Source organism: bacterium (genome assembly GCA_037143175.1).
Classification (GTDB): domain Bacteria; phylum Verrucomicrobiota; class Kiritimatiellia; order CAIKKV01; family CAITUY01; genus JAABPW01.
Genome location: JBAWZF010000015.1, coordinates 1 through 57,671, shown reverse-complemented (window position 1 = coordinate 57,671; position 57,671 = coordinate 1). Strand labels below are relative to the sequence as shown.

At 52.0% G+C, this 57,671-nt stretch carries 48 protein-coding genes and 2 pseudogenes (1 of these 50 running past the window's edge); 36 read left to right on the top strand and 14 right to left on the bottom strand.

What is annotated here, in order from left to right:
- The 6 genes in view from WCI03_07185 to WCI03_07160 are tightly spaced (at most 35 nt apart) and all read left to right on the top strand, a layout consistent with a single transcriptional unit that may run on beyond the window.
- Positions 1-1,456, top strand: the 3' portion of a protein-coding gene (locus WCI03_07185) for a response regulator (GenBank protein MEI8139633.1). Its footprint begins 1,043 nt before the window's first position; 1,456 of the gene's 2,499 nt are visible here — the last part of the coding sequence; its start codon lies off the left edge, out of view; it ends in the stop codon at positions 1,454-1,456.
- A gap of 35 nt (positions 1,457-1,491) precedes the next feature.
- Positions 1,492-1,842 (top strand): Hpt domain-containing protein, encoded by a 351-nt coding sequence (locus WCI03_07180; GenBank protein ID MEI8139632.1) that lies wholly within the window; start codon positions 1,492-1,494, stop codon positions 1,840-1,842.
- A complete protein-coding gene (locus tag WCI03_07175) occupies positions 1,839-3,515 on the top strand; it encodes a SpoIIE family protein phosphatase (GenBank protein MEI8139631.1) in 1,677 nt (558 codons plus the stop codon). Before WCI03_07180 ends, WCI03_07175 begins: the two co-directional genes overlap by 4 nt.
- Before the next feature lie 25 nt (positions 3,516-3,540).
- Positions 3,541-4,275 (top strand): sugar transferase, encoded by a 735-nt coding sequence (locus WCI03_07170; GenBank protein ID MEI8139630.1) that lies wholly within the window; start codon positions 3,541-3,543, stop codon positions 4,273-4,275.
- Positions 4,276-4,290: 15 nt separating this feature from the next.
- Positions 4,291-4,632 (top strand): STAS domain-containing protein, encoded by a 342-nt coding sequence (locus WCI03_07165; GenBank protein MEI8139629.1) that lies wholly within the window; start codon positions 4,291-4,293, stop codon positions 4,630-4,632.
- Positions 4,623-6,068 (top strand): NDP-sugar synthase, encoded by a 1,446-nt coding sequence (locus tag WCI03_07160; protein MEI8139628.1) that lies wholly within the window; start codon positions 4,623-4,625, stop codon positions 6,066-6,068. The genes WCI03_07165 and WCI03_07160 overlap by 10 nt, the downstream gene beginning before the upstream one ends.
- Positions 6,069-6,100: 32 nt before the next feature.
- Here the strand turns inward: WCI03_07160 and WCI03_07155 are convergent, their stop codons facing one another.
- On the bottom strand, positions 6,101-7,549 hold the full coding sequence (locus tag WCI03_07155) for a WecB/TagA/CpsF family glycosyltransferase (protein ID MEI8139627.1): 1,449 nt from the start codon (positions 7,547-7,549) through the stop codon (positions 6,101-6,103).
- 113 nt (positions 7,550-7,662) lie between these two features.
- Between WCI03_07155 and WCI03_07150 the strand changes: the two genes are divergently transcribed.
- From WCI03_07150 to WCI03_07080, 15 genes are read left to right on the top strand one after another with little or no spacing between them, the layout of a single operon-like run.
- Positions 7,663-9,084 (top strand): O-antigen ligase family protein, encoded by a 1,422-nt coding sequence (locus tag WCI03_07150; protein ID MEI8139626.1) that lies wholly within the window; start codon positions 7,663-7,665, stop codon positions 9,082-9,084.
- On the top strand, positions 9,081-10,505 hold the full coding sequence (locus tag WCI03_07145; GenBank protein MEI8139625.1) for a nitroreductase family protein: 1,425 nt from the start codon (positions 9,081-9,083) through the stop codon (positions 10,503-10,505). The genes WCI03_07150 and WCI03_07145 overlap by 4 nt, the downstream gene beginning before the upstream one ends.
- Complete coding sequence (locus tag WCI03_07140; GenBank protein ID MEI8139624.1) at positions 10,486-11,766, top strand: hypothetical protein; 1,281 nt, start codon at positions 10,486-10,488, stop codon at positions 11,764-11,766. Before WCI03_07145 ends, WCI03_07140 begins: the two co-directional genes overlap by 20 nt.
- A 35-nt stretch (positions 11,767-11,801) precedes the next feature.
- Complete coding sequence (locus WCI03_07135) at positions 11,802-12,977, top strand: glycosyltransferase family 4 protein (protein ID MEI8139623.1); 1,176 nt, start codon at positions 11,802-11,804, stop codon at positions 12,975-12,977.
- Positions 12,974-13,804: an AAA family ATPase gene (locus WCI03_07130; GenBank protein ID MEI8139622.1), complete on the top strand. Its 831-nt coding sequence runs from the start codon at positions 12,974-12,976 to the stop codon at positions 13,802-13,804. Before WCI03_07135 ends, WCI03_07130 begins: the two co-directional genes overlap by 4 nt.
- Entirely contained in the window at positions 13,797-16,001 is a 2,205-nt protein-coding gene (locus WCI03_07125) for a Wzz/FepE/Etk N-terminal domain-containing protein (GenBank protein ID MEI8139621.1), read from the top strand. The genes WCI03_07130 and WCI03_07125 overlap by 8 nt, the downstream gene beginning before the upstream one ends.
- Positions 16,002-16,027: 26 nt before the next feature.
- On the top strand, positions 16,028-17,164 hold the full coding sequence (locus tag WCI03_07120) for an SLBB domain-containing protein (GenBank protein ID MEI8139620.1): 1,137 nt from the start codon (positions 16,028-16,030) through the stop codon (positions 17,162-17,164).
- Complete coding sequence (locus WCI03_07115; GenBank protein ID MEI8139619.1) at positions 17,161-18,264, top strand: polysaccharide biosynthesis/export family protein; 1,104 nt, start codon at positions 17,161-17,163, stop codon at positions 18,262-18,264. Before WCI03_07120 ends, WCI03_07115 begins: the two co-directional genes overlap by 4 nt.
- 30 nt (positions 18,265-18,294) lie before the next feature.
- A complete protein-coding gene (locus WCI03_07110) occupies positions 18,295-19,914 on the top strand; it encodes an oligosaccharide flippase family protein (protein ID MEI8139618.1) in 1,620 nt (539 codons plus the stop codon).
- Positions 19,911-21,116 (top strand): polysaccharide pyruvyl transferase family protein, encoded by a 1,206-nt coding sequence (locus WCI03_07105; protein MEI8139617.1) that lies wholly within the window; start codon positions 19,911-19,913, stop codon positions 21,114-21,116. The genes WCI03_07110 and WCI03_07105 overlap by 4 nt, the downstream gene beginning before the upstream one ends.
- Complete coding sequence (locus WCI03_07100; protein MEI8139616.1) at positions 21,113-22,369, top strand: glycosyltransferase family 4 protein; 1,257 nt, start codon at positions 21,113-21,115, stop codon at positions 22,367-22,369. Before WCI03_07105 ends, WCI03_07100 begins: the two co-directional genes overlap by 4 nt.
- Positions 22,366-23,514, top strand: a complete 1,149-nt coding sequence (locus tag WCI03_07095) for a glycosyltransferase family 1 protein (GenBank protein MEI8139615.1) — start codon at positions 22,366-22,368, stop codon at positions 23,512-23,514. Before WCI03_07100 ends, WCI03_07095 begins: the two co-directional genes overlap by 4 nt.
- Positions 23,504-24,337 (top strand): glycosyltransferase family 2 protein, encoded by an 834-nt coding sequence (locus WCI03_07090; GenBank protein MEI8139614.1) that lies wholly within the window; start codon positions 23,504-23,506, stop codon positions 24,335-24,337. Before WCI03_07095 ends, WCI03_07090 begins: the two co-directional genes overlap by 11 nt.
- 39 nt (positions 24,338-24,376) lie before the next feature.
- Positions 24,377-25,507, top strand: coding sequence for a hypothetical protein (locus WCI03_07085; GenBank protein ID MEI8139613.1), 1,131 nt, complete (start codon positions 24,377-24,379; stop codon positions 25,505-25,507).
- Complete coding sequence (locus tag WCI03_07080; protein MEI8139612.1) at positions 25,504-26,661, top strand: alkaline phosphatase family protein; 1,158 nt, start codon at positions 25,504-25,506, stop codon at positions 26,659-26,661. Before WCI03_07085 ends, WCI03_07080 begins: the two co-directional genes overlap by 4 nt.
- Here WCI03_07080 and WCI03_07075 read toward each other — a convergent pair.
- On the bottom strand, positions 26,648-27,751 hold the full coding sequence (locus WCI03_07075; protein ID MEI8139611.1) for a glycosyltransferase: 1,104 nt from the start codon (positions 27,749-27,751) through the stop codon (positions 26,648-26,650). The genes WCI03_07080 and WCI03_07075 overlap by 14 nt on opposite strands.
- 100 nt (positions 27,752-27,851) lie before the next feature.
- Between WCI03_07075 and WCI03_07070 the strand changes: the two genes are divergently transcribed.
- Positions 27,852-30,359 carry a glycoside hydrolase family 9 protein gene (locus tag WCI03_07070; protein ID MEI8139610.1) on the top strand — a complete coding sequence of 836 codons (2,508 nt, stop codon included), beginning with the start codon at positions 27,852-27,854 and terminating at the stop codon, positions 30,357-30,359.
- A 14-nt stretch (positions 30,360-30,373) separates the two neighbouring features.
- Here WCI03_07070 and WCI03_07065 read toward each other — a convergent pair whose 3' ends face one another.
- From WCI03_07065 to WCI03_07040, 6 genes and pseudogenes are all read right to left on the bottom strand, one after another.
- Positions 30,374-30,970: a response regulator gene (locus WCI03_07065; GenBank protein ID MEI8139609.1), complete on the bottom strand. Its 597-nt coding sequence runs from the start codon at positions 30,968-30,970 to the stop codon at positions 30,374-30,376.
- A gap of 87 nt (positions 30,971-31,057) precedes the next feature.
- Entirely contained in the window at positions 31,058-31,750 is a 693-nt protein-coding gene (locus tag WCI03_07060) for a response regulator (protein ID MEI8139608.1), read from the bottom strand.
- A 561-nt stretch (positions 31,751-32,311) separates the two neighbouring features.
- Positions 32,312-33,397, bottom strand: a pseudogene (locus WCI03_07055) (HAD-IC family P-type ATPase).
- A 7-nt stretch (positions 33,398-33,404) separates the two neighbouring features.
- Positions 33,405-33,749: pseudogene (locus WCI03_07050) on the bottom strand (potassium-transporting ATPase subunit KdpA).
- An 81-nt stretch (positions 33,750-33,830) separates the two neighbouring features.
- Positions 33,831-34,490, bottom strand: coding sequence for a ThuA domain-containing protein (locus tag WCI03_07045; GenBank protein MEI8139607.1), 660 nt, complete (start codon positions 34,488-34,490; stop codon positions 33,831-33,833).
- Positions 34,491-34,514: 24 nt separating this feature from the next.
- Positions 34,515-35,615 carry a Gfo/Idh/MocA family oxidoreductase gene (locus WCI03_07040; GenBank protein MEI8139606.1) on the bottom strand — a complete coding sequence of 367 codons (1,101 nt, stop codon included), beginning with the start codon at positions 35,613-35,615 and terminating at the stop codon, positions 34,515-34,517.
- 98 nt (positions 35,616-35,713) lie between these two features.
- On the opposite strand from WCI03_07040, the gene WCI03_07035 reads away from it, so the two are divergent.
- Complete coding sequence (locus WCI03_07035) at positions 35,714-36,568, top strand: AraC family transcriptional regulator (protein MEI8139605.1); 855 nt, start codon at positions 35,714-35,716, stop codon at positions 36,566-36,568.
- Between the two features lie 193 nt (positions 36,569-36,761).
- The gene (locus WCI03_07030) at positions 36,762-37,289 is read left to right on the top strand and encodes a hypothetical protein (GenBank protein ID MEI8139604.1); all 528 of its coding nucleotides are present in this window, start codon (positions 36,762-36,764) and stop codon (positions 37,287-37,289) included.
- A gap of 48 nt (positions 37,290-37,337) precedes the next feature.
- Here the strand turns inward: WCI03_07030 and WCI03_07025 are convergent, their stop codons facing one another.
- From WCI03_07025 to WCI03_07015, 3 genes are all read right to left on the bottom strand, one after another.
- On the bottom strand, positions 37,338-38,228 hold the full coding sequence (locus WCI03_07025; protein MEI8139603.1) for a DUF4412 domain-containing protein: 891 nt from the start codon (positions 38,226-38,228) through the stop codon (positions 37,338-37,340).
- 49 nt (positions 38,229-38,277) lie between these two features.
- Positions 38,278-38,736 carry a hypothetical protein gene (locus WCI03_07020; GenBank protein MEI8139602.1) on the bottom strand — a complete coding sequence of 153 codons (459 nt, stop codon included), beginning with the start codon at positions 38,734-38,736 and terminating at the stop codon, positions 38,278-38,280.
- A gap of 74 nt (positions 38,737-38,810) precedes the next feature.
- Positions 38,811-39,551: a sulfite exporter TauE/SafE family protein gene (locus tag WCI03_07015; protein ID MEI8139601.1), complete on the bottom strand. Its 741-nt coding sequence runs from the start codon at positions 39,549-39,551 to the stop codon at positions 38,811-38,813.
- A 323-nt stretch (positions 39,552-39,874) separates the two neighbouring features.
- Between WCI03_07015 and WCI03_07010 the strand changes: the two genes are divergently transcribed.
- The 3 genes from WCI03_07010 (at position 39,875) to WCI03_07000 (ending at position 48,044) form a co-directional block, all read left to right on the top strand.
- Entirely contained in the window at positions 39,875-41,998 is a 2,124-nt protein-coding gene (locus WCI03_07010) for a glutamine synthetase III (GenBank protein ID MEI8139600.1), read from the top strand.
- Positions 41,999-42,091: 93 nt separating this feature from the next.
- Positions 42,092-46,615 (top strand): glutamate synthase large subunit, encoded by a 4,524-nt coding sequence (gene gltB, locus WCI03_07005; protein ID MEI8139599.1) that lies wholly within the window; start codon positions 42,092-42,094, stop codon positions 46,613-46,615.
- Positions 46,608-48,044: a glutamate synthase subunit beta gene (locus WCI03_07000; protein ID MEI8139598.1), complete on the top strand. Its 1,437-nt coding sequence runs from the start codon at positions 46,608-46,610 to the stop codon at positions 48,042-48,044. The genes gltB and WCI03_07000 overlap by 8 nt, the downstream gene beginning before the upstream one ends.
- 67 nt (positions 48,045-48,111) lie before the next feature.
- On the opposite strand, the gene WCI03_06995 is transcribed toward WCI03_07000, so the two are convergent.
- On the bottom strand, positions 48,112-49,809 hold the full coding sequence (locus tag WCI03_06995; protein MEI8139597.1) for a radical SAM protein: 1,698 nt from the start codon (positions 49,807-49,809) through the stop codon (positions 48,112-48,114).
- A 162-nt stretch (positions 49,810-49,971) separates the two neighbouring features.
- On the opposite strand from WCI03_06995, the gene fusA reads away from it, so the two are divergent.
- From fusA to WCI03_06950, 9 genes are read left to right on the top strand one after another with little or no spacing between them, the layout of a single operon-like run.
- On the top strand, positions 49,972-52,008 hold the full coding sequence (gene fusA, locus WCI03_06990; GenBank protein MEI8139596.1) for an elongation factor G: 2,037 nt from the start codon (positions 49,972-49,974) through the stop codon (positions 52,006-52,008).
- Positions 52,009-52,019: 11 nt separating this feature from the next.
- Positions 52,020-52,928 carry a radical SAM protein gene (locus tag WCI03_06985; GenBank protein ID MEI8139595.1) on the top strand — a complete coding sequence of 303 codons (909 nt, stop codon included), beginning with the start codon at positions 52,020-52,022 and terminating at the stop codon, positions 52,926-52,928.
- A 37-nt stretch (positions 52,929-52,965) separates the two neighbouring features.
- Positions 52,966-53,721, top strand: a complete 756-nt coding sequence (locus WCI03_06980) for a YebC/PmpR family DNA-binding transcriptional regulator (GenBank protein ID MEI8139594.1) — start codon at positions 52,966-52,968, stop codon at positions 53,719-53,721.
- Entirely contained in the window at positions 53,721-54,218 is a 498-nt protein-coding gene (gene ruvC / locus WCI03_06975) for a crossover junction endodeoxyribonuclease RuvC (protein MEI8139593.1), read from the top strand. The genes WCI03_06980 and ruvC overlap by 1 nt, the downstream gene beginning before the upstream one ends.
- Before the next feature lie 26 nt (positions 54,219-54,244).
- Positions 54,245-54,838, top strand: a complete 594-nt coding sequence (gene ruvA / locus WCI03_06970) for a Holliday junction branch migration protein RuvA (GenBank protein MEI8139592.1) — start codon at positions 54,245-54,247, stop codon at positions 54,836-54,838.
- Positions 54,839-54,861: 23 nt separating this feature from the next.
- Positions 54,862-55,398 (top strand): ferritin family protein, encoded by a 537-nt coding sequence (locus WCI03_06965; GenBank protein ID MEI8139591.1) that lies wholly within the window; start codon positions 54,862-54,864, stop codon positions 55,396-55,398.
- 39 nt (positions 55,399-55,437) lie between these two features.
- Positions 55,438-56,031: a sigma-70 family RNA polymerase sigma factor gene (locus tag WCI03_06960; protein ID MEI8139590.1), complete on the top strand. Its 594-nt coding sequence runs from the start codon at positions 55,438-55,440 to the stop codon at positions 56,029-56,031.
- A complete protein-coding gene (locus WCI03_06955; GenBank protein MEI8139589.1) occupies positions 56,028-56,402 on the top strand; it encodes a hypothetical protein in 375 nt (124 codons plus the stop codon). The genes WCI03_06960 and WCI03_06955 overlap by 4 nt, the downstream gene beginning before the upstream one ends.
- Before the next feature lie 3 nt (positions 56,403-56,405).
- Positions 56,406-56,816 carry a hypothetical protein gene (locus WCI03_06950; GenBank protein MEI8139588.1) on the top strand — a complete coding sequence of 137 codons (411 nt, stop codon included), beginning with the start codon at positions 56,406-56,408 and terminating at the stop codon, positions 56,814-56,816.
- A gap of 3 nt (positions 56,817-56,819) precedes the next feature.
- Here WCI03_06950 and WCI03_06945 read toward each other — a convergent pair whose 3' ends face one another.
- Together WCI03_06945 and WCI03_06940 are read right to left on the bottom strand one after the other, a co-directional pair.
- Positions 56,820-57,281: a glycine zipper domain-containing protein gene (locus tag WCI03_06945; protein ID MEI8139587.1), complete on the bottom strand. Its 462-nt coding sequence runs from the start codon at positions 57,279-57,281 to the stop codon at positions 56,820-56,822.
- Between the two features lie 97 nt (positions 57,282-57,378).
- Positions 57,379-57,671, bottom strand: a 293-nt coding sequence (locus WCI03_06940) for a hypothetical protein (GenBank protein ID MEI8139586.1), incomplete at its 5' end; no start/stop codon positions are given.

The following is a 57,671-nucleotide window of genomic DNA, read 5'->3' as shown; positions in this document are numbered from 1 at the left end:
CGGCGAAGCCCTTCTCTCCCTGATCAATGAAATTCTTGATTTCTCAAAGATTGAGGCGGGCAAGTTTAAAATCATTCAGGACGATTTTGACCTGATGGATCTGATTGAGGGATCGCTTGATGTTCTGGCTGAGGCAGCAGCGGCGAAGCATGTCGAGATGGTGTCGCATGTCGAAATGGATGTGCCCATGATGTTACGTGGTGATGCCGGGCGGTTACGTCAAGTCATGATTAACCTCTTGTCGAACGCAGTCAAGTTCACGGAGAGGGGTGAGGTCGTTGCGCGAGTCAGGCTGGAGCGACAGGAGGATGACCGGTTCTGGCTGCATTTTGAAGTCCAGGATACTGGCATTGGGATGTCGACTAAGGCTCAGGAGCGACTTTTTGAGGTTTTTTGGCAGGAGGATGGATCTGCTTCTCGCAAGTATGGTGGGACAGGCTTGGGACTTGCCATTTCGCGGCGGCTCATCGAATTAATGGACGGTCACATCGGAGTGCAAAGTGAGGTCGGGAAGGGCTCTTTGTTCTGGTTCCAACTCCCCTTATTGAGAAGCCATGCGTCAAGCCCACGTGTCCGGTCTGATCCAGCCGGTCTGGAAAATCTTTGTTGTGTTGTGATTGATGATAATGCTACCAGCCGGCTCATTTTGGATAAAATCCTGCGATCCTGGGGAATGACCTGTGACTGTTTCGCGACCGTTGAGGAAGGATTACGCGCCATTCGGGGGAAAGCTTCTGCGGGAATCCCCTATGCTTTTTTGTTGAGTGATATGGCTATGCCGGAATTGACGGGACTAGACCTCGTCAGGTCTATTAAGGGTGATCCGGCCTTAGCTTCTCTTCCCGTGGTTGTATTGACCTCTATGGGATTGTCTCCCGAGACCGACGCGGTCAGGGATCTGCCGGGAGTCCGGGTGATGCTCAAGCCGGTCAAGCAATCCCTATTATTAGATTCCATCATGGTTGTTCTGGATGCGGAGGGAAAGAGCCAGATGCCTGCTATCTCCGATAGGCCTGTTGCAGGCAGTCCGGAACCGGTTGAGCAGACGGCTCGGATTCTTCTGGCCGAGGATAATCTGGTGAATCAAAAGGTTGCATTGAAGCAGTTACATAAGCTTGGCTACACTCGGACGGATGCGGTGTGCAATGGCCGGGAAGCCCTCGAGGCGGCGGGGCGACAAGATTATGACATCATATTGATGGACTGTCAGATGCCCGTTATAGACGGGTTTGAAGCGACCGGAAGAATTCGTGAGCTGGAACAACAACGAGGTCGTTCGGGGCGCAGGGTAACGATCATTGCCATGACGGCCAATGCCCTGGATGGGGATCGCGAGAAGTGTCTGGAGGCTGGGATGGATGATTATATCTCGAAGCCCGTGCGTGTTGAGGTCTTGAAACAGGCACTTGAGAGCTGGAAATCGGGGATTAATTCGTTGAAAGGTAGGGGATTGTGATGGCCTCTAATCCGGATGAACTGAACCGTCTTACTATGAAAACTTTTGAGGGAATGATTCCTGGATTGGCTGACCGGTGTCATGTTTTTTTGGTGGATACCTCTGAGTTGGATGATGAACTGGTGTTGCTTTTTCGAGACCATATCAACAATTTAGTTTTATCGATTCATACGGCGGTAACAGGGCGCAGCGAGCCGGATGTCAGGCGTGCGGCCCATTCGCTACTCGGGATGGGCGGGACGATGGGAGTGCCCGCCTTGTCAGTAGTTGCTGAGGAATTGAGTGCGGGGATCAAACGCGGCGATTACTCCCGTTGTTTCGAGTTATCGGAGGGGCTCCGGAACTGGGTGGCTGCATGGAGCGAGGAGGGGATTTCGGAATCATGAATACGAACCTAAAAGACTCGAAACCCGTGGGGGCGATGCCTATCCCTCAGCTCAGTGGGGCGTGCGCGATCGAGGGTATAGGATTGGAGGGGCATGTTCTGGTGATTGATGATGAACTTCCCAACCGAGAGTATTTGCGGAAATTATTGGTCGGGCGAGGGTGCAAGGTGACACTGGCTGAAAGCGGTGAACAGGGCTTGTCCTTGGCCCGTGACAGCGTTCCCGAATTAATACTGGTGGACGTTATGATGCCCGGGATCTCGGGGTACGATGTTTCTCATTCCTTAAAGGAGGATCCCCGAACCCAGGACATTCCTGTGATCATGGTGACAGCCCTGGCCAATATTGCGGACATTGAAAAAGGTTTTGATGCTGGCGCTTTTGATTATATACGGAAGCCGTTTAATCCGCGCGAGTTGATCGCTAGAGTTCGCAACGCTCTGGATTTGAAGCGCAGCCATGATGCCTTGAAACGGTGGAAAGAAAAGATGTCGCGTGAGTTGAGAGTGGCTGGATCCTTGCAACAGAAGCTTCTTTCAACTACCCCGTTAATCACGCTGGATTGCGAGATCCGGATGGCCTACCACCCCAGTATGGCTATCGGAGGTGATGTATTTGACGCCATCAAGTTGCCGAGCGGGCGTGTGTGTGTCTATGTCGGTGATGTATCGGGACATGGGGTGGGCGCAGCCATGGTTGCATCACTGTTGAAGGTGATTATTACTGAGGTGCTTCTTGGATATGGTGATCAGGGGCTGGCGATGGTGCATCGCAAGATTGAGGAACGATTCAGGAGGAATGTAACGAATCAGGAAATCTATGCCTCGCTATTCCTGGCATTATATGATCCTGACACCCGGGTATGGAAGTGCATGAATTGCGGGCATCCTGAGCCTTTGGTTTGGCATGGTCAGGCCTTCGCGGAAGCGCGTCCTCTGTCTGGAGATGGAACTTTCCCCATTGGGTTTGAACTCGACGATTGTGTCGGGGCTGACGCGGCATCTCTTGGCGAAATGACTGTGTCTGCAACTCCAGGGACTTCTTTATTGATCTATACGGACGGCCTTTCTGAAGCTTACCGGGGACAGCGTGATGATGCCTGCGGGGTCGTTGGTGTGAAGTCAGGGCTTATTCGGGCCATTAAAGCTGGCTGCGTGAATCCGCCTGAAGGGTTGATGGAACGGCTTATCCAGGACGGCTATCATTTGGATAAGGACGATTGTACTGCCATTTTTATAAACTGTTTGGATCCTGCTCAGGTGCTATTTGAATCATCCGTCCTGCCTACCAAAAGGGCCATTGCGCAACTTGCTGAGATCAGTGAACAGCGGCTTTTGGAAGCCGGGTGGACAGATTTAGCCGCGGGGGCAGTGAGGTTACTGGTCATGGAGTACGGGGTTAACGTTGTTGAGCATGGGCGAGTTCCTGAAGGGGGGGCAATCATTTTTCAATTACGTCTATACGATTCATTCTGTCGGGTGTTCTTTTTAGACAGTGGGCGGGAGTGGGATATGGATGGCTGGCTTGCCCGAACCGATGTGGCCAGCTCACGGAGTGAACGGGGGCGAGGACGTGAGATCATCATGGCCATTGCCCGTCGGAAAGACCTGTTTCGCCGGTATCATGAAAATTTCGGGGTTTTTGAAGTTGCAAAGGATATCCATCCCGAGTAACAATCCTCAGACAAGAGTAACACCTATGAATGAAAGTATTTACACCGCTCGGGCCGCTCTCTTTAAAGATCTGAATCTGCCGACCTCCCGCTCCAGCATAAGAATGTTGCGTGCACGTCTTATTCTTAAAATAGGCTTTTGGGAATTCGGCTTGAGAAGCGTCTACTCGGTTAAACGGATTATAGATATTTCTCTCTCGGCGATGGCGATTTTGATGCTGATCCCCTTATTTATCGTGGTGGGTGTGGCCATTTGTCTTGAAGACGGCTATCCTGTTTTTTTCGCCCAAAATCGGGTGGGTTTAAATGGCCGGGTGTTCCGTTTTTACAAGTTCAGATCCATGTTTCGTAATGCCGAGCAACTCAAGGATATGTTGATAAAGCAAAATGAATCCCAGGACGGGGTTATTTTTAAGATGAAAAATGATCCCCGGATTACGAAGGTCGGTCGCTTTATCCGACGGTATAGCATCGATGAGATGCCCCAGTTTCTTAATGTTTTGCTTGGGGATCTCTCCATTGTCGGACCGCGCCCCCCAGTACCCAGGGAAGTGGCTCAATATACTCTCGAGGATCGCAAACGGTTACATATTAAGCCGGGGTTGACCTGCTTATGGCAGATTCAGGGGCGTTCGGAGATTCCGTTCAAGGAACAGGTACGGCTTGATTTGCAGTATATTCACAGTCAAAGCATGATTAAGGATCTTGTAATCATGGTGCAAACTGTGCCGGCAGTGTTGCTGGGCCGTGGGGCTTTTTGATATTGGGGACTATTTATGAAAATAAAGTTTGAAGAGAGAGGAACCATTGGGGTGGTTACGCCGATGGAAGCTTTAACAGCTGAATCGGTTGATTCATTCCGGGAACAATTCATTGACTGGTTTGCCGGGTTGAGTGGTGTAAAAAATGTGGTGATTAGCCTTGAGTCGGTGGATTTCATGGACAGTTCAGGCTTAGGCACATTGATTGCAATGTTAAAGCGTGTGTCGGAGAGGGGCGGCGATCTAAAAATTGCCTGCTTGTCAAAAAAAGTAAGAATGGTCTTCGAAATTACACGGGCTTACAAAGTTTTTGAAATTGTTGATACGGTGGACGAAGCAGTCCGGGCATGCCAGTGAAAGCAGTTCTCCATACGGGTCTGATCCAGCCTTGGGCGGAAATTCTGGGTGATATTCCCTGGCCATTACTGCCAGTCGGGAATCGTCATTTTCTGGAATATTGGTTCGAAGTATGCATTGATCTTGGGATCAAGGATGTCCGGATTATCCTGGGCGAGGGGGCGGAATTTATAGAGGGCTATGCCGGGGATGGGGAACAGTGGGGATTATCGATCACCTACAGTTTTTTGAAGGAAGAGCAGGATCCTGATTCCTTTTTGATGCGAAATCCTGAGCAGTGGGTGGATGGATTGTTATATTTGCGCAACCCGGTATTCCTTCATCGTCTGGCCGCCACGGGTGCTGCGGCAAGTTTTTCCGGGGGCGTATTTCTGGATCGCTCGGTGGATGGTTCTGTGAATTGTCTGTTGAGCGATTCTCCAGATTTCCTGCGGGCTCATATTGCGAGTCCCCGTGCAGAACTTAAGGGCCGTTCATTTAATGAACTGAACCTGAAGCCTGCTTTGATCCTTTCGATACGAGACTACTATGCCTTGAATATGAGTATCGTGGGCGAGGAGGCTCCGCGATATGTCCGGGCGGGTTACTCATTAATAGATGATGTGAGCATCGGGTATAATGTTGTCATTCCTCCGTCCGTCTCCGTTACGCCGCCGGTGGCGATCGGCAATAACTCCCGCATCGGCGTCATGGCATCGGTGGGGCCACTGGCGGTGATCGGCAACCATGTCATTATCGATCGTCAATCCGATTTATCGCGATGTGTGATTCTGGACGGAACGTACGTGGGACGAGGGCTTGAAATCCGTGGTAAAATTGTGGCTGGCGGTCGACTTATTGATCCTGATAGCGGAACAATCGCTGAAATCAATGATCCCTGGTTGGTTGCCGCTGTTCGACCCATGGTGCGATGGGGCGATGCGCTTCGTGCTGTGTTTGGTTGGCTATGTGCGATGGTGTTAGTGTTACTTCAGGCTGGGCCGTTTATTGTATTATACCCCTTGATCAACTTGCTCCGGAAGGGACGATTCCGGAAAGCTTCTTTTCATTTAACAGGGGCGCGAGTCGGTCCGCTTTCCGAATTTGTTCCAATTCCCGAATCCGGTTCAGGCATAAGCACGCTGTTTCAGGCGTTGAACCTTGATCTATTTCCACGGCTTTGCAGGGTTGTGATGGGGCAACTCTGGTTGTGTGGCGTACGACCGATGGCTTCTCCCGAAGAAACCTCGTTAAAGTTCCAACTTAAAGAGTATTTCCCCGCCGTGCTTGTCTATGAAACCGATTCGCAAGATTATGCGGAACCAGGAGGACACTTGGCCCATGCCTTGTATTACGCCCGGTTCCGTTCTTTTTTTGGGGATGTCAAAATGATTTTGTCCTTGTTGCTCAATCGACCTCTGAGATTCCTCAGCACGCGGACAGATAACAGGGGTTAATCTCCCTCACTATACGAGGGAATGCCTTTTGTTCAGGGTGGGGGCGAGTCGAGCCAGGATTCCACTTTTGCAATGCGAAACGTCTGAGCTACGTTTTTTTGAGCGTTGATAAACTTCAACGGAATACTGTTTTGAGTCGCTCTTTTCCGCCAAGCCGCAAACAATCCCAAAGCCGAACTGTCGACGAATTTGGTGTGCTGGAGATCCGCGACCCAAGCCGAGTAGGCGGGGGAATGGTTGCATTCAGGTTCAATTTCGGATTTGAATTCAGACATATTGGCGGCGGTGAGTTCCCGGGGTGTTTGAATGACCAGTTGATTTCCATCCCCCCTGTAGGTGCGGCCTTTCTGTATGCCTGGCAAAATACTGGTTAAGTAAGACTGAACCTCAGCTTTGGATTCGGCCAACTCTAGATACTCCATAAGGCGGCAGGTTAAGAGCAGTCGCTTCACCCGGGTTCCAGCATGGTATAGGATCAATCGGCGGTCATGGCGACGACAGGTTTTCGCCAGTTGTAGTAGCCCCCCTAGTTCAGTGCTGGAAAACCACGAGATTCCCCTAATGTCGAGGGCAATGGATTGAGTTTGCGCCGTAATGAACAGATGTTCCAAGCTCTCTTTTGACTGAAAGGGGTAGCGTGTCCAAAAGATTTCAGGAGAATCCACTTCGCCCATAGTATCGTGGGGATCGACTTCTGAAGCATGATCTGAACGGACCCGTAAGGTCAACAGACGCCAGCAGGACGTCAGTAAAAACACAAAATCATCAACATAGCGTTTAGTCAGCCGCCGCGGCGCCGTTAGCCATCGCCACAGCCATTCCAGTGATATCTTTTGGACAAAACGCGGGGCACGGGTTTGCGTTCCAGCCAGAAAATCCAATGTCCCTCCCACGCCGATAGAAACAGGAACGGACCAGTTCCGGACATGAATGTTGGCGAACTTTTCCTGCTTTGGTGCCCCGAAAGCTACTAGAAGTATGTCCGGATTTGCGGTTTCAAGCCGCTCGAGAATACCTGAATGATTCATGGAAATGACGTCAGCCAAGGGCGGGGAATAACACCCGGCAATCCGGATTTCGGGAAAACGTTTCCGGAGCGAGTTCTCTGCTTTTTCCCCTACACCGGGCGCGCCGCCGAGGAGATATAGACTGTGTCCTTTTTCAGCGGCCATTGCGGCCATCATGGGGACCAGGTCACTACCTGTTACTCGTTCCTTCAGGGCAGGCCCCAGCAAGCTCGACAGCCAGACAATGGGGAAACCATCAGCCACAACCAGATCCGCCTCAAGTAGGATGCGTTGCAATTCAGGATCTTCCCAGGCCAGCTTTACAAAATCCAAATTGGCTGTGGCAATGTAGCCAGGGGTACGTGAGATGACGCGACGATGTACCCATTCTACCGCTTCAGCAAAGGATACATTATTGAAGGGGATACCCAGGATAACTTGAACCGAAGGATCGTAGGGGTTGTCTGTATTCATGATAAAAGAGTGTTGACCAAAGCAGGATATTATTGATTCTATGCTGAAAGAAAAGGAAAATAACGTGTTCCTTTATCTCGCCCCCCTGTCGGTCAGAACACGAAATCAATGGAATGGAAGCGAAGTACATCATATTTTTGCTGGTGGTAGTGTTCGGTATTCCCATCGGCGTGCTGATATGCAAGACCTGGCAGTCGATGATGCACGTTGTCGCTGTGGTTCTGGTGTGGGCAACCTGTGAGCCGGATTTAGTGGGAATAAATTTTGTTTCCAGGGAATTCTACCGGGCCAACACCCGGGGGTTCGAGATAAGTTTAGTGGATATCTGTGTGTGGATCCTGATGATCACAATGCTGCTCAAGCGCAAAGAAGTTCCGTTTCGCTGGTTCCCCCCTCTGACGATTCCAACCCTGATCTATCTGGCTGTCGGGATAGTATCCTGGTTACTTGCGGGTTCATTGATTACTGTTCCTGAAGAGGCAAAACTCATTCCCTATGAGCAATTTGAGGTGGGCCTGTATCCTCTTTTTGAGCTGAGTAAAATATTCCGAGGATTTCTTCTCTATCTCGTCATCGTGAACTACGTCAGGGATGAAAAGACGGCTCAGACGATCTTGTTCGGCATAGGGTTGACGGCACTTTACATGACCTGGTTGGCTGTCAGTTCACGCTATCTGTATGGCATCAACCGGGTTCGTGCGACGTTGGGGCACCCCAACAGTTTAGCGACCTATATGGCCATGCTGGGGACGTTCGTTTTTGCATTTGCGCTCCAGCGTCGCCAGTGGTTGGGTAGCCTGGTGTTCGGTTTCTTAACCTTGTGCGCCGCTATTTCTGTTATTCTGACCATTTCTCGTGGTGGCCTCGCTGGTTTGGTTCTGGGAATCTGGTTGAATGCCATGGTTTTGTTGCCGCGCCACTTTAACGTAAAAAATATCGTACTGCTTTTTATCGGCTTGGTAGTGGCTGTGGTTGTCCTGGCAATGGCACTGAATACCCTCATGAATCGATTCGGCGGTGAGCAGGACGCGTCCGCTGATCTGGCGTACCGGGGACTTTACAATCAGGAAGGTCGCTTGATGGCCAAAGACCATGCCTGGGGGGTTGGTCTTGGTAATTTCTCGGCATGGTCTTGGTTGAAATATGCAGGGGATGTTGATCCTGATTTACCCCCCGGAACGCCGGCCCACAACAATTGGTATCTGACGTTGGGGGAGTTAGGGATACCGGGGGTTATCGCCCTGGCCTTCTTCTGGCTTCGATTTGCGGGCTTGGCGCTTCCCTTTTATGTGCGCAAAGGGAAGAGTTTGTTTCATGCTTTGGCGGTGGCCTCCACGACGGCCTTATTGGTCGATCATCTTCAAAGTTGCCTCCAACTTGGTTACCGGCAGACACCTATGTATTTCATGATGATGATCTTCGTCGGTATGGTGGTGGCTGTTTGGTATGCCGGACACGAGGCTGAAAATGTGCCGTCGATTACGTCTATTCCGATTGCGTCGTCCACACCAGTTGATTACACTCAACCCCCATGAATCAGACTGCCTCTGCAAACGGAATTACAGGTTCATCCGGTGATGCTTTTTTGGCGATGCTCGAACGCCGAAGCAGCACTCGTGTTTTTAAAGATGCGCCTGTTCCCCGTCACCTGATTGAGCGACTCATTCTGGCGGCCACCATGACTCCTACTGCCTGCAATCGGCAGTTGTGGCAGTTTGTCGCCATCACAGATCCCGAGGTGAGAATGAAAGCCTGTCGGATGAGTGATGCCCAGCAATCCTACTTCCATGATGCCCCCGTCCTTATTGCCGTTTTTTATGACACATCCCTGGAGTTGCGCAATCCCTGCAGTACAGCGCAGATTTCCATGGGAATGGCGATTGCCGCTCTATTGTTCGCCGCAGAAGCCCATGATTTGGGTGCGATCTATCTTGGTGGGATCCGTGTGCCCGATGGGATTCGCAAGGCTGTTGGGGCTCCTGCTTACCTGAAGAATTTCGGAGTTGTTTGTATCGGATATCCGGATGATTCGCCCCCGCCACCAGGCCGCAGACCGGTTGAGGACGTTCTTGATTTCAACACCTATACGGCCCGCCCCAAGCGATTTCATGCGGATATCAGGCCCCATCTATGGAGCCTGGAACAGACGGCCGATTTCCGTGATAAGTTGCTCTGGTACAAAGGACTTCACATCGACGCCATGACGCTTCATGTCGACTGTGATCCCCGGTTTTCCCCCAAGATTCAGTATATGACCTGCCGTCTGGGTATGATGATCTCCCGTTATCAGCGTCCATGTGTGTTGGACGTGCTTTCCTTCAACGGAGATATGCTGTTCCAGATGATGAATGCCTGTGGTGATGATGCGAAGATGTATTATGCCTTCGATTTAACGCCGGGTGTGGAGCGGTTCATTCGCGAGCGGTTCAGTCGTTTGCAGCCGCCCGGTGCTCTTGAATGTGTAACTAATTCTGAAAAGAAGCGTATTCATATTCCTCTGCCGGACGGCCATGTTCAGGTGATGTCATGTTATGAACGCCTTGAGCATTTTGAAGATCCGCTCCCGTTACTGCGTGAAATGCGCCGCGTTTTGGCACCGGGTGGCTCTGTGCTTGTAACTGTTTCCAATCGATTCTACCCGCATTTTTACCGGTATCGGCGGATGCGAAAGAAAAACTTTGCCCTCGGGCGGAACTGGAATCGCGGACCTGAGCGAAAATATGAACCCAGCCAGATAGAGGCTGCGTTCCGTGAGGCTGGCTTCCGGATTACCGGAAGCGCCGGAATACAACCCATGGAGCTGGCTGTCGCGTCTGTAGTTGAGAAATTTTCCCGCCGGTTCGGTTTACATGCTTTGGCGAATCGGGTGGCGGATTGGCGGTCGCAACGGTTCGTCAGCCGTTCTTTCACACGCTTTCTAAGCAGTTCTATAGCTTATGAACTTACAAGGGATTGATAACGCTAAAATAACAGGTGCCAGGCAAAGGTTGGAATCCTGGTTTAATGGTATGCATGGCCCTGATGGATATTACGGCCCCGTCGTGGGATTCCGTGGTATCAGCATGGGATATTGCGGCCCTGGTTTCGATTGGAGATACGAAGGGTTGCTTGATGGCTGGTTGCTCCAAAGCCAGACTGGTTCTGATTTCGTCCGGCTGGAGCGGATCGAGGGAGCACTCGCCGAGATATGGCGAAGCCAGCTGGCCAACGGCACGTTGCGGTGTTCATATTTTGAGTCCAATCCATCAGAAGGCAGTATGCCGCATGAACCGATCCTGATGGCCGCAGCATTGCGAGCTCGTGCTTGCCTTTGTTTAGCCGGAAGGCCCGTTGATTCTGGACTTGATACGCTTGTGGAGCGTTTCGTAGAGGAGCGGCTGACTCGTGAACTCTGGAATAAAGCCTTAAGAACCTTTAATAACTGGCTCCAGAGCGAATATGAGTTCTATTCGCCTTCCGCCGTATCTGCCATTGTGGAGGTATTGATTGGTTATGAGGAGGCTACAGGGCAAACGTCAGCGTTGGAGCCGATGATTAAAGGGGCGGCAGATTCCCTGCTTGCAGTACAGATTAAGACCGGATCCTTGGCGGGCGGAGTTCCGGTTTCCAACCGGAGCGGGAGTCCTGTCAGCCCGTATTTGGCTGCTCGTTGTCAGGTCGCATTTTCCTTGTTACGTCGGCGGTTGAACGATGAGCGGTTTGCTCAGGCCGGTGATGCCTTGGAGTCATTTTTACGGAAAGTCGCCCGAAAAGAAGGAGGGTTTCCGAGCCTCGTGCATCAAGAGCGACCCGCATCTGAGTTTCCTGTGTTTGTCGGTGCCGCCGCCGGGGTGTTGACCTCCCTGGCCCGGAGCGGGCGACTGACCGACGACTGGCTACAGCCTCATCTGACATTGATCCTTGGTCAGCAAACTGAGTCGGGTGCGTTTAATACCGCTCAGGGCTTTAATGGGGGGATTCGGGCTATCCCTCCTGACTGGCGCGATGTGGTGCCCGTGTGCGGCTGGGCTGACAAGGTTTACCACCTTCTATCCCTGCTCCAGTCCAGTACATTCGCTTTGGCTCCGGTGGGGGCAGTTCACCGTGATGTGACGATTCGCGGGATTCCAGCTGTTTTTGAGGAGGATGACCGGACCATACGCTTATTCAGCGGTTCGGATAATGTATGGTTTGAATGGGAGAAACGAACAAAATGGCCACGGATCTGCAACCTTTGAAAAAAATACTCTTTGTCCATGAAACCTTCGGGAGAATGGCTGGCGCCGAACAGAACATCATGGTGACGGCCCCGTATCTCCGTGAGGGATTCCGTCTGTCAGGGCTATTCAGTAAGCGGAGTGGACGCGATGAAGACGCCTTCGGAAAGATGTTTGAGTCAGTCCAATTTGTCGATTTTGATGGAGCCGCCGAGGTTGTGCGCGCGGAGGTGACCGAGGCGGTGCTGAGGGAACAGCCCGCTCTGATCTATGTCCACAAATGCATTTCCGTGCCTGTGCTTGAGGCTTTGGTAGCAACGCGGATTCCCCTGGTTCGAATGGAGCACGATCACGACATATATTGCATGAGGCGGTATAAATATTTCCCCTGGAATCGGCGGATTTGCACAAAGAAAGCAGGACTGTGCTGTTTATTCCCTTGCATGGCCTTCCTCGCACGGGATCGCGACCGTGGACGGTTTGGCATCAAGTGGGTCAGTTACCGCGAACAACAAAAGTGTATTCAGGTCAACAAGGCTTTCTCGGCATACTTTGTGGTGACCGAATATATGCGTGAAGAGTTGATCCGGCAAGGGTTTGAACCAGGTCGCATTCACATATTCCCCCCGATTCCGTTGCCGCGCCAAGCGGCGTTCACTCCATCATTCTCAGCCCGGAACCGGGTGATATTTGCCGGACAAATTATCCGGGGTAAGGGGTTGGATGTTCTGCTTCACGCCTTGAAGCAATGTCGTGAATCGTTTGAACTGGTTGTTCTGGGGAGCGGTTCGCATCAGTCGTATTGCGAGGCTTTGTCCCGTGAACTTGGTTTAGTAGATCGTGTTCATTTTCCGGGGTTCGTGTCGCAGGAAGAGTTGGCCGGGTTTTATGCAGATGCCACGCTGGTGGTGGTGCCTTCCGTGTGGCCTGAACCGATCGCCACGATCGGCCTGGAAGTATTGCGATACGGATTGCCGGTAGTCGGGTTTGATGCCGGGGGCATACGCGACTGGTTACGCGACGGTGAGACAGGGTATTTAATTCCCTGGATGGATGTCCGCTTGATGGCGGAACGTATCGATTATTTGTTGAGTCACAAAGATGTGGCGCGTCGTCTGGGAGAGCAGGGGCGCGAGTTTGTCAATCGTGTCTACGACTTTGAGGCCTACATTGCCCGGATGATCCAGACCTTTCGGGTTTTAGCGGATCAGGGAAGTGAGCGCGCCCGGTGATCAACTATCGTGAATTCTGGGGGTTGCATCAGTCCCCGTTTGAGGCGATTGCGGATCCTGATTTTTTTTTCGAGAGCCATGCCCACGGTGAGGCTTTGGCGAGGTTGTTATATTTTGCCGCCGACCGGGGTATGGGTTTGGCCGCGTTGACGGGAGAGATTGGCGCCGGGAAAACCATCACGTTAAATGCCTTAAAAAAACGGTTACCGCCCGATCGCTATGTTGTCGTCGAGATTAAAACAGCGAACCTGACGTATGATGATATTCTTTGCCACCTGAATGACGGGTTGCAAGCGGGGCAACCGTCCACCCGCGCCCAGGGCCGATATGAGTTGACCTTGGAGTTTCAACGGTTGATGCAGGAGAAGGTGTTCCGCCACGGACGGCATTGCCTGGTGATGGTCGATGAAGCCCAGTTGCTTTCCCCGGAGGCTTTGGATGGTTTGCGGGGGTTGACTAACTTCAATGAACCACAGCAGGCGGCATTAAGCATTGTGTTTTCTGGCCAACCTGAAATGAAGTCGGTGTTACGTTCACTTCCGCAGGTTTACCAGCGGGTTGGCCTTTTCTATCATCTGGACTATCTTGGGAGTGAGGAAATCTTTCCTTATATGCGCCATCGATTTTTGACAGCGGGCGCGTCTACTCCGGATGTTTTTGACTCCGATTGCATCGAGCCTCTTTACCGTTTCTCCAAGGGATGCCCGCGACAGATCAATCGCATATGCAAATTAGCAGTTGACCGGACATGCCTGTTGCACGAGCCTCGGATTCATGCCAAACTTCTTCAACTGATTATCTCCGATTTTGAAAAACAGTATGCCTGACCAAACCGAAAAGCAAAAAAACGAAATATCCGGCGAATTCAGTATTCGGGACCAGATGGCGGGCCGATCTTCCTGGGCTGAAGGCTCTGCACATTCCCTTCAAGGTGAGCGGCCCCCTGTGTTGTCCCGGCCGACCCGGACAGGGCAGGGTGGCGTTCCCATTCGGAAGCCCGCAGGGGCTGAGAACCTCCTTGACGGGATTGATTTTCAGAAAATCTTAAAAGGACTCCTCAAGCGGAAGTCTCTCGTCTTGGGTATCACTTTGGCATGCCTTTGTCTGGGTATCATCGGCGGACTCAAGGCCTCCCGGGTCAAATACGAATCCCGGGTCAGCCTGCTGTACCGTAATGAGCGGCAACAGCAATTACTTGCTTCCTCCGGCTCCACCTTTGCCATGAAAGGCATGACACGTTCGACGGCAACCAGTCTGATCCGGCGCAGGAGCAACATGGAGCAGGTGGTAACCAATCTGATTCTTTCAATGAATCCGGATGAGTTGAAGTGGCAGGTTGAAACCAAGTCTGAGAAGAATTCACAGATCGTCCTTTTGCTGATAACTGGGTTTCCCAAAGAAGACATGGCGGTGCGTGTGGCCAATGAGGTCGCTGCCGTGGCGATTGCTGATAATGCGAGGTTTTACAGGGATCAGGCCGCCAGTGCCGCCGCCCAGTTCCTGAAACAGTCGGAGAGCTCACGGACGGATTTGAATGCGTTGGATCTAAAAATTGCAGACTTCCAATCCACCAACAGATTGCTCGAGCCCAGCGCGGACGCGAAGGCATTCCTCGATAGTATTACCGCCACCTCGGAAAGGCTGAGTAATGCGCGAATCGCCTATCAGTCCATGCTGATCCGTATACAGAATTACAAGCAGATGATTGGCGGGCTTGCGACGGAAGTGCTGAGAGAGTCTTTTGAGGATAATCCGCTCAAGCGCCGGATTTCCAACACTGAAGTAGCCCTGATGGAGGCGAGAACCCGGTATGGGGCTGAAAATCCACGGGTGCAACAACTTGAAGATGAGATCAAGGAAATGCGCCGTATGATTGCGGACAAGTCTTTCGATCAGAATCGTGAGCAGGTATTTCAGCCAAATCCGGTCAAAACCCAGTTTGAGACCGAACTGCTGAAATTGGAGGCGGAACGGACTGTCCTTTTGCAGAGTGTTGAGCAGTTGGAAGGCGAATTGAAGGGTATTGAGCAACGTTATAATTATCTGCCACGCCAGCAACTGGAACTGTCGTCCCTTCAGCAAAAACGTCTTGCTGTGGAAGAGATGTTCAAGGCCATGAAAAAATGTGCGGAGAACGCAGAGATGGCTTCCCGGTTGGATTTAGCGGACTTTGAGATTCTGGAGGCTGCCCGTGAAGGGGCGGCTCACCGGTCGGTGCTGGCTTTCGTGCTTCCGGTATTGGCGTTGATTATGGGTCTGATCGGCAGTTTGGGGCTGGCGGTGGTTCTTGAATTCATGGATCCCTATCTGAAAACCCGACGCCAAGTGGAAGGTGTGTATGCGGTACCGCTGGCCCCTGAAATCCCGAATAGGAGTGATCTCAATACGGAAACCGCCCCAAATCTGTTTTTGCCGGTATGTCGCCAGTTTTACGACCGGTGGCAACGCTGGAAAGGGGAAGCACCCTGTGTCACCATCGGGATTACCAGTGCCAGTTTCGGGGAAGGGAAAAGTAGTTTTTCTTTCCACGTTGCAAGGTATTGTTCTGCGTTAGGCTTTAAGACCATGATTCTTGATTTTGATTCACGGGATAATGCCTGGCTCGCTTCTTTTAATTTTAAAGCGGGACTGGAGGCATATTTGCGGGGAAAATCGGATTGGCCTGACACGATGAGGGAGGTCGCAGGACTTTCCGCCATGAAGGTCCTTGCGCCGACCGCAGACCTGCGCGAACTTATGAATACCCCGGCCATGGCAAGGCTTTGGGAAACTGTTAAAAGTCGTTATGATCTGGTGATTGTTGAGGCCCCGGGGATGGTGGAAGACGAAGTGCCTGTTTTCCTGGCCGGCCTTGTTGATCGAATCGTCTTTGTTATCGGCTCTCCCATTTCCCCTAAGGCGGCCGTGGATGAAGTCTTCTCACAAATGGAGGCCAATCATGTCCGGCCTTCCTTATTGGTGTTGAATAGGGTCCCCCCCGAATTCTGTGGTAAGGATAATCTGGTAGGCATGATGGAATCATGATAATGGGCAAACGCAGAAGTGACCTGATGAAGACAATGATCCCCGTCATGATGGCGGCCGGATTGATGTCCTGTGCCCACGTAGCTCCCCCCCAGATAATCAAGCCTGCGCAGCTCGCTTCAGAGGCCGCTCTGGCGACGAATGCTATTCCTGCGGAAATGCTGCCAGCGGACTGCTTTTTACCCTATAGTCCGTCAGACTATAAGCTGGCTATCGGAGATGTCGTTGAGGTGGCGGTATTCGGGTTTTCCGACACGATTGCCTCCTTACCCATCGCACCGGATGGTAAGTTATATTACATGTTCGGGGATGGCGTTCCTGCAGCCGGGCTCAAGCCGGAGGTTGTGGCGGGTATAATTCAAGGGCGATTGACAAAGCTTTTCAACAATCCCCGCGTAACCATTCTGCCAAAATCTTTCGCGTCTACCAAATACCTTGTATTGGGAAAGGTTCAATATCCAGGCACATTCCCGCTTGACTCGGCGATTACTTTGCAGCAGGCCATTGCCAATGCGGGTGGGCTTGCCCAGGGAATCTACCGGGGAACGACGATTGAACTCGCCTCGCTCCGGGATAGTTACCTGATCCGGGATGGAAAACGGCTTCATGTTAATTTTGAGGCGCTGATGAATAAACAGGATCCGGCCTTTAATATTTATATCCGGCCTGGCGATGTCATCTACATCGCCTCGGGATTGGGGAGTTCAAGGGAAGTCTACCTTCTGGGAGAAGTGGCTGAACAGAAGACGATCGGGTACCGGGATAATATGACGCTGATTGAACTGCTGGCGGGATCCTCCGACCGGGCTGGTGGCTATACGGATGAGGCCAATCTCCGGCGTGTGGTTATTTTGAGGGGGGCACTGAACAATCCTCAGACGTTCGAGGTGAATGTGTCGCGTATTCTTAACGGGCGTGAGCCTGATGTGTATTTGATGCCTGGTGATCTTATTTATGTGAATTCAAAACCCTTCCGTTTTGCGCGTGACCTTGCGCGCACCATCGTGCTCACCTTTGTCCGTTCGTTCTCGGCTGAAGCCGGAGGCCGGTTTGTTGAGGAATCCATTTTTAATACGGTTACACCTACCGTGACCGTTTCTCCCGGATCCGGATCAACCTCTGTCCCGATTGACCAGACACCTCCCGACACCCCGCCAAAATGAGCAGGATTACACATTCCATTTCAGACCTTCTACCGCCGGGCCGTATTTTCGGGCGAGGGGTCATCGCTTGCACGCTCATAGCCGGCCTGCATGCCTCCTGCGTTTGCGGGGCAGAGAGTCCGTCAGCGGTGTTGTCCCATACACAGTTGGATTTGCGGGGAACAAATGTGATAAGCGAAAGCCGGGTGGTGAAGACGGCCCCCTCCGCGCCCTATAAGCTTGGGATTGGTGATGTTTTATCGATCTCAATTTACGGAGAGGAGGGCTCGGCCCGAACCGTTCCGGTGGATCCCTCCGGACGTATTTCCTTCTCTCTGGTCAATCCCATGCAGGCGTCAGGACGGACAATCGACGAACTCCGGTCAGAGTTGCAACAGAAAATTTCAAAAGAGTTGAAATATGGCATTGTATCGGTGGTCCCCATCCATTTCGGCAGTCAGACATTCACTGTTTTGGGGCTGGTTCAGAAGCCCGGAACATATCCAATTGAAGGACGTATGTTGATCATGGATGCGCTGGGGCGGGCGGGTGGATTCCGGAGTGGGTATTTTCGGAATTCGACTGCTGACTTATTTGACCTCAGGCATGCCACGCTGTTGCGGCAGGGAAATGCTGTTCCCGTTGATTTCGAGGCTTTGATTTCCCGGGGGGACAGCACCCAGAATATGGAGTTAAAGATGGGGGATATCCTCACGTTCCCTTCCGCTCTGGTCCGGAGTGTTTATGTTTTGGGTGAAGTAAACTATCCTCGGAGTATAGGGTTTGTGACTTCACTTACTCTTGTGCAAGCCTTGACGGAGGTAAAGGGCTTGAAAGCTACATCGAATGGCAGGATGGTGGTGGTCCGCGGCTCACTTGCAAAACCCGAGGTTATGGTTGTGGATATACAACGTGTTCTGGCCGGTAAGGCTCGGGATATACAGCTTTCGCCGGGTGATATAGTATATGCTCCGCGTCCGTCATTTGAAATACTTGCAGATATTGTGAAGGTTGCCATCAGCACCTTCGCTGGAACTGTGGCGGCGGATTCCGGGGCCCAGGTGTATCGTAATGTGCGAGGCGAATCGGGAACGTCAACAAGGCCCATTGTGTTGCCTTAAGGAACGCCGGCTGACTCGCGGGTGAAAATTATGGCAGAACAAGAAGAGATGGGATTGCGCAAAACAAGCGACGTAACGGCAATTATGAAAGACGAGGGGCCATCGGTCAGATTCGCTCCCGGCGCTGTGGCTGGAATTCCATGGATGGTAGCCACCAAGGCGGTACTTTTCTTCGTATATTTCGGAATTTCCATTGTGGCCGTTCGCAAACTTGGCAAAGAGCAGTACGGGGTCCTCAGCCTTTGCAGGAATGTGTCTGAGTATCTTGTGGTGTTATGTGCGCTAGGCCTTAATTCTGCGATCCTCAGGTTTGTTCCTGAATTGGCACTTACCCGCAATATGGCTGGGATTAAGCGTTTGTTATGGAAATCCGCTTGCCTCCAAGGTATTGCGGTGGTTGGCGCAATTGGCGTGCTTTGGTTGATGACCCCGCTGTTCAGTCAGTGGTTTCGTGTACCGTTCGGATCCCTCCTGGTCATTGCGGGATTGTTATCTGCCGCCCAGCTGAGCAAGGACTATCTAAACGATACCTTTACGTCCTTATTCCGTTCGAGGTTGGTGTCCAGCATGTCTTTTATTCAGGCGCTTCTGTGGCTTGGATTATTATGGGCAGGTTTAACTTGGCGTCCCACCGTGGGAGTGGGCCTGGGGGCTCAGATTGTTTCAATGGGTCTTGTTTCCATGGTCGGATTCGTACTACTGCTGCGGTTCGTCCGGCAAATGAAATGGCGTTCTCCGCCGTTGGGGATCGGTCGCGTGAGAACCTTGAAACTCTCCTCCGCCACTCTATTCAACTCGATGTTCCGAATGTTGATGTTGAAATATACGGAGGTATTTTTCCTGGGGGTTTATTTTACGCCGTCTGTGGTTGGTGTCTATGACCTGGGATATACCATGCCGTTTGTTGCCATGACGCTCATTCCCTCCGCCCTTCAAACCTTGTTCACCTCGGCCTTTGCTGAGGCGTATTCGCGGGATCGTGACTGTCTGGGGAGATTGATTACGGCAGTTTACAAAATGCTTATCCTTCTGGTTATCCCCATGGCTGCATTCGGTTTCTTTTTTGCTCCCCGTGCGGTTGTTTTACTGTATGGTGAGACCATGCGTGCATCAGGATGGATCGCCTCCTTTTTTTGCGTGCTTCACGCATTGCCATTGATCTCCATGCCGTTGTCCATGGCAATCACTGCCCGCGAGAAGGTTCTGAACATGCTGCCGTACATGATCATGCAGGTGGCAGTAAACTTGGTACTGGATTATCTGCTGATTCCAAAGTGGGGAATACCTGGGGCTGTATCTGCAGTGGCTCTCACATTTATTGTGACCATCCCGATCCGGCTTTGGGCGGTCAGGCAGATCCTCGGGGCGATACATTTTCCGGCGGCATTCTGTTTCCGCATCGTCTTGTCCGTCGTGGCGCTTGCAGGGGGACTGAGCTTTCTGTCGCCCTATTTGAATCTTGCAGGACTGTTTGGGGTGACGGTGCTATTTCTTGCATCGTATCTCGTGATTATCAAGAAATTAGGATTGATCAACGTGGCCGACAATGACGATTTGCAACTGCTTGCGATCGGCCGGCTGGGGAAAATAGTGCGATTGCTGTCCCGGGGTTCGGGAACGCTGCGGAAATCTGGAGAGAAGTCATCATGAAGATACTGATCGGTGGGGTACCATTTGGCCGGAACAACGTGGGCGACGAGGCTATTCTTGAATGTGTTGTCGCAATACTCAGGAAAACCTTTGTGGATGCCGTTCTGACCGTGAGCACTGACGATGGCGCGGAGACCGCCAGAAAGTTGAAAGTCAATACTGTGGAACTTTTCGGATTTGAGCCCCCTTATAGCCATGCGCGAATGGTACAGGTCATCCAAGAGCATGATGTTTTTGTCTGGGCAGGTGCGACAGGACTCTCTGATTATCCTGAGATTCCTTTAGAAATGTTGCGCCTTGCACAGGTAGCCGGGCGCAAGACTATCGTCTGGAACGTGGGGATGAACGATGAGCTTAATCCCGCTAAATACAGGGTTCTTCCCGGTAAAAAGCGGGTGCTTCTTTCTCTGCTTTCCCGTCTGACCCTGGGATGTTGGGATGGTGTGGCGTTGGTGGAAAAACATCGGGTTCGACGTGCGAAAACCGCGATAGCCTCTACGTTGGCTGCGGCCGATCTGGTGGTGGTGAGGGATCCTGAAAGCCGTGAGCAGGTGCTCCAAAGTGGAACCCGTGCAGAAGTGGTCGTGGGTGCGGACTCTGCCCTGTTGCTCAGTCCGACTCCAGTCATGGGGCTCAACCTTCCTTCAGAATTTTCGCAAGTATTGTCGTTTGGAGGAGCGAAAGTCGGGATCTGTGTTTCAGCCCAGCGGAAGATTGCCAACCTGGATAAATTAGTTGCGTATTGCGATGGCGTGGTCGAGAACGATACGCGGCGCATCGTGTTCATCCCGATGAACCCGATCACGGATGCGGGGCTCATGGATGGACTCCGGCGAAAGATGAAATGGTCAGACCGTGCCGCAGTTCTTACGGGGCGATATGAACCCGCGGAAATTCTGGCGATTACTTCGCAAATGGATCTGATCATATCGAGTCGACTTCATCTTATTATTCTTGCATCCATCGTTCATATTCCATTCATCGGAGTAAGTCGCGGTTCGAAGGTTGATAATTTCCTGAGACCATACGGATTGAAATCAGTCGGCAATGTCGAACAATGTGATTTCGACCGTTTGCGTCTTGAAACAGAGCGACTTCTGGCCGGGAAAGCCGCTTTTGCGGCGCAAAGCCGGGAGGTGCGTGAAGTGTTGCTGGAACGGTTGAATCAGGCCACCCTGCGACTGAAGGAGGTCTTGTCATGATCGCCATAACGAAGGTGGCCCACGTAATGCGTCGGTTTAGCCTGCAAAAGTGGGGGGGCACGGAAAGTGTGGTCTTCAACCTTGCTCGTGAATATACCCGTGAAGGTTTAGAGAGTCCCGTCTATTGCACAGAGATGTTTTCCAAGCCGGGCTGTGAACGGGTTGAACAGGTCCCTGTTCATCGGTTCCCGTACGTATTTCCCTGGTTTTTTCTGGGGAAAGAGGCCAAAGCCAAGCTTCGCTTGAAAGGGGGAAGCCCCCTCTCATTCTCTTTATTTCTGGCATTGTGGCGGGAACCGGGATTATCGCTGATTCATGCCCATGTTCAGCACCGCCTTGGGGGAGTCGCCCGGACTGTTGCCCGGCTTCGGGGCATTCCCTATGTTGTGAGCATCCACGGAGGTTATCTCACCCTTCCAGCGGAACAGACGGAAAAAATGCGCGACCCTTTCCGCGGCAAGCTCGAGTGGGGTAAGCTTTTTGGTTGGTTACTCGGGGCGCGTCGGGTGTTGACCGATGCTGATGCCATTATCTGCGTGGGCCGGGATGAGCATGAAATCATGCAGAAGAAATACCCTGGTAAATCCTATTATATGCCCAATGGCGTCAGGACGGAGCTATTCCGGAATGCCACACCTGAACCATTCCGGCAGAAGTTCGGACTGGAACCGGATGAGCCCTTTGTGCTTTGCGTTTCGAGAATCGATTACCAGAAAAATCAATTGCTCTTGGTTCGTGCATTTGCCCGGTTTGCGGCCCATCAACCCAAATGGAAGTTGGTTCTTGTGGGGCCTGTCACCGTGGAGCAGTACGGAGCCGAGATCAGGGAAGAAATAAGAAAGTCTGGCCTCGAATCGCGAGTACTCCTGATTCCCGGATTCCAACCTGACGATCCGTTACTGCCGAGCGCTTACAAGGCGGCCTCGGTGTTTGTTCTGCCAACTGTCCATGAACCATTTGGCATTGTAATTCTCGAAGCATGGGCCGCAGGTACTCCTGTCATTGCCACCCGTATCGGGGGTATCCCGGGGTTTACGCATGATGGGCGGGACATCCTGCTATTTGAAAAAAATGACGAGTCCGCTCTGGTCAGTCATCTGGATCGACTGGCAACTGATGAAGTGCTGCGAAGGGAGTTGGTCGCCGGTGCAACACAGGAAGTCAGCCACTACGACTGGATTGCAATTGCCCAAAGAATGCGTGACATTTACCGGCAAGCCAAGGAGCGGCATGCAGGAGGGGGGAAAGGATGAATATCGGGTTTTCTTCTTTTGTGTTGCAGGGGGGCAAAACCGGGGTGGCCTCCTACATCGTCAATCTACTCGATGCCTTGGAGCGTATGGATCGAACCAACACCTACGATGTCATGTTACCTGAGTCGGAGGAGGCGTTAATTCCGGTTCATTCTCCAAATTTTAAAAAAACAATGATTTCCGACAGATTATCCAAACCAGTCGCCAATATTCTTTGGCACAATCTATGTTTGCCCGGGCGCAGCCGACAGGAGCGATATGATCTGGTACATGTGCCGAGTTATCGGCGCCTGCCCTTGCTGAAAGGGACAAAAATCGTTGCGACGGTTCATGATCTGGCGACGCTTCATATTGACGCCAAGTATGATGCGGCACGCATGTTTTATAATCGACGGATTGTGCCTTCTTTGATTCGTCGTGCAGATCACATCATTACTGTGAGCCAATACACGGCTGATGATATCGTCAATCTGGTCGGCTATCCCAAAGAGCGGATTTCCGTGATCTATTCCGGCATCAACCAACGGTCATATTTTCCCGTTCCTGCAGCGGAGGCCCGTTTGAAATTGGCGGAGAAATATCGACTTGAATCACCGTTTATTGTTTTTGTGTCCCGCGTTGAGCATCCGGCAAAAAATCACGTCCGCCTGATTCAGGCGTTTGAGCGCCTGAAGGCGGCGCATCCGTCAGATATTAAACTGGTCCTTGCGGGAGCGGATTGGAATGGGGCGGACGTTGTGAAGGCTGTCGCGAGTGCAAGCCCGGTGGCTCGGGACATTATGTTCCCAGGATTTGTTCCGCTGTCGGATATTCCGTTTTTCTACTCGGCCTGTGAGCTGATGGTTTACCCCTCGCTCTTTGAGGGGTTCGGGTTTCCCATTGTTGAGGCATTAGCCTGTGGTGCCCCTGTAATTTGCTCAAATACATCGTCCATGCAGGAGATCGCGGCTGATTTTGTTCAGAAGTTTGATCCGCTCAACATTGATGAGATGCTGGCGCGGATGGAAGACGCATTGAAACGGGGGCACGACGCGGAACTGTCGGCCCGCGGTCAGGCTTATTCCGCAGGTTTTAATTGGGATCAAACGGCTCAGAAAGTCATGGAAGTTTACAGGAAAGTGGGGACAACATCATATGGGAACTGATAAATCCGCAGCGGTCATCATGCGATCTAAGAATGAAATGCCATATGCGATTACGGCGCTGAAGCGCTTGTTTGTTCAAACCTGGAAAGACTTTACGCTGTATAACGTGGATTCAGGATCAACGGATGGAACGGTGGCGCAGATCAAACTCTATAACTCGACCCGTTTGGAAGAGATTTCGCCGAAATCTTATGTGCCGGGCAAGGTCTTGAACGAGATGATCTCCAAAACGACTGAGCCGATTGTCGTCTTCTTAAATGCGGATGCCATTCCTGGTGACGACCACTGGTTGGAACGGTTGCTAAAACCGATTGTGGAGGGCCGAGCGGATGCGGTGATGAGCAAACAAACGCCCCGTGATGACGCTCGCTTCATCGTAAAATATGACTATCGGAGGGCCTATGACCCGCGGAACATCAAGGAGGAAAACGAAGATTTCTTTTCAGCAGTGGCGTGCGCTTTCCGGCGGGAGTTGTGGGACAAGCTGAAATTCCCGGAGTCTGGCTATGCCGAAGATCTGGCTTGGGCGCGAGAGTGCCGATTGCAGGGAGCAAGATTCAAATTAGTGTTGGATTCCGATGTAGAGCACTCGCATAATTATACGATTAAGGAACTCTATCGAAAAAAATTCCGTCATGGTCAGACCTACCTTCGAATCTACGGGTTGAAGCCGGGGTGTTTTTACCAGGCCTATAAATGCATAAGGGAACTGGTGCGTGATTTCGTGTATGCGGTTTCCCGGGGGCGATTGGATACGATTCCCTATAATCTGGTGTATCGCATAACCATACATCTGGCGTTGTACAAGGGATCCCGGGCCTGATGAGAACGGGTATTTGATGGAAATGAATAGGATCGATTCATGAGCAAATATACACTGAGAGGGTCTGCTGAACTTGATGCGAAAATCGATACTGACCTCAATCGCATCAGCGAGGCGGTACGCGGATCTCGCTTTGGTTCACTATATCGTGCCTTGATTTTGATAGGTGGGTACGGGCGGGGGGAGGGGACCCCATTCATCGTCAAGGGGAAGCAGGTTCCCTTTAACGATTACGACCTGGTGGTGGTCTCAAAATCCCTCAGTTGCCGTCAGCGGACGGAGGTTCAGTCTGATTTAAGGCACTGGGAGGTAACGCTTTCCAGCGAATTGAATCTGCCGGTTGACTTGTGTCTGTATCCCGACAACGTGTTCTGTCAGGCCGAGTTTTCACTGCTGAATTATGAAATGAAATATGGCCACCTCGTGGTCTGGGGAGAACCGGATATTGTCCGGCATATGCCTGATTATCAGCATCATTTAATTCCTTTATCCGAAGGGACCCGTCTCTTGATGAATCGGGGGAAACTTCTGTTGGACGTGCGTCGGGCTTTGCGAGACAAGACCTCCTTCACGGACGAGGAACGAATCCGCTATATCAAGTTTCTTTTCAAGGCCTTATTGGCTTTCGGGGATTGTACGCTTCTAGTTTACGCTGATTATGACCTCAGGTACTCAGTAAAAAAAGAACGGATTTTGAAATACTTGAATGCTGATATGCCGGATCCGGAGTTTATGGTCGAGGGATACCGGCGGGCCGTGGAGTATAAAGAGTGGGGCGACTTCCAGTCACTGGCCCCGGAGGCGTGGCGTGAGGAATTCGACCGTATTCGCCGATATTACGTCCGCTTTATCCAGTGGTATGAAGGGCGTCGCCTGGCGGCCGATGTATCGACGCCTGCGGGCTATCTGGCGGCATTGGTCGTATCCGGAAGGGAGTGTGGCGTAGGGAAAGCGCTGTTGCTCAACCTGCGGCTTTTTGGATATCGTGCTTTCGCGTGCCGTGCTGGCTTTCTGGGGCTGCATCCCCGGGCGCGACTGTACATGGCCTTGCCGCTACTTCTGGGGGATTCATCTCCGTCCGAACAGTTGCAAGGCTTGCTGTCTTCGGTTTCAGGGCAACGTGAGGCGATTGAATCACAGTTCTACAGGCTTCAGAAAAGGATTTCATGAATCATAAAAAACTAGCTCTGTTTATATTTATTGACGCATTTGGTTGGGAGGTCTACCAGCGGAATCGTTTTTTTTTGCAAGGCCTGGTTAAAGATTCTAAAAAACTGGAAACTATTCTGGGATACTCATCGGCCTGTGATCCCTCCATCATTTCCGGGTTGCTTCCCAGCGAGCATCGCATGTGGTCATCTTTTTTCTATTCCCCAAAGACCTGTCCGTACCGGTGGTTGAGATGGTTGCAGATTCTGCCCGATTCCATTTTCAGTCGTGGACGGGTACGCCACTGGATGAGCAAGCTGATCAAGAAGCTCCATGGATTTACGGGTTATTTCATGTTGTACAGCGTGCCGTTCAAGTATCTACCCTTGTTTGATTATTCTGAGACGCGCAGCATCTGGCGTGAGGGGGTTTTGAAAGGTACAACAGTGTTTAACCGGTTGGACAAGGCCGGTCTTCCATATTTCGTGCATCGGAGCGGAACTTCGGACGAAGCCCGTTTCAGCCAGCTTAAAGGAATGTTGGCTGGAGCTGAGATTCCATTCGCCTATGTGTCACTGGGGAAACTCGATGCATTGATGCACAAGGTCGGAAACCAAGGCGAGGGGGTGACGGAACTCATCCGTTGGTATGACACTAAAGTCCGGGAGTTGATTGTGACTGCAGAAGCCTCTTATCAGGAAGTGTCCTGGTATGTGTTTACGGACCATGGCATGCATAACACGACGGGTGAATATGATCTGGCGCGCGATGTGGAGCGGTTGGAGCTCCGTTACGGAAAGGATTATGTGGCGTTTTATGATGCCACGATGGCTCGTGTCTGGTTTCTGAACGACTTGGCCCGCGTAAAGATTACCGCCCTGCTTTCGTCCCATTCCCAAGGACGCATCATGCCTGATGAGGAGCTGAAATCGCTTGGGGTCTATTTCGAGGATCACCTTTACGGTGACCTCGTTTTCCTGATGAATTCTTCCCTCCAGATTGTCCCGAGTTTTATGGGAAACAAAAGGGTGGCGGGACTTCATGGCTTTCATCCGAAGGATGCGGATTCTTTTGCGACGTTGCTCAGCAATCGTTCCATTCCGGAAGAAGTCCGGCGTATTCATCATATCCATAGCCTGATGATGCGTGAAATTCCCGAACTCACCCGGACTTAGTCGAAGTGTTGCTCGTTGCAAGCGTATTGGATTTGGTGTCTTTCCAGACGCCCTTAAGTTGTCCGGATTTCAACTTCGAGTTGGCTGCCAACAGGACAACGGCGTCCATCATAAATCCGAGACAAGCCACTGGCAGCTTCATTAGGGTTTGGGCAGGAGTGAGATTTTTGAGTCTCTGGAACCGGACAGCCAATGCGCCGGGATACATGACCCACCAGCCACTTTGGGCCACCCGCTCGGCAATGAGCGAGCGATACCAGTTCGGGTCGCGGGCGTTGTTATCCCTGATAATTTCTCCGGCGTTCTGTACGCCGATGCGCTCTTTCAGGTAATCACGGAGATAGCTATAGATGGCATGCGCAACCTGCTGGCGGCGTTGATTATAGAATACATCCCGAACCCGGGTGTATGACTCGAAGATGTGGGAAGCATTTGGGGCGCGTATCACACACCGGTTATCTGATGGCTGCCGGTATAGATCTGTGCAGACCATGAACTTAATAAAACCATCTTCTGTCATCAGACCGGGGGGCATGTAAATACCTCGGAGAACCGAGCCTCGGGCGCAATACAATTGACCGGTTATCTGGGCGGGAGCGGCCTGTGTCATCTGACCGATTGCCAGTGAAACCCGGTCAAAAATGGATTTGTGCTTTTTGAATTGAACATGTTTTTGAGGCAGGTCAGTTGAGACTTGCGCAACGGGGTTTTGTTCCAGGACAGTTACCATATTGGATAATGTGTCAGGGTTGGAAAACGTGATGTCTGCATCCATCAGTATATAATAATCCGTATTCTGGTCTGAAAATGTATGGATATAGTGATTCCACGCATTTGCTTTACCCGCTTCCTCCAGGATGTTCACCGACAAGGTCAGATTTGTTATGGGATAAGGCGCGGCTAAAGTCCCTAGCGTTGTTCGTGCGATTTCCTCTGTGTTGTCAGAGCATCCATTTGGAACGACGATGATTTCAAGACAAACATTCCGGGTGAGGAGGTGCTTCAGCAGGCTTTGCTCAAAAAGTGAGGTCAGGCTGGTCGCGATGATTTCAGATTCATTCCATGCCATGATGCCGATACTGATTTTCATCAGGCGCTGCCTCTTTCGTCGAACGGTTTTTGATTGTTCAGAAACGTAATCATAGTGCAGAGTTAGGTTTATAGAAAGCAAATCCAGCTTTAGAGGTATTATGAATATAATTCTTATGTTTGTAGTTTGGCTGTCACTCGTGATGGTCAGTCCCTTGTCACAGGCAGGAAAGTCGGTAGATCGTGTCTGGGTTCTCTCATCTGAGTGGGTCGTATTAGCCAACGATTACATGGATGAAACAGACACTCAGATGTATGCCGCTAATAAATCTGTATTTGACCGTTTGCTGGTAGAACAAGAGGCATTAGAGCAGGGGAAGATTCCCGATTGGCCTGTTTTGAAGCAGCGGTCTTCGTTGTGGGCCCGGTTGTACGTGGAAATGTCAGAGCAACATCGGTGGGCCCGGGAGCTGGATGCTTTTTCCATCGAGGAGGATAGCACAAGCGGCGAAACGCGCAGCAGGAGTCCACGGCAAGCAGTCTCCTGGGTTAATGAACTGGGTGATCGTGTTGATGTGGCTCAATCACCACTCCGGGCCTGTGCTGACTATGAGGTGGGGCATTATTCATATTTACGACTACCGTATGCCATGACCAATGGCAGCGCCCTTCGTATCAGACAAAAGGACGGACGGGTGGCGTTAATCAATTTTAATGACAATACCCTGATATCACCTGCGATCAAGGTCAACCAGGCGGGATATTTATGTGATGCTCACGAGAGATATGCCTATTTGGGCGCGTGGATTCCCACGATTGGACCCGTAGATTACAGCGGTTTAAAATCATTCGAACTGTGTCGCGAGGAAGATGGACAAAGTGTCTGGCAGGGAATACTGAGCGTCAGATCCACGAACCTGACCTATTCAGGAGAGATTGTGTATGAAATGGATTTCAGCGCAATGCATGGGAGTGGCCGTTTCTACATCCGCGTTCCAGGGTTGGGGCGATCGTGGCCTTTCGTGATCGGCCCTACGGCCTTAGGTGAAGCCTTCTACGTTGCTGCGAGGGGGTTTTACCATCAGCGGTGTGGATGTAAACTTGAGCAACCTTATACCGCTTGGACACGTGGCCGTTGTCATCTACCGCCAGTGTTTGCATGTAGTATGGTGGGCAATGGCGGGGATATCTGGAAAGATTCCTCCGGGCGGGTCGTCAAGGACATTAAAGGGTTGGATTTTGAGGTGATCAAAGCCACGGGGGATTCCTCGATAGCCTATGACATCTGGGGAGGATGGCACGATGCGGCTGATTATGATCGCCGCCAGAGTCATCACTTTGCGGCATGGGACCTGATGGGGGTCTATGAATTAAATCCCCTGGCGTTTTTAGATGGACAGCTCAACCTTCCTGAAAGCGGCAATGGGGTTCCGGATTTGCTGGATGAAGTCGATTATGGTCTTGAGGTGTGGCGGCGGGCACAACGACCGGATGGAGCTGTATGCGGGCGTATTGAAACGGTGAGCCATCCCAACCACCGGGGGATGCCCGACGAGGAACACACTCCGTTTTTCAAATCCGTGGAAACCCGTGAGAGCACATTGTACTACGCGGCATCTGCCGCCCAGTTGGGCTGGTTGCTCCGCCCCTTTGATCGCCGAAAGTCAGATGAGTGGGTTGAGTCAGCGACCCGTGCTTATGCATGGGCAGTACGCACGAACAGGCATCCCGCATCCATGGCTGTCACCGTGATCGAGAAAAACAGAATCCTGCCGGATGGAAAGCGGGAGTTGTTTTGGAACGAGTCTCCGGATGCACATTTATTTGCCGGTTTCCATGCGGCTTTACAACTCTATCGAGTTACCTCCAACGAAACGTATCGGGCCGAATTGGTGCAATCCTTCATGCCCTATGCACTCCGGTTTTTTGATAGTTATCCCAATTATATATTTCAATCATGGGGGGTTTTTGAGGTGGCAACCTGGCAAGGGGGGGGGATGCCTGAAACTGATCGCCGCCGAGCCACCGAGATGCTTATTGCTCGCGCAGATGAGGCTGTGCGAGAGCAAGAGGCCACACCGTACCGGCACCCTTGGAATCCACAAAAAAGCCGGCGCTGGGGGGCGGCCTTGTCCGCAACGCAGGCCCGATATTGTATCCTTGCATGGAAATTGACTGGAAAAGAGCGTTACCGCACGGCCGCCCTGCATAGCGCCGACTTTCATTTGGGGTGCAATGCCCTGGGATTGAGCCAAACCACGGGACTGGGCTCGTATTCCATTGGCATGGTGCAGGATGCTGAAAGCCGCGCGGACGGCTTGTTAGAGCCGGTGCCGGGCATAACCCCGTATGGCATTGTTTCCGTGCCAGCTGGTGAGCGTAATCATGTTTACAGCATGACCGTGGGCACGTCTCAGGCGAGCCATCCGGACTATTTTCTGCCACCACCATTTGATGTGCCCAAACCGCCCATCCCCTTATGGCGGCAATATGGACCCAATGGCTGGCATGACCCTCTCAATAACGAGTTCACCCTGCAGGAAACATTAAGCCCCTTGGTATTATTGTTTGGGTCCCTGCTGGGCCCGGGGTGGCAACCATCTGAGGAACTCAAGAATCGCGTGCCCAAGTCACGGAGTGAAATGAATGGATATTTCTGGTTACCCTGATCGGGGTCCGTTCGCTAGATCAGATCGGGAAGATGAGTATTTGGCAGGAGATCGATTCCGAGTGCACTCTTGAAAAAATATAATATCAGGAAGGCCAGTGTTCCCAGTGCCAGGATCGCGATGAACAGCAGCAGAATTCCGATAACGGCTAAGCTAATAAGTTTTCCGGCATTGGATATATTCAGTCGGATTCGAGCCAGGTTTTCGCGGCGACCCGCAACCTTGTATTGCATAAAGGCCTCTTCCACCAATTGAATTACCTCATTGTTTCTGAACGGTTTGACAAGGAAGCGGAAGAGATGTCCTTTGTTGATAGCGTCCAGCAGCAGTTCTGTTTTGATGTCTCCGGTGACCAGGATTCGCTGAATGAGAGGGTTCGATTTTGCCACACGCGTTAAAAAGGTCAGTCCTTTTTCATCTTCCAAATGGTGGTCGCACAAAATGACCTGTACGGGCTGCGACAGGAGAATGGTCTGGGCATCCCGAACAGTTGAGGCTGTAAAAACTTGATTGGATGAGCCTAGTAATGTGTTTAAAAGTTGTAAAATAATCGGATCATCATCAACGATCAGAACGATACGTTTGTCTTGGTCTTGACTGCGGGAAGTCATAGCCGCTGATCCTCAAAACTGCAATTGTGAATCGATGAGTTAATGCTCAAGCTGTATATATAAGCGTGTACATGAAGTCAATAGCGGCTAAATAGACAGCCGATACCCAATACCTGGTTCGGTTTTGATGAGCTTGGTAGAGTCGGATGAAGTCTTGATTTTCTTGCGAAGATGATTCATATATACGCGCAGGTATTGGGATTGCTCTTCCGCCTGCGGTCCCCAGACTTCTCGTAGTAACTGCCGGTGCGTGACCACCTTGCCGTGATTCTGCGCCAATATCCGGAGCAAAGCGTATTCCGTAGATGTGAGATGGATCTCTGCACCATTTGTTGTGACCCGACGTGCACCGAAATCCAATCGCAAGGAACCGGTTTGGTAGGCCGATTCAGCGGGTTCTGACGGAGAGTGCCGTCGGATGGCGCGTAAGCGGGCAGCTAGCTCAGAGGCATGAAACGGCTTGGTGAGATAGTCATCAGCTCCGTGATCAAGCGCCTCAACTTTCTGATCAATATCCTGGCTGACAGAAAGCACTAAAACGGGGGTTGAGCTCCATTCACGGAGGCGTTTCAAAACTTCAGTCCCGTCCAGATCAGGTAAGCCGAGGTCGAGAATGATGACATCAGGACGGCGATACACGGCGGCCGATAACCCTGCTTGTCCCGTTTCGGCTTCAAATACCCGATACCCTTCCGCTTCAAGTGCAAGTTTAAGGAAACGGCGGATTTGAACTTCGTCGTCAATCACCAAGGCCACGGGTTGAGAAGTGGAGTCTGTCATATACTTTCCGGAATATTCTTCATTTCAACGGGAATACGCAATGTGAAGGTGGCTCCCCGATCGGGATTATTCACGGCGGATACGGTGCCGTTCAGTGCGGTCATCAGGCCTCGGACAATGGACAAACCCAGTCCGATCCCCCCCCGATGGCGCTTTGGTGCCCCGGTAAAACTTCTCGAAAATGCGGTTTTCTCCGCCCTGCGGGAGTCCGGGCCCTTGGTCTGATACCTTGAGGACAAGATGAGCCTCGTCCACCTGTGCTGAAATCGTAATTTCCGAGCCTGGTTCAGTGTAAAGGGCGGCATTGGCGGTAAGGTTGGCCAGTGCTTGCTCCATAAATCCGCTTTCGACTTTGACGGACGGAAGGTCATTGGGGATCAGAATGCGCATCCGATGCCGGGAGATCAGGTCGCTCACCTGTTGCTGGGCGGAAGAGATCATTTCATCTACGTCGCACCAGACTGGTGCGATGGTGAAGCGTCCGGACTCAATACGGGTCATGCTGAGCAGATTGTCCACGATACGGCCCAGTCCCCCGGGATGGGGCGCGTAGAGCAGCCCGAACATGGCCGGAAGTATGGCGAAGTACTTGGCGACATCATTGGCAATACTGAAGGTCGTCAGGGCGCCGCGAGTCATGAGAAGCTGTTTGCCGATTTCGACTACCTCAATCAGTTTGGTTGGATTACTTTCCAGATCCACCAATTCCCGGCTTCCCGTGCCGCCTGGGTGCCGGTGTTCATCGCGACTCCGACATCAGCCTGGGCGAGGGCAGGGGCATCATTGGTGCCGTCGCCGATCATGGCAATTAGCCTGCCATCGGCCTGTTCCTGACGGATGCGCGCCAATTTGTCCTCGAGCGGGGATGAGTTCCGTCGCCATGCGATTGCCCAAGGTGATGGTTCCGGTCTTGTCGAGGAGCAACACATCCACATCGCCTGCGGCTTCCACGGCCCGTCCGCTTGTGGCCAGCACGTTACGACGCATGAGCCGGTCAATGCCGGCAATCCCGATGGCACTGAGTAATCCACCGATCGTGGTGGGAATCAAACACACGATCAAGGCCAGTAAAACCGGCAATGACGTAAGAACCACACCGGACTGACCTGCTGCGCGTTCCTTAAATGCCGCAAATATTGGCAGGGTTAGAACCACCAGAATAAACAAGGCCGTCAGGCTGATTAGCACGATGTTAAGTGCGATTTCGTTTGGGGTTTTCTGCCGTCGTGCGCCTTCAATCATGGCGATCATCCGATCCAGAAAGAAGTGGCCGGGTTCGGCAGTAACCCTTACTGCGATACGGTCACTGATGACCCTGGTTCCACCCGTGACAGCACTCCGGTCGCCCCCGCTTTCTCTAATGGCGGGGGCCGATTCACCGGTGATGGCCGATTCATCCACAGTCGCAATTCCCTCCACAATTTCGCCATCCGCGGGAATGATGTCTCCCGTCTCGCAGACAAAGAAGTTGCCTATTTTCAGGTCGGTGGCAATTACGGCGCTTTCCGTTCCTTGGTCAAAGCGTCGTGCCATGGTAGTGGTCCGCATTTTACGTAATGCATCGGCATGCGCCTTGCCCCGTCCTTCGGCCATGGCTTCGGCGAAGTTGGCAAACAAGCAGGTGAACCAGAGCCAGAGCGCAAGTTGAAGATTAATAGGCGTAGAGGATTTCACTCAGACCATGCGGGCCCGAATTGGCGGGGCCCGCCAGTCCTGCCGACACGCTGGCCGCAATGGCTGACCCTAAGCGGTATCAGGCCCGCCAGCGGCATGAAACTGTCATGCATGGCGTTCACCGCACCGCAGGAGGTGCCGGTGGTGGCCGTGGCAAACAGCACGCTGTTCATGACTCCGAACCGTGTTTCCTTTCCTTCCAATTGGGGCAATAGGTTGGCGGTCACTGGATTCGGTTGCGATTCTGCCCACAGACTTCCATGAAATTTGAGAGTAGCGTGGGATTTTCGAAGGGGTGGGTAGTATTCTGTCAGAAAAAACCACCAAACTCAAGAAATCAGGTTTTTGAACCTGATTTCTTGAGTGGTGGTAGTGCCGTAATTTGGCAGCGTAGTTCTGTGCCGACTTATCGTGCGGCCCAGAGCATGGCTCTCAGTACGATCTCGCGTGCTTCAGGAACATCGAAGTCCTTGTTCGTATGGCCCCAGCAGGCGACGAATACCTTACCTTTACCCCATGTTTTGGTGTAAGCGTAGGGCATCACGGTGCCAGCCTTGTAAAGATCAGCATCGCCATATTCCCCTGTGAACACCGTGTTGCAAAGAACGTGAACACCCGGGTCGACGTGAATGTAGTATTGCTCGGTGTTGGGCATGGTGAAATCCTTCAGGCCCTTCACAATGGGGTGCTGGGGATCCACGATCGCTACCTTGTAAGAGGGAATGCAATTACCCGGATGGGCCACCCATTGTCCACCGGTCATCCACTGGTATTCAGTGTTTTCCCGGAAGGAGTCGATGATGCCGCCATGCCAGCCGACGATTCCAGCGCCTGCACGCACCGCGTCCAATAATCCCTTGGATTGAGGACCTTCGATCTTGGCCATGGTCCAGCACGGGATGATTAAATCCTGCGCCGCCATCAGATCCTTGTTGGCATAGCTATCCAATTTGTCCGAAACCATTACTTCAAAACCACGCTCAGCTAAAAGGGGCGCGAAAACATCAACCGATGCCTTAGGCGTGTGCCCATCCCAACCACCCCAAACAATAAGTGCTTTTTTCATATAATTATTTATTTCCTATTAACATTAATCATCCAACATTCCCGGCATCAGCCCCATCGGCAGCGCTGCAGGTTGCTTGCAGGTACTGGTGAGCGTGATCGCCTTGCCTTTCGCCGAAGCATCGGCGGCGGCCTCCATGGCATCAAGCACATGGAGGGCCAGTTCACCGCTCGCACGGTGCGGGCGACCAGACTTGATGGCGTTGGCCATGTCGGCTACACCAATACTGCGGCTGTTGTCCGTATATCCATGGGTCAACGGCACTTCCTGCCAGCCTTTACCTTTACCGCCGATGAGAACAGGGCCACCGAAACCGTTCGGGTCTGGCACACTGAGTGTACCTTCGGTGCCGTAGATCTCGATGCGCGGTAACTGTGCGCCTTTGCAATCAAAGGACATAATCATGGAGCAAATCGCGCCCTGAGCGAAGTCCAAGACTGATGCGTAGTGAGTGAGCGCTTTGACCTTCATGATCTTGCCGCATTGGGGCTGGCTGGTGATCATGCGCTCGCTATGTGTCGTGCGAGCCGAACCGCTCACGCGTTTGATCGGTCCCAGAAGATTAACAAGTGCTGTCAGGTAGTAGGGTCCCATGTCCAACATCGGTCCGCCACCGAGGTCGTAGTAAAACTCGGGCTGCGGATGCCAGCTCTCATGTCCCGCGCACAGCATAAACGCCGAGGCGGCGACAGGTTTGCCGATCCAACCGTCGTCGATCAACTTCCGGCAGGTTTGGATACCACCACCGAAAAAGGTGTCAGGAGCCGAGCCGACGCGCAGCTTTTTCGCCTTGGCCATCGCGATGATTTTCTCGCCATCTTTACGTGTGACCGCCAACGGCTTTTCGCCATAGACGTGTTTTCCCGCCGCCAGTGCCGCAAGAGCCACTTCTGCGTGAGCTTTGGGAATGGTCAGATTGACCACGATTTCGATTTCGGGATCCGCCAGCAATTCTTTGACGGTGCAGGCCTTCGTAATTTTGAATTCCTCAGCCTTGGCTTTGGCGCGATTTATGTCCAAATCGGCACAAGCTGCAATTTCGAGGTTTTTGAAGGTTTTACCGGCCGAAAAATAGGCCCCGCTGATATTACCACACCCAATTACGCCAATCTTTGTTCGTTGCATTTTTAATTTCCTTTTTTGAAAAATACTTACGCGTTGACTCAATTACGTCAAAATACTTATGCGTTGACTCAATAACAATGCACATTATGATCATTGTTATGGATTATATTTTCAATCGGTTGATGCATATCGGTCATCTTCCCCGACGCTTTCCATCGGTTTTGGCCGTGGACAATATCGGGTACATTCCTCACAAGACTGGGTGGATACGGCATCGGTTCAGTTCCTATAATTTTTCGTTTATTCTCAGTGGAGGAGGTGAATATTGGTGTGAGGGCCGTTTATGGCCTGTCCAGGCCCCCTGTGTGATTACCCAGGCACCAGGTTTGCAGTACGAGTATGGGCCCAGTGGTCAATGGACAGAGTGGGAGGAATTATTTCTGATCTACAACCAGAACCGGATACCTGCCTTGGAAAAAATGGGGCTGATCCGGCGCGATGTCCCTGCCTGGAACATCAAGGATACCGGTCCAACGCGAGCCCTGCTCCTGGAATTAAAGCAAGTGGATGCAAGTGGACAGGATGATGGATTTGCTGACCGCATTGATCGGCTGTGTGAATCCATGGTGATCGAGAGCATTCTGGGGGAAACGCGGGAATCCGTGCCCCCGGAAGCGCGGGCCATTCTGGAAATTCGAGATACGGTGAAATCGCATTTTCTGGAGTATCACGATTATCACGCATTAGCGCGTAAAAATGGGCTTTCGATCTCTACGTTCCGTCGGCGTTGGCAGGAGTTGGTGGGGGAACCCCCCGCGCGTTATGCGATGCGGTTGAAGATAGAGAAGGCCTGTCGGCTGCTAGTTGAAACCCGCATGAAGGTTGGTGAGATCGCGGAAGTCTTGGGCTTTAGCGATCCCTTATATTTCTCCCGACGTTTCCGCTTGGAAACGGGTGTCACCGCCGCTGAATATCGGAATACCCATCAATCTCCGCTCTCGTTTAATCCATAATGGATGACACTGTTGGCATGCCAGCCCATCTTCATGTCGTGTTCGTTGCATGGGGGTTGGGCTTCGGGCCAGAAGAGTTGGCTGTAGTATTGCGAAGTTGACAATGAGAGAGTTTGGTTGGAACATCCCCCGTTTCGGATCGGCTCAGAGTTGAGTGTGCGGCCGGGAGGATGGAATATGAACGGAGAGAGCTATGCTTGAGTTAACAGTAAAAGAAGTTTGGAATGCGCTTTCGGGGACGGAAAAAGATGATGCCTGTTTGGCTTTTTTGGAGGGTAAGGATACCTTCAGCCGGGATGTTTTGACGCGAGTGACGCAGGAATTGGCTGGGGCCTTAAAATTCAGGGAAACCTTTTTGAAGCGGTTGCCCATTCGGGAAAAGGCCCGCCATTTGCGTCGGTTGACCGACAGTCCTACGCTTCGTCATGTTTGTGATGATCTGCTGCGTTCTTGGGTGGTGAGCCGCAAGACGCCCATGCTGGTGTGTTTTGTTGAGGCGCAGGGGCTGAAACATACCAATGGAATTCTTGATGACAATGTTACTCAGGCGGATCTGAAGTCTGTTAAAAAAGGAGTTCTTGCCGTTCTTGAGAAATTTCCGCCTCGTGAAGTGGCCCTCTATATGGGCATCATGTTGACGGTCGGTGGGGATTTCTGGGTTGGGCTGCCCGAGGTGGTTGAAATGGAATTTCCCGGGATGAAGGCTGCTTTGATTCAGTAGGCCGTGTGGGCAGTGATTGCTTACTGTCTGCTGCCCGCTGTCAACTGACTACTGCGCCTGTTCCATGGCTTGTTTCATAAGGGCGCCAAAATCAATTTTTGGGTGTGACGCTTTCTTGGATTTGGACTTTCCTTTGGGTTGCTCCTCCTCATTTCCGGTCGTCATGTGGAGGCTCATTTCCTGATAATCCGCGGGGATTTCAAAAGACACCGCGTCGGTCCTAACCGTTTTAATTTCAGTGACTTCCATGCTGGATTTGGAGACGCTGATTTTGCCCTCGCTATTCGTCGTTGTTGTAATCGAAAGCGTTTTCACGGGAAACCCTTTCATTTTGTTTTTTTCAGACTGGATCAACTGATCCATGCTTTGATTGTTTGTCTTGGGCGTTTTCCCTACCCAGGCACCAAGAGCAGATAAGTCGATCTTAGTGGTTGCCCAGCTCTCATCGTCCTTGGAAATGGAGCTTTCGTTTTTAAAGCCCATGACGTTCATGGAGACGCGGTAGGAGGTACGAAGCTTGTAATGACGGGTAGGGTACCCGAGGATAGCGGGGCCAGATTCATCCAGGATTGTCTCAACCTTTGGATCGGTGATTTTCATTTGCAGCATGTTGCCCATAGCTCCTGCCATATTCATCATGGAGTCCATATCCCATTTCATGTAGGCCTTGTTGTCAGGCATGACCATAATGAATGTTTTGCCGCTATCTTGCGTCAGGAGGTAGCTGCCTTTCTCGGCGCCGGGAACCTGGCCTTCTGTGAAATCGATTCGGGCCTTACTGGATTCGCTTGTCATTTTGACAACGTTGTTCGCCGCTTCCTTTTTGCCATGACTGTCGGCATCTGAAACTGTTTTTACGGTAATCTGGTATCCCGCATAGGCCTGACAAACCCACACGCTGGCGAGAAGGGTGATAAAAATCTGTTTGGTGATTCTCATTGAGCTCATTCTCCTGTAAGGAACATGTGGTGTTGAAAGATTTAAAAATTTATCCGTGACGCGTTTTGGGAGGATGCTGAGGACAGTCGGAGACTTCCTTTTTCGCCTGCTCATAGCATTCAGGACAGAGTCCGTGGCTGATCCGGGCCAGGGAATGCTCGCCTAGGTATTGATCCAAATGTGCCCAGACCGTCTCATCTATACGCATTTTCCGGCAGTGTGAACAGACTACGATCAGTTGTGTGATGATTCGTTTCTGCTGGATATAGGTGTGTCCGACCGTGATAATTGCAACAACCATCACCCCGATTGTCAGTCCGCATCCCCGGTAGAAATTAGGGGTTTCTGGTCGGATGTTAAACCAGAGAGCTGACAAATCCAGCACTTCGTTAACCCAGATCAGCAGGGTTAGCATAAAAAACGACATAAGTTGCCAGAACGCAACCATGAAAAAGCCGTCTTGGTTTATACGGGAATGCCGACGCCTTGAGAATAATATGGAGTTCATGATGTTATAACCCGATTAACTGATATTTTTTAAAAATATCACTTTAAGCTGGCCAGAGCAATACAATCTCCAATTTAGAATAAGAGTTTGATTGCGCCTAGCGCTGCAAAGATTTGAACCAGTTGTTCGAAGATTTTTCGAGGAATGTGGCGGGCGAACCGGATTCCTGCACAGGCACCGATCGCAATGAATGGCAGGAGCATGGCATTGAAGGTCAATGAGGGAAGGGTGATCAGTCCCAATTGGGCGCTAAAAGGAACTTTGAAGGTGTTGACGAGTAGAAAAAACCATGCGCTCGTCCCAATAAAGGCCGTGGTTGGGAGTTCCATCGCCAGAAGATAAATGCCCATAATGGGTCCGGCCGCATTGGCCATCATCGTGGTAAACCCGGCAAGGAGGCCAATCAGGATTGCCGCACCGTGGTGGTGGGGAATCCGGCTTACGGGATTTGCAAATCGTTGCCTCCATAAGTTCAATGCCAGCATAAACAGTACAATACCCCCGATGAGCGGGCGAATTTGCGCATCATTCAGATGATCCATTGAAAGCCACCCGGCAATAATGCCGAGGATTGTCCAGGGAAAGAGGCGTATCAGTCTTGGCCAATCGGCGTGACGCCGGTAATAGAGTACGCCAATCACATCTCCGGCGATGAGCATGGGGAGGATAAAACCAGTTGAAATTTTGGCGGGTATTACGGCCGCGACGATGGGTACGGCGAGAATGCCAAAGCCGGGAAGTCCGCTTTTTGCCAGACCAATAATAACGGCGGCAAACGCCATAATCATCCATTGAAATACCGAAAGTTCACTCATGCATAGTCGCCTTGAAGAAAAAGGTTGTTTTCAGTGAGCTTGATTTATAAATGAATTAGAGTCATACATCAATATGTGACGCTTGAGATAGAGAGGATTGAACTGGCTCAGGGTGCTACAAACTTGCATTACCGAGCAATGTATTGTTACAAAATTGTAGTTAACGTGCATTGTTTCGAGTGTTCTTTAATTTTGTAATCAATCGTTAGGTATTGTATTTGAAGTGGTTGCGGAATGAATAAATAATTTTGGCACAGTACCTGCTAAATAAAAATTTCAAGTTTTGGGTTGGTTTTTAGAATAACAAAAAGGAGCCTATATATATGAATGATTGTTGTGATTCAGTAAAAAAACAATCCCTCCCGGAAATGTTTGGATCGAATGTTTTTAGTGATGTGGTGATGCGTGCGCGTCTCCCTAAGAATGTTTACAAAAAGTTGCGAGCGACCATTGACGAAGGCAAGGAGTTGGATCCCACCATTGCTGATGTTGTGGCTAACGCCATGAAAGATTGGGCGATTGAGAAGGGGGCTACGCATTATTGCCATTGGTTCCAGCCTATGACTGGTATCACCGCGGAAAAACATGACGCGTTCATTTCCCCGACTGCGGACGGACGGATCATGATGGAATTCAGTGGCAAAGAATTGACGCAGGGCGAACCCGATGCGTCGTCGTTTCCGTCAGGAGGAATCCGGGCAACTTTTGAAGCACGTGGTTATACCGTGTGGGATTGCACCTCGCCGGTTTTCGTCAAGACCGATGGCTCGAATACCACTTTGTTCATTCCCACTTCTTTTGCGTCCTATACGGGGGAGGCGTTGGATAAAAAGACGCCGTTGTTGCGTTCGATGCAGGTTTTGAATAAGCAGGGAATGCGTGTTTTGAAAGCCCTGGGCAACGACACGAGTAAGCGTGTGATCACAACGCTCGGTGGCGAGCAGGAATATTTCCTGATTGACCGGCAGTTTGTTGAAAAACGTGCGGATTTACGGTATGCTGGCCGCACCTTATTCGGTGCGCCTCCACCCAAAGGGCAAGAACTGGAAGATCAGTATTTTGGTGCGATTCATGAGCGTGTAGCTTCATTCATGGCGGATCTGAATGATGAGCTTTGGAAGATGGGTGTGTCGGCCAAAACTCAGCATAACGAGGTGGCCCCTGCACAGCATGAGCTTGCTCCCGTTTATGCCACGGTAAACATCGGTGTGGACCATAATCAGTTGGCCATGGAAATGATGCAGCGGATCGCACGCAAACATAACTTTGTCTGTGTGTTGCATGAAAAACCTTTTGCGGGCGTCAATGGGTCGGGCAAGCACAACAACTGGGCATTGTGCACGGATGACGGGATTAATCTGTTGAATCCTGGGAACACGCCGCATGACAACATGCAGTTCCTTGTGTTCCTGTTTGCCACGATTCGTGCGGTACATAAATATGCCGACCTGTTGCGTGCGACGGTGGCGACACCGGGCAATGACCATCGCCTGGGCGCCAATGAGGCGCCACCTGCGATTGTGTCGATCTTCCTGGGCGACCAGCTGACGGACATTTATCAGCAGATCAAGAAAGGTGCCGCAAGCAGTTCGAAGCAGGGCGGGCGTTTGCAGTTGGGCGTCACCACGCTTCCGGCTATTCCCATGGATACCACGGATCGTAATCGGACTTCTCCGTTTGCCTTTACCGGAAATAAGTTCGAATTTCGTATGCCGGGGTCTTCACAGTCCCTGAGCGGTCCGAACTTTGTGCTGAATACGATTGTCGCGGAGGCCTTATCTGAAATCGCGGATGAACTGCAGGGAGCCAAGAACATCAATTCGAGCGTACAGGCGCTGCTTCAGAAATACGCCAAGGAACACGAAGCGATTATCTTCAATGGCGATAACTATACTCAAGAATGGGTTGCAGAGGCTGAAAAGCGGGGTCTGCACAACATCCGGAATTGTGTGGACGGCATTAACGTCATGATGGAGAAGAATAACGCCAAAGTGATGATGAAACACGGCACCCTCCCCAAAGAGGAAATTCATGCGCGTCATGAAATCCTTTTGGAGAATTACATCAAGACCATTAACATTGAAGCTAAGACCATGTTGTTCATGGCTCGCCGCGAGATTCTCCCATCACTTATAAGTTATGCGACGGATCTGGCTCATGGCGTGACTGCGGTTGAGGCGGCCGGGGTGGACGCTGTTGCTCAGTCAAAACTGTTGCAGCAGGTGAATGATGCGGCGGCGGATATGAGTCTGGCGATTGATGTGTTGGCGGATGTGGTTTCCGTAGCGTCCGCAGAGTCGGCCGTGGGTAAGAAGGCTGTGGCTTTCCGGGACGTTGTCGTGCCAGCTATGGTTGCCTTGCGCATGGTCTCGGATGGGATTGAGCCGGTTGTGGATGCCGAATATTGGCCGCTGCCGACTTATGCCGATATGTTGTTCTATCGTTGATTAGAAGTGTTAGTATTGACATAAACGATGCCCCGTCGGGAAAATCCCGACGGGTTTTTTGTCACATTTTTGAAGAATAAAGGGGACCGAACGATGAATGGAATGCCTGAACAACAAGGGTTGTATGACCCTGCAAATGAACACGATAATTGCGGCGTAGGATTTCTCGCCAATATTGACGGGGTTCAATCGCATCGTATCGTATCCGACAGTATCGAGGTTCTTAAGAATCTTTTGCACCGAGGTGCCGTGGGGGGTGACTTGAGTACCGGAGATGGGGCGGGGGTATTGCTGCAGATTTCTGATAAATTTTTCCGCAAGGAAGCCGCACGTCTCAAGTTCACTTTGCCCAAGGCGGGGTCATACGGCGTGGGAATGCTTTTTGTACCCCAGTCGAAGGTTCGTTCTCATTGCCTCTCTGCCATTCAGCAGGTGCTTCAGGAAGAAGGTCTGGAGTTCATAGGCTGGCGCGAAGTCCCGACTGACGGGAGTATCCTCGGGGAAGAGGCACGTGAGGCACAACCTTTTGTGATGCAGGTCTTGGTCGGGGGTGGAAAATTGTCATGTCTGGCGCTGGATCGCAGACTTTATGTGGTCCGCAAACAGTGCCAGCACCGGGTTGCGGAAATCATGGGGCCCGATGAGCGCTTTTATATCCCCAGCTTTTCCTCACGGACGATTGTTTATAAAGGGTTGTTGATGGGTGGGCAGGTTTCCGGGTTTTATAAGGACTTGAATGATCCGGACATGGAGAGCGCAGTAGCAGTGATTCATCAGCGCTATAGCACTAATACATTTCCGTCCTGGGAGTTGTCACAGCCATTTCGTTTTCTGGCCCATAATGGCGAGATCAATACACTCCGTGGAAATCTCAATCAGATGAAGTCCCGCGAGAATGGGCTGGCCTCGCCGCTATTTGGGGACGACATTCGCAAGTTGCTTCCCATTATTGATCCCGGAGGAAGTGATTCGGCCTGTTTGGATAATGCGCTGGAGCTTTTGGTAGCCGGCGGGCGCTCAATCCCGCATTCGATGATGATGCTCATTCCTGAAGCGTGGGGTGCAAAATATCCCATTGGCCCCGATCAAAAAGGTTTTTTTGAATACCATGCCGGTTTGATGGAGCCTTGGGATGGACCGGCTACGGTGGCTTTCTCGGATGGTTCCGTGGTGGGAACCCTGCTTGACCGGAATGGATTGCGACCGGCTCGTTATACCATCACAAAGGATAATTTTATTGTGATGGCCTCAGAGGCGGGTGTTCTTGATATTCCAGCCGAACGCGTATTGGAGAAGGGGGCGTTGCGCCCCGGCCAAATGATGTTGATTGATCTTGAGCACAAACGGGTTCTGAAGGACAAAGAGCTTAAAAGCCAGATGTCGCGGCGTCAACCCTATCGGCGCTGGGTGGATGAAAATAAGGTCTCGGTGCAAGGCATGTTTGAAGCCATGTCCCCAGTCATTCCGAAATCCGAGACTCTGCTTCAGCGGCAGCGTCTTTTCGGGTATACGCGTGAAGATGTCCAAATTCTTCTGGAGGCGATGGCGTCCAAAGCGCATGAGGCTGTGGGCTCCATGGGGACGGATACTCCTTTGGCGGTCTTTTCAGATAAGCCCCAACTGCTATTTTCTTATTTCAAGCAGCTGTTTGCCCAGATCACCAACCCGCCGATCGATCCGATTCGGGAGGAACTGGTGATGTCGTTGATGACGTTTATCGGCAATCCTTCCAATATTCTCATGGAAATCCCGCAGTACGCGCGTTTGATTAAACTGCGACATCCCTTTCTTTCAAATGAAGATCTGGATCAGATCCGTGGGCTCGAGCTCAAGGATTTCAGCGCGGCTACGCTCTCTATCGGATTCCCGGCGAACGGCTCGGGTGCTGACTTGAAGGCGGCATTGGAGGCGTTGTGTGGGGATGCAGATGCACGGGTTGCCGCAGGTAAAAACCTTCTCATTTTGAGTGATCGTGATTTGATGGCCGGGGTTACACCCATTCCTGTTTTATTGGCCGTTGCCGCCGTTAATCAGCATCTGGTGCGGAGCGGCCGTCGTACCGGTGTGGGGCTGCTTGTTGAAACCGGTGAAGCCCGTGAAGTCATGCATATGGCACTTTTGCTCGGGTACGGGGCCACGGCAATTAATCCCTATCTTGCGTTTGAGTCCATCGCGGATCTTTCCCTCAAGAAAGAGTTGAGTGCGGAGGTCGGGCCCGCCAAAGCGATGGAAAATTATGTTGGCGCCTTGTGTGAGGGGCTTCGGAAAGTGATGTCGAAGATGGGGATCTCAACGTTGCGAAGTTATCGTAGCGCTCAGGTCTTTGAGGCAGTTGGCATTGACCCGGGCGTTGTGGAACATTACTTTTCAGGGACGGCTTCCCGTGTCGGCGGCATTGGGCTATCCGAAATTGCGATGGAAGCAAATGCACGTTATGCGGAGGCATTTTACAACGTCGAAGCGAAACCTGAGTTCTTGCCGACGGGGGGCCAGTATCGTTTTCGGCGGGACGGGGAGCGACATCTTTGGTCTCCGGAAGCGATTACCCATCTTCAGCATGCCACCCGTAGCGGCGATGTAAAGCGGTATAAAGATTATGCGCGGTTGATTAATGACCAGGCTGAGAAGCAGTTCACCTTGCGGGGAATGTTCAAGTTTAAGCCAGGCGCTCCGGTGCCTTTGGATCAAGTCGAGCCGGTGGGCGGAATCATGAAGCGGTTTGTGACCGGCGCGATGTCGTTCGGGTCGATCAGTCGGGAAGCCCATGAGTCGATGGCCATTGCGATGAACCGGTTAGGAGCCATGAGTAACAGTGGTGAGGGCGGCGAAGACCCTGCGCGCTATCAGCCTCTTCCCAACGGTGACAGTCGCTGCAGTGCCATCAAGCAGATCGCCAGTGGACGGTTTGGTGTCACGGCTGAATTCTGTGTTAACTGTCGTGAGCTTCAGATCAAAATTGCCCAGGGTGCCAAGCCGGGCGAAGGCGGACAGTTGCCCGGTCATAAAGTGAATGAGGAAATTGCCAAGGTGCGTCACTCGACGCCTGGAGTTACTTTGATTTCCCCGCCACCGCATCATGACATTTACTCTATTGAAGATATCAAGCAGTTGATCTACGACTTAAAAAACGTCAACCCTGAAGCACGGGTATCGGTCAAGTTGGTTTCTGAGCTCGGGGTGGGTACGATTGCCGCGGGTGTCGTAAAAGCCCACGCGGATATGGTTTTGATCAGTGGCTATGATGGCGGAACGGGCGCCTCGCCGTTGTCATCCATCAAGCATGCCGGTGCGCCCTGGGAGCTTGGTCTGGCGGAGACCCAGCAGACACTGGTGTTGAATAATTTGCGGGGCCAGGTACGGTTGCAGACGGATGGGCAGATTAAAACTGGACGCGATGTGGTTGTGGCCGCCTTGTTGGGGGCGGAAGAATATGGTTTCGCGACCACCGCTTTGGTGGTTCTGGGTTGCATCATGATGCGCAAGTGCCATAACAATACCTGTCCGGTTGGGGTCGCAACACAGGATCCATGTTTGCGCAAATTGTTTGCCGGGAGTCCGGATCATCTCGTCAACTTCTTCACGTTTATCGCCAGTGAGGTGCGTGAGATCATGGCGGAACTGGGCTTCCGTACCATCGATGAAATGATCGGTCGCTCAGACTGTCTTGAAATGAATCAGGCGATCACCTTCTGGAAGGCGAAGGGCTTGGACTTTTCCAAGATACTTTACCGCCCCCCATGCAATAGCCCTGTCCGCTGTGTCGGGAAGCAGAACCACGAATTAAGTAGTGCCATGGATTTGAAGTTGATCCCCAAAGTGAAGGCGGCCATTGAAACCGGAAAGCCGGTATCACTTGAGGCGCCGATCCGGAATGTGAATCGAACCGTGGGCACGATGATTGCCGGGTTGGTGGCCAAAAAATATGGCCATTCCGGACTGCCGGAGGATACGATCACCATGACTTTTAAGGGCTCGGCTGGACAAAGTTTCGGGGCCTGGTGTGCCCGGGGAATGACACTTGTCCTGGAAGGGGAGTCTAATGACTTCCTCGGGAAGGGATTGTCGGGTGGCAAAATCATTGTCAGGCCCTTCGCCGCCGCGACGTATGCCCCGGAGTCAAATGTCATCGCCGGGAACGTTCTGTTATACGGGGCAACCTGTGGTGAGGTCTATCTCAACGGAGCTGTTGGTGAACGGTTTGCCATTCGTAACAGTGGTGCCACCGCCGTCGTTGAAGGGATCGGTGATCATGGATGTGAATACATGACCGGCGGTCGTGTGGTGGTGCTGGGACATACCGGTGTCAATTTCGGGGCCGGAATGAGTGGTGGTCTTGCCTATATTTATGATGAGCACCGTATTTTTGACGCACGCTGTAATTTAGACATGGTGGATTTGGAGCTCGTGGTAAGCTCTGCTGATAAAGCTGAACTGAGAGGATTGTTGGAGAAGCATCTGCGCTACACGGGCAGTCTTAAAGCCAAACGCATTCTGGAGAATTGGGAAGAACAGCTGCCATTTTTCATCAAGGTATTCCCGATGGAATATCGCCGGGTGATGGGGCAGATGATGAGAGAAGATGAAGCGACCGAAAGAGCAGAGGTGATTCATGGGTAAGGTAACCGGTTTTATGGAATTTGAACGCCACGACCCTGGCTATCGTCCAATTGATGAACGGGTGAAGGATTTCAATGCGGTGGAACTCCGGTTGTCGGACTCTGAGGTGAGGGAGCAGGCGGCGCGGTGTATGGATTGCGGGACGCCGTTCTGCCATTGCACAGGATGCCCGATCGAGAATGTGATTCCTGAATTCAATGAGCATGTGTATCAGGGCCGCTGGAAGCAGGCGTTGGATATTCTACTGGAGAAGGATAATTTTCCAGAGTTTACTGGGCGTATCTGCCCCGCACTCTGTGAAGGTTCTTGCGTGTTGGGAATCAACAAGGATCCGGTGACCATCCGGCAAATCGAATTGTCGATCATCGAAAAAGGCTTTGAGTTGGGATATATGAAGCCCTGCCCGCCAGCGGAACGTAAAAAAGAGCGGGTTGCGGTGCTTGGTTCTGGTCCCGCCGGATTGACGATCGCCGATACGCTGAATCACGCTGGTTATTGGGTTGTGGTTTATGATGCGGATGAAAGACCCGGAGGCATCCTGCGATACGGTATTCCGGAGTTTAAGCTTGGGAAATGGGTCGTGGATCGCCGGATAAAGTTAATGGAGGCGGAAGGCGTTGTGTTTGAGAATCAGGTCAGTGTAGGGGATGACATTTCCTATCACTACCTTCAAAATCGATTTGACGCCATCTGCCTTTCCGGTGGTGCCCGTGAAGCCCGTGATATCAAGGTGCCGGGGCGGGAGTTAAAGGGGATTCATTTTGCCATGGACTTCCTGGTGCAGCAGAACAAACGGTTGGGGGGCGAGGGGGGCAAGGTCGGTACTGATATTTTGGCCGGTGACAGAAATGTGCTGGTGATTGGCGGAGGGGATACGGGCGCGGATTGTGTTGGAACTTCGATCCGGCAAGGAGCCAAGTCTGTGACACAGATTGAGATTCTGCCACAGCCTCCTCCCACTCGGGCTAAGAGTACTCCCTGGCCTATGTGGCCGTTGCAGTTACGGATTTCAAGCAGTCATAAAGAAGGCTGTACCCGGCGGTGGAGCGTGGCGACCAAAGAATTTTCTGGCAAGGATGGGGCCGTTCAGTCAATTCGGGCGGTGGAGGTGGATTGGGTTACCCCGGCGGGTGGTGGACGGCCAGCTATGGTGGAAAAACCCGGTACTGAGTTTGTAATAGAAGCAGATCTTGTTTTATTGGCGATGGGCTTTTCAGGACCCGGGCGCAATAAAATTGTGGAGGGGCTTGCTATCAAGACAGAGCCCAATGGGGTGATCTGGCGCGACAAGCAGAATATGACCAATATCCCTGGTATCTTCGTGGCAGGCGACATGACGCAAGGAGCCTCGCTCGTGGTTCGAGCCATGCGTGATGGTCGACAAGCGGCGGCCGGGATTGCTGCTTATCTTGAGGCCAGACGGACCTGATTTTCCGGTGTCCGTTCTGGCCCTGGCGATTCTTTGTGCATTTCCACGGCGACACGCGAATTTCGATTTAGAAGAAAGCGGACGCCAACATAGTCTCGGCTTCATCCGCCCATGCTTTGGATATGGCCCGGCCTTGGGGGAGGAGAATCATCAGGCGGCGGGAGGCAATTTTGTTTTCCAGTGCTACGGAGGCGTACCGGTCAATAAGATGGGTGGGGGCGCGACGGAGGACGGCAATCAGGTCATCCAGCAGATCCAGGGGCTCCTCCGCTTGTGGCACCAGCACGAATTGAAAGAGATTGTCTGGAAGAGTCCGGATAGACTCCTGGATAAAGGTGGCCAGTTCTTCTCGCCTGGCAAATAAGTTCGCTCCCTTGAAAAGAAAAGCTCGACGGGATTGTGTGCCAGGAAGTGTCCTTTTTTCGAAGTTTTTTACGGAAATCTGTTCAGGGAAAAGGTCGAGTTTCCGTCCTGTAAATTGGGGCGTGGAAACGTCGGATCGCAGCTTGGGGTGCTGAGCGATAAGTGCCTCAATGGCTTGAAAAGCCCGGCGATCCATAGTGGACGTCTTTGTCACCGCATAAGGGGGCAGGGGCTGCGCCTCAATTTTCCACTCACCCCGTCGTTCGCGCAATTCAGTGCCGGGGAGTAGAAGGGTTTGCAGGCATTGGATATTCGTGCTGGAAAGTTTCAAGGCCCAGTTTATGGATTGTCGAACGTCTTTGATATGCTGTAGGGGCAGCCCATACATGATGTCCACCGTAACCTTGATGCGGCGTCGGGTTAATTTGGCGATTCCGGCATCCAGTCGAGGCAACGAGGTGGGGCGGCGGATGGCCTTGAGGACGATGGTGTCCCGGCTTTGTACACCGACTTCAATATCCACAAAATTGGCTGCGGCCATGAGATCGGCCTCCTCATCGGTTAATCGCACGGCATTGAGTTCCGCAAAGAAGGAGAGTGTCCTTTTTTTGTTAAAGGCTGCCAGTTGAATCAGGATTTCCCGGAAGCAGGGATGGGCGTTAAAGGTAGGATCCACGAAACGGATTTCATGGGCTCCGATCGTTTGTAATGCATCAATGCGCGACATAATGTCGATAGGACTGAGAAAGGACATGGAATGGCGCAGATGCGGATACCGGCAGTAGGTGCAGCGCATGGGGCAGCCGCGCGAAGTTTCCAGATACGCCATTCCTTTTGCGTCTGGTCGGCAGGCCGCATATCCTGGTGGTGGAATCTGCTTCGATAACTCGATGGGGCAGGGCGTGTTTTTACCCCATTGGTAGCCCTTGGGAGAGCGGAGCGCAACCGATGATATATTGACTGGTTTACGGGTCCGGAAGGAACGGAGCAAGGCCGGGAATACCGCTTCCCCTTCACCGACGGCGATGGCATCAGCTATCGGTGGTTCAAACAAAAAGGGATGGGAATAGGCCGCCTCCGGCCCGCCGAAGAGGATGCGGGCATGGGGTCGGCGAGCCTTGAATTGTTGCATCAGGCGCAGAGTCCGCTCGATGTTCCAGAGATACAGGGTGCAGGCGATAAGGTCAGGGTTCAGGCGAAGAATTGCTTTTAACAGGCTTGGATTGTCGCGGTTCCGGGCAGCTTCCGGGAGCTGAAAAAACTCATAATAGGCGTCTTCTCCATTCACTTCGGCGGCGTATTGAAGGTAAGCGGCGGCCAGGGGGACATTTTCAGTATCCCCATGAATGTCGTTATCCAATTGAGGGAGCTGGAGGAATAGGATTTTCTTTCGCGATGCCATGAGCGGAGTTTTTAGCACCGGACGGTGTGAATGGCAAGGGGTGCATCGTTGGGCCGTAAAATCTTGAAGTTGTGCAAATAAGAGCGATTGTGATAAAAAATTCAGATTCGTTGTGTGGAATCATGGAAGAGTTTAGGAAACAGCCGAAAGGATAATACAAGCATGAAGGACATTGCAGTTAGCGACGTTCGGAATTTTGTCTTGATGGGTCATACGGCGAGCGGAAAAACCACCTTGGCTGATGCGTTATTGTTCAAGATGGGTGCCAATGACCGATTGGGTTCTGTGGATCAGGGTTCCAGCCTCGGTGATTATACCGATGAAGAAAAAGCACGGAAGACCACGATCTACGCGAAGTCTTTTTGCGGGACCTATAAAAGCTCTGATGGTCACAACATGGATATCGTTTTCTGCGATACGCCCGGCTATGACGACTTTTTCGGGCAGGTCATTCAGGCGAGCCGTATTGCCGGGGCCGCCTTGATCACCGTTGATGCCCATGCCGGTATTCAGATTGGCACCATGAAAGCCTGGAAGCAGGCTTCTGCTCTCGATATTCCACGTGCGATTGTGGTGACGGGGTTGGATCGTGAGAATTCTCCTTTTGATAAAGTCATGGCCGATATCAAGGCCACCTGGGGCGATCGCTGTATTCCTGTTCTGATGCCGTTGCCTGATGCCAGCGGGGTGGTGGATGTATTGGCGGCCACAAATGTTCCCGCTTCTGTCAGTGACGCCTTGAAAGAAGCCAAGGGCGCGTTGGTCGAAATGGCTGCCGAGACGGACGACTCCCTGATTGAGAAGTATCTTGCCGGTCAGCCTCTGTCGGCCCGTGAAATTGCTGATGGTCTTCGTCATGCGGTGTTTGATCGCAAACTTGTGCCGGTGTTCGCCTGTATGGCGCTCAAGAACATCGGAGTGGGTGAACTGCTGGATGGAATTGCCCGGTTCTTTCCGTCTCCTGCTGATCGGCCCATGAAGGATGCCGATGGGAAACCCATTGATACGGCCCCTGCGGCGCCGTTCGTTGGGTATGTCTGGCGCACCGTCAATGACCCCTTTATCGGGCATATGAGTTTCGTTTATGTCTGTGGAGGCACGTTAAAAACCGACCTAGAAGTCATGAATATGAGTAAGGGGCAAAAGGAACGAATTGTTCAGTTTGTATCGTTGAACGGCAAAAAGCAGACGCCGATTACTGAGGCGGAGGCGGGTGATATCGTGGCCATCTCGAAATTGAAAGTCACGACCTTAGGGGATGCACTGTGTCAGGCTCCCGCCAAGGCGAGCTTCACCCCGTTCAGCTTTCCGAACCCGGTGATGTGGTACGCCGTGGCGGCCAAAACGCAAGGGGATGAGGATAAGATCGGTACGGCCTTGCACAAGCTTGCAGCGGATGATCCCACCATTCATGTGGAACGGCATGCCGATACCCATGAGACGATACTTGCGGGAATGGGCGACACGCATCTGGCGGTTGCCGTGGAGCGCATGAAAAAGCGGAACAATGTTGACGTGATTCTGAGCACGCCGAAGGTTGCCTATAAAGAGACAGTGACCGGGCGCGGGGAAGGTCATTACAAGCATAAGAAGCAATCCGGCGGACGGGGACAGTATGGAGAAGTTTACCTGAAGGTTGAGCCGCTTCCCGAGGGCGATGAAAAGTTTTTTGTGGATGCGCTTGTTGGGGGCTCCATTCCCCATAATTTCGTGCCTGCCGTCCACAAGGGTGTCGTGGATGGCATGGCGAAGGGTTCGCTGGCAGGGTGCCCGGTTGTCGGGGTTCGTTCCACCGTTTATGATGGTTCTTATCACGATGTCGACTCTTCTGAAGTGGCCTTCAAGATTGCGGGGGGGCGTGCGTTCCGCGAGGCGATGAGTAAAGCCAAACCGGTTTTGCTGGAGCCGATTATGTCAGTTAAGATTACGATTCCCGATCATTTTATGGGCGATATTAATGGGGATATGAGCCATCGGCGCGGTCGAATTGTCGGGATGGAGTCGGCAGATGGCATGCAGGTCATCACGGCGGATATCCCGCAATCGGAATTGTTCAGTTATTGTGCCGAACTGCGCAGTATGACGGGGGGCCGGGGTTCGTTTGAGATGTCATTCGCTCGTTATGACTTGATGCCTGCGTCTGTGGCCCAGAAGGTGATTGCGGCTGCAGCCAAAGATAAGGAAGAGGAGCAGGAGTAAAATCCGGGCCCGTGAATCCCTTTGCTGCATCCATGACACGCTGTGAGTTGTGTCCCCGCCGCTGTGGTGTCAACCGGGCGGAAGGTCAGCGAGGGTATTGTCAGGCGGGCGGGACAGTTGAGGTTTATCGCTACGGGTTGCATCAGGGTGAGGAGCCGCCGGTATCCGGAACCAAAGGTTCAGGGACGGTGTTTTTTAGCCGGTGTACGTTGAGTTGTGTGTACTGCCAGAATTATCCCTGGAGCCAGGAGGGGCAGGGGCGGCCGGTTTCGGTCGATGAATTGGCGGAAATGCTGAGGTCGTTGTATCGGGATGGGTGTCATAATTGGAACTTGGTAAGTCCGACACCCTGGCTGCCTTGGATCCATGAGGCTTGGAGCCGAGTGGTTGCGGATGGACTCTCGCGGCCAATCGTGTATAACACGAGCGGCTTTGAGAGGGTTGAGCAGCTGCAGGCGATGGCTGGCTGGATAAATGTGTATCTGTCAGACTTGAGATACGCCCGGGATGCCACGGCGAAAGAGGGCTCTGATTGTACCGGCTATGTCTGGGCGTCGCGTGCGGCTTTGTTGGAAATGTGGCGCCAGACGGGCCCGTTGAAACTCGATGAGGAGGGCGTGGCAGAAACAGGAACGATTTGCCGGTTGCTAGTGTTGCCGGGACGTGCGGATGAGGCGGTGTCGAATTTGGAATGGCTGGCGGGAGCGGTGGGGACAGAGATCCCGGTAAGTGTCATGGCTCAATATACGCCGGCTTACAAGGCTCTGTCTCAAGCGCCATGGAATCGACGCCCGACAAAGGATGAGTATGGTATTGTGGTTGACGCGATGGAGCGATTGGGGTTTTCCGAAGGTTGGATTCAGGAGTATGAAACTCCGGTGCAGGACAATTTAGTTGGATTCAAAATGAGCCCGGGTTAATCGGGATCAAGTAAGTATCAGGAAAGAGAGGAATAAGATGAGCGGTCATAGTAAGTGGAAGACAATTCAGCATAAGAAGGGCGCGGCGGATGCCAAGCGTGGTAAAATTTTCAGCAAGATGGCGAAGGAATTGATGGTTGTGGCCAAAGCCGGTGGCGGCAGTCCCGACACCAATACAGCCCTGCGCAATCTGATCATCCGGTGTAAGGCGTCCAGTATGCCCAATGAAAACATTGACCGTGCCATCAAGAAAGGGACTGGTGAATTGGCGTCGGAAGTCATGGAGGATATCACCTATGAAGGCTTCGCCGCCGGTGGCGTTGGAGTGGTGGTTAAAGTTCTGACTGATAATAAAAATCGTGCGGCGGCCGAGCTGCGTCACATTTTCTCCAAGAACGGCTCCAGCCTTGCGGCTCCGGGGTCGGTGTCCCGTGGCTTTAAACGGCGTGGACAGATCTTTGTGGACGCGAAGTCGGTTGAAGAAGACAAATTGATGGACTTGGTTCTCACTGCAGGCGCTGATGATATGAGCCTCGATGGCGAGCAGTACGAGGTCCTTACCGATCCCAATGCGTTTCAAGGCGTTCTGGATGCGCTTGAAAAAGCTGGCATCAAGACCGATGATTCCGCGATCCGGTTGGTTCCCGAAACTTATACATCCGTCAGCGACAAAACAGTTGCCAAGGCTGTGATGAAGTTTGTGGAGACGCTGGAAGATAATGACGATGTTCAGGACGTGTATACCAACATGGATCTGGATGACAGCGTGCTGGCGTTAATTTCGGCGGAATAATGCGTGTTCTCGGGATAGATACCTCGTTACGCTCAACAGGCGTTGGCGTGGTGGAGTTCCTTGCCAGCAAAATGATTGCCGTTGAGTACGGTCGGATTCACAACTCCGACCGTCTTTCTTTATCTGAGTGTCTCCGGCGGATTGATGGCGGAATCCGTGAGATCATTGCGCGGACAAAGCCGGAGTTGGCCGCCATCGAGGATATCTTCTTCGCCAAGAATGCCCGGACGGCCATGGTGTTGGGGGAAGCCCGGGGTGTGGTGATCGCGGTCTGTGCGACTTCCGGGATTCCAGTGTATGAATATGCGCCGCGACGGGTGAAGCAATCGGTCACCGGAATCGGATCCGCCGATAAACTGCAGGTGCGAAAAATGGCCATGGTGGTTCTGGGATTGAAAGAGGAACCGCAGGAGGATGCGGGTGATGCGCTGGCGATCGCCCTGTGTCATTTCAACAGTCGCAATCCGATTGCTGAGTTGGCCCCGCAACCCATCTAGGACCTGGTGATAAGCGCGAGGGACTTATGATAACTTTTCTTGAGGGGATTATTGAGGAAAAAGAGCCCACCCACGTCGTGCTCAATGTTGGCGGGGTGGGGTATGAGGTGGTGATTTCCCTGAACAGTTATGATCGTCTGCCTGCGCCGGGCGAGTCCGTGCGCTTGCTGACCCATGACCACATCCGTGAAGATGAACATCGGCTATTCGGGTTTATGACAGCCGATGAACGGCGGGTGTTCACCCTGTTACTGGGGGTGTCCGGGATTGGACCCAAGATTGCGCTTTCGGCTCTCAGTGGCATGACCGTGCGGGAAATTAAGGTGGCCATCAAAGATGGAGATGTAAAGCGACTTAGTTCCATTTCCGGAATCGGGAAAAAGACGGCCGAACGCATGGTGATCGAGTTGCGCGACAAATTTGGCGCCGGAGAAATTCTGGCGGCATCAGTCCCGGGTCATCCCGAATCAGATATCAAACTGCGTGATGCGATTCTGGCATTGATTTCCCTCGGCTACAAACGTGCCGAGGCCCAGGATCTCGTCTTGCGTGTCATCAATCAGCCTCACATGACGGAGGCGACGGTTGAGGACATTGTGCGTAAATCTCTTGCTGGATAAATCATAACAAAAGGAGAAATAGTATGGCGGAACTCAAAGGATCAAAGACGGAGAAAAATTTACAGGATGCGTTTGCTGGCGAATCTCAAGCCCGTAATAAGTACTCCTATTTTGCCTCGACAGCGAAAAAGGAAGGTTACGAGCAGATCGCGGCACTCTTTCTGGAAACTGCTGAGCAGGAAAAGACCCATGCCAAGCTGCATTTTAAGGCGTTGAGTGGCATCGGGGACACGCTTGCTAATCTCAAAGCGGCGGCGGGTGGCGAGCATGAGGAATGGACGGAAATGTATCCCCGGATGGCCAGGGAAGCCCGTGAGGAAGGGTTTGACGAAATCGCGCGGCTTTTTGAGGGAATTGCCAAGATCGAGAAAGAACACGAGGAGCGTTATAAGGCCCTGTTGAAGAACATGGAAGAGGGCAAAGTGTTTAAGAAGGACGTCAAAGTCAAGTGGCGTTGCCGCGAATGTGGATTTGTTTACGAGGGGACCAATGCCTTGGTAAAATGCCCGGTTTGTGCTCATCCCCAGGCCTTTTTTGAAATTACCCCGACGAATTATTAATTGACCTGAATAAATCCAGCGACTCAGCCGTCTAAACTCATGGAGGCCATTGTATCAGCCGAGCTTCTTGAACGTGCCAGGAAGGGCGATATGGACGCCTTTCTGGCATTGTTCGAGGAGTCACGTGCAACCATCCATTCGGTGGCATGGCGGTTGGTAGGGCCGGACGAGGCTGAAGATGTTGTGATGGAAACCTACCTGAGGGCTTGGAAATATGTTCCCGGCTTCTCGGGGCGTTCTTCGGTTCGGACATGGTTATGTCGGATTGCGCATAATTGTTCGGTGGATTGGCTGAGGAAAAGGCGACACGTGGTGCAACCCCTGGATGCAGGGGACGATGAGGAGGGGAGCGGGGAGGGGAACCTGTTTGTGGATTCCCAACAACGCGAACCCTCCGAGATGATTGCGGGAGCTGAATTACAGGCGGCGATTGACGCCGCGTTGGAGACCGTCTCACCTGAACATCGTACGGTGTTGTTATTGAGATTCTCGGATGAATTAAGTTATTCCGAGATTGCGGCAGTTACAGGGGTGTCAATCGGGACTGTTATGTCCCGTTTGTTCAATGGGCGGCGCAAATTCGTGAAAGCTCTGGCGGTGCTTGGCGTGAAAACGGCGAGAGGGTGGATATGAAAAAAAACTCATGGAGTGAGATCGAGGAGGGCTTAAGAAGCCAGAAAGCTCCGCCCCCGCAGAACGATGCCGAGTCGTTCCAGCTGGATTTTAAGGCGCGAGCCTCCTTGATGCGTCAGGATTCTGCCAGTCCGGCAGCCGCGTTCGCCTGGTTCCCCGTCTTGAGTTGGCGTATTGGAATCGCTACTGCGGCGGCAGTTCTCATTGCAGGGCTTGTCCTATGGCCAGCCTCCTCAACACTGGTGACGCAGGTTAAATCGTTACAAGTTCTCGCTCCCCACAGTGGTGTGATCATCATGACCGATGAAGACAATCCAGGAACCGTCGTTTGGGTGACAGATTTGGAGTCCGACGATGGGAGTAAGGGGTGACCTATGTCCAATAACCTGAAAACAATCCTGTTACTGGCTCTCATATCAACCGCAAACTGGGCATTTGCCGGCTCCATGTTGAGTGTCAGGCTGGTTGAGGCCAATAATGCAGGGCAGGGCATGGGGACAGGGTTGGGCGATGTCGCGCACCTGCTCCAGAATAATCTTCCTTATAAAACATTTCAATTACTGGCGAGTCGATCCATGTCCTTGCCGGCCAACAGTGCGGCATCCTTAAGCTCAGGTATCGTGGCCCGCTGTTCAGGCGGTCAGGAGAACCTGAATGTGGTGCTCGAGCGCGGTGGGCGAAAGATCATGCAGACCACCGTTGAACTCCGTGATGGAACCCCCCTGATCATCGGCGGGATTTCATCCGGTCAGGGAAAGTTGATTGTCGTGTTGCTGGCGAAATAGCGATTAGAATCCGTACGCGATCTTCAACTGTTCTTCAGTTGGCAGTGCCGGATAATATTCACCACGCGGGCCGACATATTGATTGCCCACCCGGCGAAGATTGACTGGGGTATATGACCCATTGGAATTCTTTACATTGATGACTGTTGTGTTGGCGGCCTCATTCGCGGCACCAATTTGCGAATTCATGTTGTTCATCTGAGCATTCGATTTGTCGGTTTGGTGGCCCATCGTTCCGCCAAGTAATCCACCGAGTGCTGCGCCTGCAACCATACCTTCACGATTGCCGAAGGCGCCGTGACTATTGTTTCCGATGATACCGCCCGCTAAGGCGCCTAAGGCCGCCCCAATGGCCGCTTGATTGAACGTTGATTGGTTTTCCTGATATTGAGGAGTGGAGCAACCCATCATGACGAGTCCAGCCATTGCGACGCCTGCGGTTTTGAGAACAATTGCTTTTTTCATAATAAACTCCCTCTCGCGAACCTGTTGATCATTCAGTTCGGTATTTTTATACCATGCCTGTTCATACTCGTATAGACGGAAGTGATTGGATTTTTATTCACTGCCTCTGGCGATTTTGCCGTAGCCACAGTAAGTTTGGCAGAGCGATAAGACATAAGCCCACGCAAACGATAAAAAATAATCGGTAGGCCTCCATTGGATAAATCCAGACAATGGGCGTTCGCACGGCCTCTTTCAGGCAAAAGTCCAACATCACTCCTGAGCCGTTTGCCAATAGCGAAATAACCACAAAATCACGCAGACGGAGGTGGGTATTCATGTCGTAGTTTTGAAAAATGGTCGGGGCGGCGGGATTTGAACCCACGACTTTCAGCGCCCAAGGCTGACGCG

Excerpts from the sequence above, each read along its gene's own strand:
- WCI03_07180 (MEI8139632.1), top strand. The coding sequence starts at position 1,492 with ATGAAAACTTTTGAGGGAATGATTCCTGGATTGGCTGACCGGTGTCAT.
- WCI03_07175 (MEI8139631.1), top strand. The coding sequence starts at position 1,839 with ATGAATACGAACCTAAAAGACTCGAAACCCGTGGGGGCGATGCCTATC.
- WCI03_07170 (MEI8139630.1), top strand. The coding sequence starts at position 3,541 with ATGAATGAAAGTATTTACACCGCTCGGGCCGCTCTCTTTAAAGATCTG.
- WCI03_07165 (MEI8139629.1), top strand. The coding sequence starts at position 4,291 with ATGAAAATAAAGTTTGAAGAGAGAGGAACCATTGGGGTGGTTACGCCG.
- WCI03_07160 (MEI8139628.1), top strand. The coding sequence starts at position 4,623 with ATGCCAGTGAAAGCAGTTCTCCATACGGGTCTGATCCAGCCTTGGGCG.
- WCI03_07155 (MEI8139627.1), bottom strand. The coding sequence starts at position 7,549 with ATGAATACAGACAACCCCTACGATCCTTCGGTTCAAGTTATCCTGGGT.
- WCI03_07150 (MEI8139626.1), top strand. The coding sequence starts at position 7,663 with ATGGAAGCGAAGTACATCATATTTTTGCTGGTGGTAGTGTTCGGTATT.
- WCI03_07145 (MEI8139625.1), top strand. The coding sequence starts at position 9,081 with ATGAATCAGACTGCCTCTGCAAACGGAATTACAGGTTCATCCGGTGAT.
- WCI03_07140 (MEI8139624.1), top strand. The coding sequence starts at position 10,486 with ATGAACTTACAAGGGATTGATAACGCTAAAATAACAGGTGCCAGGCAA.
- WCI03_07135 (MEI8139623.1), top strand. The coding sequence starts at position 11,802 with ATGGCTGGCGCCGAACAGAACATCATGGTGACGGCCCCGTATCTCCGT.
- WCI03_07125 (MEI8139621.1), top strand. The coding sequence starts at position 13,797 with ATGCCTGACCAAACCGAAAAGCAAAAAAACGAAATATCCGGCGAATTC.
- WCI03_07120 (MEI8139620.1), top strand. The coding sequence starts at position 16,028 with ATGAAGACAATGATCCCCGTCATGATGGCGGCCGGATTGATGTCCTGT.
- WCI03_07115 (MEI8139619.1), top strand. The coding sequence starts at position 17,161 with ATGAGCAGGATTACACATTCCATTTCAGACCTTCTACCGCCGGGCCGT.
- WCI03_07110 (MEI8139618.1), top strand. The coding sequence starts at position 18,295 with ATGGCAGAACAAGAAGAGATGGGATTGCGCAAAACAAGCGACGTAACG.
- WCI03_07105 (MEI8139617.1), top strand. The coding sequence starts at position 19,911 with ATGAAGATACTGATCGGTGGGGTACCATTTGGCCGGAACAACGTGGGC.
- WCI03_07100 (MEI8139616.1), top strand. The coding sequence starts at position 21,113 with ATGATCGCCATAACGAAGGTGGCCCACGTAATGCGTCGGTTTAGCCTG.
- WCI03_07095 (MEI8139615.1), top strand. The coding sequence starts at position 22,366 with ATGAATATCGGGTTTTCTTCTTTTGTGTTGCAGGGGGGCAAAACCGGG.
- WCI03_07090 (MEI8139614.1), top strand. The coding sequence starts at position 23,504 with ATGGGAACTGATAAATCCGCAGCGGTCATCATGCGATCTAAGAATGAA.
- WCI03_07085 (MEI8139613.1), top strand. The coding sequence starts at position 24,377 with ATGAGCAAATATACACTGAGAGGGTCTGCTGAACTTGATGCGAAAATC.
- WCI03_07080 (MEI8139612.1), top strand. The coding sequence starts at position 25,504 with ATGAATCATAAAAAACTAGCTCTGTTTATATTTATTGACGCATTTGGT.
- WCI03_07075 (MEI8139611.1), bottom strand. The coding sequence starts at position 27,751 with ATGAAAATCAGTATCGGCATCATGGCATGGAATGAATCTGAAATCATC.
- WCI03_07070 (MEI8139610.1), top strand. The coding sequence starts at position 27,852 with ATGAATATAATTCTTATGTTTGTAGTTTGGCTGTCACTCGTGATGGTC.
- WCI03_07065 (MEI8139609.1), bottom strand. The coding sequence starts at position 30,970 with ATGACTTCCCGCAGTCAAGACCAAGACAAACGTATCGTTCTGATCGTT.
- WCI03_07060 (MEI8139608.1), bottom strand. The coding sequence starts at position 31,750 with ATGACAGACTCCACTTCTCAACCCGTGGCCTTGGTGATTGACGACGAA.
- WCI03_07045 (MEI8139607.1), bottom strand. The coding sequence starts at position 34,490 with ATGAAAAAAGCACTTATTGTTTGGGGTGGTTGGGATGGGCACACGCCT.
- WCI03_07040 (MEI8139606.1), bottom strand. The coding sequence starts at position 35,615 with ATGCAACGAACAAAGATTGGCGTAATTGGGTGTGGTAATATCAGCGGG.
- WCI03_07035 (MEI8139605.1), top strand. The coding sequence starts at position 35,714 with ATGGATTATATTTTCAATCGGTTGATGCATATCGGTCATCTTCCCCGA.
- WCI03_07030 (MEI8139604.1), top strand. The coding sequence starts at position 36,762 with ATGCTTGAGTTAACAGTAAAAGAAGTTTGGAATGCGCTTTCGGGGACG.
- WCI03_07025 (MEI8139603.1), bottom strand. The coding sequence starts at position 38,228 with ATGAGAATCACCAAACAGATTTTTATCACCCTTCTCGCCAGCGTGTGG.
- WCI03_07020 (MEI8139602.1), bottom strand. The coding sequence starts at position 38,736 with ATGAACTCCATATTATTCTCAAGGCGTCGGCATTCCCGTATAAACCAA.
- WCI03_07015 (MEI8139601.1), bottom strand. The coding sequence starts at position 39,551 with ATGAGTGAACTTTCGGTATTTCAATGGATGATTATGGCGTTTGCCGCC.
- WCI03_07010 (MEI8139600.1), top strand. The coding sequence starts at position 39,875 with ATGAATGATTGTTGTGATTCAGTAAAAAAACAATCCCTCCCGGAAATG.
- gltB (MEI8139599.1), top strand. The coding sequence starts at position 42,092 with ATGAATGGAATGCCTGAACAACAAGGGTTGTATGACCCTGCAAATGAA.
- WCI03_07000 (MEI8139598.1), top strand. The coding sequence starts at position 46,608 with ATGGGTAAGGTAACCGGTTTTATGGAATTTGAACGCCACGACCCTGGC.
- WCI03_06995 (MEI8139597.1), bottom strand. The coding sequence starts at position 49,809 with ATGGCATCGCGAAAGAAAATCCTATTCCTCCAGCTCCCTCAATTGGAT.
- fusA (MEI8139596.1), top strand. The coding sequence starts at position 49,972 with ATGAAGGACATTGCAGTTAGCGACGTTCGGAATTTTGTCTTGATGGGT.
- WCI03_06980 (MEI8139594.1), top strand. The coding sequence starts at position 52,966 with ATGAGCGGTCATAGTAAGTGGAAGACAATTCAGCATAAGAAGGGCGCG.
- ruvC (MEI8139593.1), top strand. The coding sequence starts at position 53,721 with ATGCGTGTTCTCGGGATAGATACCTCGTTACGCTCAACAGGCGTTGGC.
- ruvA (MEI8139592.1), top strand. The coding sequence starts at position 54,245 with ATGATAACTTTTCTTGAGGGGATTATTGAGGAAAAAGAGCCCACCCAC.
- WCI03_06965 (MEI8139591.1), top strand. The coding sequence starts at position 54,862 with ATGGCGGAACTCAAAGGATCAAAGACGGAGAAAAATTTACAGGATGCG.
- WCI03_06960 (MEI8139590.1), top strand. The coding sequence starts at position 55,438 with ATGGAGGCCATTGTATCAGCCGAGCTTCTTGAACGTGCCAGGAAGGGC.
- WCI03_06955 (MEI8139589.1), top strand. The coding sequence starts at position 56,028 with ATGAAAAAAAACTCATGGAGTGAGATCGAGGAGGGCTTAAGAAGCCAG.
- WCI03_06950 (MEI8139588.1), top strand. The coding sequence starts at position 56,406 with ATGTCCAATAACCTGAAAACAATCCTGTTACTGGCTCTCATATCAACC.
- WCI03_06945 (MEI8139587.1), bottom strand. The coding sequence starts at position 57,281 with ATGAAAAAAGCAATTGTTCTCAAAACCGCAGGCGTCGCAATGGCTGGA.